Origin of the sequence: Streptomyces sp. NPDC002476 (assembly GCF_042889785.1) — a bacterium.
Lineage (GTDB): Bacteria > Actinomycetota > Actinomycetes > Streptomycetales > Streptomycetaceae > Streptomyces.
The window spans coordinates 1-44,485 of record NZ_JBIARH010000034.1; the positions used below are offsets into that span (position 1 = coordinate 1).

29 protein-coding genes are annotated in these 44,485 nt (G+C 72.2%); 11 read left to right on the forward strand and 18 right to left on the reverse strand.

The features are described 5' to 3' along the window. The coding region (locus ACFYXM_RS28985; RefSeq protein ID WP_389293732.1) for a condensation domain-containing protein at positions 1–1,472 on the forward strand (1,472 nt) is incomplete at its 5' end. 168 nt (positions 1,473–1,640) lie between these two features. After that, complete coding sequence (locus tag ACFYXM_RS28990; RefSeq protein WP_389293734.1) at positions 1,641–14,399, forward strand: amino acid adenylation domain-containing protein; 12,759 nt, start codon at positions 1,641–1,643, stop codon at positions 14,397–14,399. A gap of 159 nt (positions 14,400–14,558) precedes the next feature. On the opposite strand, the gene ACFYXM_RS28995 is transcribed toward ACFYXM_RS28990, so the two are convergent. Next, entirely contained in the window at positions 14,559–15,068 is a 510-nt protein-coding gene (locus ACFYXM_RS28995) for a GNAT family N-acetyltransferase (protein WP_389293736.1), read from the reverse strand. A gap of 174 nt (positions 15,069–15,242) precedes the next feature. Beyond that, positions 15,243–16,226: a LuxR family transcriptional regulator gene (locus ACFYXM_RS29000; protein WP_389293738.1), complete on the reverse strand. Its 984-nt coding sequence runs from the start codon at positions 16,224–16,226 to the stop codon at positions 15,243–15,245. 235 nt (positions 16,227–16,461) lie between these two features. On the opposite strand from ACFYXM_RS29000, the gene ACFYXM_RS29005 reads away from it, so the two are divergent. Further along, a complete protein-coding gene (locus ACFYXM_RS29005; protein WP_389293740.1) occupies positions 16,462–17,874 on the forward strand; it encodes an aminopeptidase P family protein in 1,413 nt (470 codons plus the stop codon). Positions 17,875–18,125: 251 nt separating this feature from the next. Next, positions 18,126–19,403, forward strand: a complete 1,278-nt coding sequence (locus tag ACFYXM_RS29010) for an ATP-binding protein (protein WP_389293742.1) — start codon at positions 18,126–18,128, stop codon at positions 19,401–19,403. 270 nt (positions 19,404–19,673) lie between these two features. Here the strand turns inward: ACFYXM_RS29010 and ACFYXM_RS29015 are convergent, their stop codons facing one another. Next, complete coding sequence (locus ACFYXM_RS29015; RefSeq protein WP_389293743.1) at positions 19,674–20,603, reverse strand: glyoxalase; 930 nt, start codon at positions 20,601–20,603, stop codon at positions 19,674–19,676. A 308-nt stretch (positions 20,604–20,911) separates the two neighbouring features. Continuing rightward, the gene (locus tag ACFYXM_RS29020) at positions 20,912–22,045 is read right to left on the reverse strand and encodes a site-2 protease family protein (RefSeq protein ID WP_389293745.1); all 1,134 of its coding nucleotides are present in this window, start codon (positions 22,043–22,045) and stop codon (positions 20,912–20,914) included. 783 nt (positions 22,046–22,828) lie between these two features. Between ACFYXM_RS29020 and ACFYXM_RS29025 the strand changes: the two genes are divergently transcribed. Continuing rightward, the gene (locus tag ACFYXM_RS29025) at positions 22,829–24,352 is read left to right on the forward strand and encodes a cytochrome bc complex cytochrome b subunit (protein ID WP_389293819.1); all 1,524 of its coding nucleotides are present in this window, start codon (positions 22,829–22,831) and stop codon (positions 24,350–24,352) included. Between the two features lie 83 nt (positions 24,353–24,435). Here the strand turns inward: ACFYXM_RS29025 and ACFYXM_RS29030 are convergent, their stop codons facing one another. From ACFYXM_RS29030 to ACFYXM_RS29040, 3 genes are all read right to left on the reverse strand, one after another. Continuing rightward, positions 24,436–24,825 carry a cytochrome c oxidase subunit 4 gene (locus ACFYXM_RS29030; protein ID WP_389293747.1) on the reverse strand — a complete coding sequence of 130 codons (390 nt, stop codon included), beginning with the start codon at positions 24,823–24,825 and terminating at the stop codon, positions 24,436–24,438. Continuing rightward, on the reverse strand, positions 24,822–26,474 hold the full coding sequence (gene ctaD, locus ACFYXM_RS29035; protein ID WP_389293820.1) for a cytochrome c oxidase subunit I: 1,653 nt from the start codon (positions 26,472–26,474) through the stop codon (positions 24,822–24,824). Before ctaD ends, ACFYXM_RS29030 begins: the two co-directional genes overlap by 4 nt. A 657-nt stretch (positions 26,475–27,131) precedes the next feature. After that, complete coding sequence (locus tag ACFYXM_RS29040; RefSeq protein ID WP_384422043.1) at positions 27,132–27,353, reverse strand: DUF6480 family protein; 222 nt, start codon at positions 27,351–27,353, stop codon at positions 27,132–27,134. A gap of 421 nt (positions 27,354–27,774) precedes the next feature. On the opposite strand from ACFYXM_RS29040, the gene ACFYXM_RS29045 reads away from it, so the two are divergent. From ACFYXM_RS29045 to ACFYXM_RS29070, 6 genes are all read left to right on the forward strand, one after another. Next, positions 27,775–28,488, forward strand: coding sequence for a GvpL/GvpF family gas vesicle protein (locus tag ACFYXM_RS29045; RefSeq protein WP_389293749.1), 714 nt, complete (start codon positions 27,775–27,777; stop codon positions 28,486–28,488). A gap of 72 nt (positions 28,489–28,560) precedes the next feature. Next, positions 28,561–28,752: a gas vesicle protein GvpG gene (locus ACFYXM_RS29050; protein WP_389293750.1), complete on the forward strand. Its 192-nt coding sequence runs from the start codon at positions 28,561–28,563 to the stop codon at positions 28,750–28,752. A 335-nt stretch (positions 28,753–29,087) separates the two neighbouring features. Next, a complete protein-coding gene (locus tag ACFYXM_RS29055; protein WP_389293822.1) occupies positions 29,088–29,639 on the forward strand; it encodes a DUF2243 domain-containing protein in 552 nt (183 codons plus the stop codon). Beyond that, positions 29,639–30,562, forward strand: coding sequence for a cytochrome c oxidase assembly protein (locus ACFYXM_RS29060; protein WP_389293751.1), 924 nt, complete (start codon positions 29,639–29,641; stop codon positions 30,560–30,562). Before ACFYXM_RS29055 ends, ACFYXM_RS29060 begins: the two co-directional genes overlap by 1 nt. A gap of 65 nt (positions 30,563–30,627) precedes the next feature. Next, a complete protein-coding gene (locus ACFYXM_RS29065) occupies positions 30,628–31,182 on the forward strand; it encodes a cysteine hydrolase family protein (protein WP_389293752.1) in 555 nt (184 codons plus the stop codon). An 842-nt stretch (positions 31,183–32,024) separates the two neighbouring features. Continuing rightward, positions 32,025–33,155, forward strand: coding sequence for a CapA family protein (locus ACFYXM_RS29070; RefSeq protein ID WP_389293753.1), 1,131 nt, complete (start codon positions 32,025–32,027; stop codon positions 33,153–33,155). A 75-nt stretch (positions 33,156–33,230) separates the two neighbouring features. Here the strand turns inward: ACFYXM_RS29070 and ACFYXM_RS29075 are convergent, their stop codons facing one another. From ACFYXM_RS29075 to ACFYXM_RS29125, 11 genes are all read right to left on the reverse strand, one after another. Further along, positions 33,231–33,575, reverse strand: coding sequence for a hypothetical protein (locus ACFYXM_RS29075; RefSeq protein WP_389293755.1), 345 nt, complete (start codon positions 33,573–33,575; stop codon positions 33,231–33,233). Then, positions 33,565–33,888, reverse strand: coding sequence for a DUF4157 domain-containing protein (locus ACFYXM_RS29080; protein WP_389293756.1), 324 nt, complete (start codon positions 33,886–33,888; stop codon positions 33,565–33,567). The genes ACFYXM_RS29075 and ACFYXM_RS29080 overlap by 11 nt, the downstream gene beginning before the upstream one ends. A gap of 423 nt (positions 33,889–34,311) precedes the next feature. Next, positions 34,312–35,091, reverse strand: a complete 780-nt coding sequence (locus ACFYXM_RS29085; protein WP_389293757.1) for an NADase-type glycan-binding domain-containing protein — start codon at positions 35,089–35,091, stop codon at positions 34,312–34,314. 382 nt (positions 35,092–35,473) lie between these two features. Beyond that, complete coding sequence (locus ACFYXM_RS29090; RefSeq protein ID WP_389293759.1) at positions 35,474–36,037, reverse strand: phage tail protein; 564 nt, start codon at positions 36,035–36,037, stop codon at positions 35,474–35,476. Next, on the reverse strand, positions 36,034–37,995 hold the full coding sequence (locus tag ACFYXM_RS29095; RefSeq protein WP_389293761.1) for a putative baseplate assembly protein: 1,962 nt from the start codon (positions 37,993–37,995) through the stop codon (positions 36,034–36,036). Before ACFYXM_RS29095 ends, ACFYXM_RS29090 begins: the two co-directional genes overlap by 4 nt. Further along, on the reverse strand, positions 37,995–38,417 hold the full coding sequence (locus ACFYXM_RS29100; protein WP_389293763.1) for a GPW/gp25 family protein: 423 nt from the start codon (positions 38,415–38,417) through the stop codon (positions 37,995–37,997). Before ACFYXM_RS29100 ends, ACFYXM_RS29095 begins: the two co-directional genes overlap by 1 nt. Further along, complete coding sequence (locus ACFYXM_RS29105) at positions 38,414–38,731, reverse strand: PAAR domain-containing protein (RefSeq protein ID WP_389293765.1); 318 nt, start codon at positions 38,729–38,731, stop codon at positions 38,414–38,416. Before ACFYXM_RS29105 ends, ACFYXM_RS29100 begins: the two co-directional genes overlap by 4 nt. Positions 38,732–38,792: 61 nt before the next feature. Next, positions 38,793–40,559, reverse strand: a complete 1,767-nt coding sequence (locus tag ACFYXM_RS29110) for a VgrG-related protein (RefSeq protein WP_389293767.1) — start codon at positions 40,557–40,559, stop codon at positions 38,793–38,795. Further along, positions 40,556–41,278 carry a peptidase M23 gene (locus tag ACFYXM_RS29115; protein ID WP_389293769.1) on the reverse strand — a complete coding sequence of 241 codons (723 nt, stop codon included), beginning with the start codon at positions 41,276–41,278 and terminating at the stop codon, positions 40,556–40,558. The genes ACFYXM_RS29110 and ACFYXM_RS29115 overlap by 4 nt, the downstream gene beginning before the upstream one ends. Before the next feature lie 88 nt (positions 41,279–41,366). Beyond that, positions 41,367–41,792 carry a phage tail protein gene (locus ACFYXM_RS29120; RefSeq protein WP_351205501.1) on the reverse strand — a complete coding sequence of 142 codons (426 nt, stop codon included), beginning with the start codon at positions 41,790–41,792 and terminating at the stop codon, positions 41,367–41,369. Positions 41,793–41,846: 54 nt separating this feature from the next. Then, the gene (locus tag ACFYXM_RS29125) at positions 41,847–42,266 is read right to left on the reverse strand and encodes a hypothetical protein (protein ID WP_389293772.1); all 420 of its coding nucleotides are present in this window, start codon (positions 42,264–42,266) and stop codon (positions 41,847–41,849) included. Positions 42,267–44,485 lie beyond the last annotated feature (2,219 nt).

The following is a 44,485-nucleotide window of genomic DNA, read 5'->3' on the forward strand; positions in this document are numbered from 1 at the left end:
TCATCAGCCTCCAGGTCGTCTCAAGGGCCCGCCGCGCCGGTCTGTCACTCTCGTCCCGGGACGTCTTCCAGCACCCCACCATCTCCACCCTCGCCGCTCGTATCGACGAGGCCGGACCGCACGGGGCACTCGACCCCGGCGAGGGCGCGGCCCGACAGGAACCGGTCAGCGGAACGGTGGCGTCGACCCCCGTCCGGGAGTGGTTCTTCGAGACCCACCCCGTGGCCCCCGGCCACTTCAACATGTCCCTGGCGTTCGAGCTGCCGCGCGGCGTCGACCTGGCAGCGCTCCGTGCCGCAGTCGGAGCGCTGGTCACTCAGCACGACGCCCTGCGCTCCACGTTCGTCCAGGACGCGGAGGGTGTCTGGACCGGCCGGATCACCCCCGACGCCGACCTCGACGCCGTCTTCACCGTCCACACGCTTCCTGCCGACGGAGCCGACGCGGCCTGGCACGCACTGGTCGTCGACGCACAGGCCGGGCTCGACCTCGCTGTCGGCCCCCTGATCCGCACCGTCGTCGGCACGGCCACCGACGGGGACGCACCGGCCCGCCTGCTGATCACCGCGCACCATCTGGTGATCGACGGCGTCTCCTGGCGCATCCTGCTCGGCGACCTGGCCACCGCGTACGAGCACGTGATCGCCGGCCGCACCCCCGACCTCGGGCCGCGGACCTCGTCCGTGCGCGACTGGGCGGACCGGCTCGGCGCGTACGTCCGCGAGGGAGGCTTCGACGCCCAGGCGGCGTACTGGAGCTCGGTGGCCGAAGCCGCCGAGATCGGGCTGCCGCGGGACATGCCGCAGGGCGGCAACAAGGTCGCCGACCAGGCGGCGGTCATGGCATACCTCGACACGGATGACACGCACGCGCTGCTGCATCAGGTCCCCGGCCGGTTCCGGACCCAGATCAACGACGTGCTCCTCGCGGCCCTCGCCCGCACCTTGCGGGATTGGACCGGGCGGGACAAGGTCGCCGTGAACCTGGAAGGACATGGTCGCGAGGAACTGTTCGACGACATTGACCTGACGCGTACCGTCGGCTGGTTCACGGCGATGTACCCCGTGGCGCTCGAACTCCCCGCAGGGGACGACTGGCCGGGGACCATGCGCTCGGTCAAGCGCCAGCTGCGGGCCGTCCCGGACCGGGGCGTCGGCTACGGCGCGCTCCGCCACCTCGCGGACACGCCCGGTCTCGTCCCCGCCGTCGATCCGCTGATCAGCTTCAACTACCTGGGGCAGTTCGACACGGCCACCGGCGGCGCGGGTCTCCTCGACCGGTCCGTCGCGGTCGACGGCCAGGAACACGGACCCGAGCAGGAGCGGAACCATCTGATCGACGTGGTCGCCGCCGTGGACGACGGCAGGTTCGTCGTCACCTGGTACTACTCGGCAGCCGTGCACCACCAGGAGACGGTCGCGGCCCTGGCCGAGGAGTTCGTCGCGGCTCTGCGGAGCGTGGCCCGAGGCTGACGTCCCGGGACCTCGCACCGCCTCGGCTCGCTCCGGTCGGGCCGCCCCGGCCGGAGGTCGCCGCCCCGCCCCGTCCCCGGCGCGGTGCCGACCTCCGTCCGGCCCCCCACCCCCATTCCCTCAGCCCTTCCGCCCCGCCCTTTTCTTGGTGTCACAAGGAGACGCGAGATGAGCACGCAACCGTCCCGGGAGAACCGGATCAGCGCCCTGCCCGCCCACATGCAGGAGTTGCTCAGGGCACGCATGGCCGGTGCCGTGGCGGCGGTCGACCCCGACGCGATATCTCCCGTCGGGCGCGGGGAGGGGGCGGAGCTTCCGGCATCGTTCGCGCAGCAACGCCTCTGGTTCCTGGAGGAGTTCAGGCCCGGAGGAACGGAGTACAACTCCGGTCTCGCCCTGCGCGTACGAGGCGACCTCGATGTCGCCGCGCTTCAAAGGGCCGTGGACACGCTCGTGGCCCGCCACGAGTCGCTGCGCACCACCTTCGATTCCGTCGACGGCCGGGTCGTCCAGGTGGTGCATTCCACGCTCGCCGTACCGATCGAGTACATCGAAGACACCGGACAGGACGTAGGGATCGGGCAGACCGGGGAATCCGGGCCGGGCGGGCAGCCCGATGTTGCGGGGGCCGCTGTCGACGATCTGCTGCGCGAGCGTCTGCTGACCCCGTTCGACCTGCGCGAAGGCCCGCTCGTACGCGTCTGCCTCGTACGAATCGGCGCCGACGAACACGCCCTGCTGCTCGCGATGCACCACATCGTCACCGACGGCCGGTCGCTGGACATCCTCACCGACGAACTCGGCCGGTGCTATGCGGCCGTCGTGCGCGGTGAGACGCCCGGACTCCCCTCCCTGCCGATCCAGTACGCGGACTTCGCCGTCTGGCAGCGGGACAAGGTCGACGGTTCGGATGTGCAGGAGGAGAAGGGGCTCGCGTACTGGCGTCAGCGGCTGGCCGGTCTGGAACCCCTGGAGCTGCCCACCGACCGGCCCCGCCCCGCCGTGCGGAGTTCGGCCGGCGCGGTCCACACGTTCCGTGTCGCGCCGGAGCTGGCAGGGCGCCTCGCCGCCACGGGCCGGGAACGGGGTGCGAGCCTCTTTGCGACACTGACGGCGGTGACGCAACTGCTCCTGTCGCGTTACAGCGGCCAGGACGACATCGCGCTCGGCACCGCCACCTCGGGCCGGGACCGCACCGAACTGGAGAACCTCGTCGGGTTCTTCGTCAACACCCTCGTGTTGCGTTCGCGGATCGACCCGACCGCCACGTTCGGCGACTTCCTCACGGACGTGAAGAACACGGTGCTGGAGGCGTTCGACCACCAGCACGTGCCGTTCGACCGAGTGGTCGAGGCCGTGGCCCCCGAGCGGGACACCAGCCGCATGCCCCTGGTCCAGGCCGTGGTGGTGCTCCAGAGCGCCACCGAGCCGGCTCCCGACTTCCCCGGCCTGAGCCTGGAGCCGATGGGGGTGACCCGGGATGCGCTGCCCTTCGACTTCATGCTCGAATTCGAGGAAAAGGGCGATGAGTTGATCGGCGCAATCGAATACAGCACGGATTTGTTCGATGCGGTGACGGTGGAGCGGATGGCGGGGCACTGGTTGGGTCTCGCAGAGGGGTTGGTGGCTGCTTCGGGTGTGGCGTTGGCAGAGGTGCCGATGCTGGGTGCGGGGGAGCGGGACCGGGTTATGGAGGCCGGCCGGGGTGCGGTGGTGGAGTTCGACGGTCGTGTGTCGGTGGTCGAGGCGTTTGCCCGCCGGGTCGCCGCGGCACCGGAGGCGGTGGCTGTGCGGTGTGGTGCCGCGAGGCTGTCCTACGTCGAGCTGGCGTCCGAGTCCGACCGTCTTGCCGCCGTCCTGGTGGAGCGTGGTGTGTCGTCCGAGTCCAGGGTCGGGCTGCTGTTGGAGCGGTCGGTGGACGTGGTCGTGGCGATGCTGGCCGTGTTGAAGGCGGGTGGTGTGTACGTACCGGTGCACGTCTCGTATCCGGAGGAGCGGGTGCGGCAGGTGCTGGCGCAGGCCGGTGCTGGGCTGGTGGTCACGGACCGGGGTGTGGACGAGGTCGCGGACATTCCGGCTCTCGCGGTGGATGCGGTGCCGGTGGGCTCTGGTGTGGTCGCGCCGGTCGTGGGGGCTGATTCTTTGGCGTATGTGATGTTCACGTCGGGGTCGACGGGTGTGCCGAAGGGTGTGGCGGTCACGCATGGGGACATCGTTGCGTTGGCGGCGGACGGTCGTTGGGGTTCGGGTGGGCATGGGGTGGTGTTGTTCCATTCGCCGCATTCGTTCGATGCGGCGACGTATGAGGTGTGGGTGCCGTTGCTGAATGGCGGGACCGTGGTCGTGGCGGAGGCGGAGTTGAGTGCGCCGGTGGTGCGTGAGGCGGCCCGGTCCGGGGTGTCGTCGGTGTTCTTGACGAAGGCGTTGTTCGATGTGTTGGCGGGGGAGGATCCGGGGTGTTTCGCGGGTCTGCGTGAGGTGTGGACGGGTGGTGAGGCGGCGTCGGGTGTGGCGATGGCGCGGATGCTGGAGTACTGCCCGGACACGGAGCTGATCCATGTCTACGGCCCGACGGAGTCGACCACGTTCGCGCTCTGCGGCCGACTCGGGGCCGAGGACACGAGCGGGTCCGCCGTCCCCCTGGGATCGGTCATGGACAACACCCGGGCGTATGTGCTGGATGCCGCGCTGCGGCCGGTGGGTGTGGGTGTGCCCGGCGAGTTGTATCTGGGCGGTTCGGGTCTGGCGCGTGGTTATGACGGCAGGTCCGATCTGACGTCGGAGCGGTTCGTGGCGGACCCGTTCGGTGAGGGCGACAGGCTGTATCGCACGGGTGATGTGGTGCGGTGGCGGGTGGATGGCCGGCTGGAGTTCCTGGGCCGTGGTGACGGTCAGGTGAAGGTGCGTGGTTTCCGTATCGAGTTGGCCGAGGTCGAGGCGGTGCTGTCCCGGCATGAATCGGTGGGTCGGGTGTCGGTGCAGGTCCGGGAGGACCGCCCGGGGGTGAAGCGTCTGGTGGCCTACGTGGTGCCTGGCGTCGGACGTGTCGTCGATGTCGCCGCTCTGCGTGGGCATGCGGGGGGTGCGTTGCCGGAGTACATGGTGCCGTCGGCGTTCGTGGTCCTGGACGAACTGCCGTTGAACGTGAACGGGAAGGTGGACCGGAGGGCGCTTCCCGCTCCGGAGGCGGAGGCGGGGGAGGAGTACGTCGCCCCGCGCACCGATGCCGAGCGTATCCTCGCGGGTGTCTGGGCGGACGTGCTCGGTGTCGAACGGGTCGGCGTCCACGACAACTTCTTCGCCCTCGGCGGCGACTCCATCGCCAGCCTCCAAGTCGTCTCCCGCGCCCGCGACGCCCTCGGCGTCGTGCTCTCGCCGCGCGCTCTGTTCGACCACCCCACCGTCGGCCGACTCGCCGTCTCCCTCACTCCCGCAGCGGCACCGGAGCCGGATTTCACGCCTCCTCCGCGACCGGCCGACGGACGGCTTCCTCTCTCCTATGCACAGGAACGCCTCTGGTTCCTCGACCAGTTCGCGCACACCACCGTCGAGTACAACGTGGTCGACGCCCTCCGTCTCACCGGCGCCCTCGACCTGTCCGCTCTGCGTGTCGCGCTCGCCGCCCTGGTCGCCCGGCACGAAGCGCTTCGTACGACGTTCGACGAGGTCGACGGCCGCGGCATCCAAGTGGTGCACGACACGAGCACCACCGTCGAACGGGCCACGGTGGCGATCGCCCCCACCGACGCCTTCTGTCTCCTCCGCGTCGTCGACGTCACGGGGAAGGAAGAACTGGACGCCCTTCTCGCCCAGGAGGCGACCGCTCCCTTCGATCTGCGCAACGGACCGTTGTTCCGTACGCTTCTGGCGCGCCGAGCCGATCGGCCGCAGGAGCATGTACTGGTGCTGTCGATGCACCACATCGTCACCGACGGCTGGTCCATGGGCGTGATCACCCGCGAGCTGAGCGCGCTCTACGCCGCCGCCCTCCGGGGTGTGGCCGCAGACCTCCCTGAACTTCCCTTCCAGTACCCGGACTTCGCCGTTCACCAGCGTGCACTGCGGCCGTCGGCCGATGGCGGTGGCGAATCGGTGGACGACGGTCTCGCCTACTGGCGGCAGCGGCTGGCCGGTCTTGAACCCCTGGACCTGTTCACCGACCGTCCCCGTCCGGCCGTCCGGACCAGCGCCGGTGCGTTGTACTCCTTCGATGTGCCCGGGGCCCTGGCCGACCGGTTGCGCGAGGTCGGCCGCGCGCACGGCGCCAGCCTCTTCATGAGCCTGACGGCGATCACCCAACTGCTTCTCTCGCGGTGGAGCGGGCAGCGTGACATCGCGCTGGGCACGGCGGTGTCGGGTCGTGAGCGCGCGGAGTGGGAGAACCTGGTCGGCTTCTTCGTCAACACGCTGGTCCTGCGGACGGATGTCGACGAGTCGCGCGGATTCGGTGAGTTCCTGGCGGCCGTGCGTGAGACGGTGCTGGGGGCCTTCGCCCACCAGGACGTGCCGTTCAGCAGGCTCGTCGAGGAGCTGGCCCCGGAGCGGGACACCAGCCGCACCCCTCTCGTGCAGGCGATGGTGAGTCTCCAGAACACCCCGACCGCGGACCTCGATCTGCCCGGCCTCCATGTGGAGCCGGTCGAACTGGACCGGGAGACAGCGCAGTTCGACCTGACCTTCGGCTTTCTTGAGGACGCGGGCCGGCTGCGTGCGGGCGTGGAGTACAACACCGATCTGTACGACGCCGACACCATCGGTCGTATGACGGCGCACTGGCTTGCTCTGGCGGAGGGGCTGCTCGCCGCCCCGGCCGATACCCCCCTTCACACCCTTGCCGCTGACCACGAAACCGCTGACAACGCGACCGCCAACCGCGGAACGGCGAACCGCGGAACGGCGAACCGCGGAACGGCCGACAACGGAGCCGTCGGCGACGGAACCGGCGCCCAGAAAATGACGCGCGGACCCCTCTCCGCGCCCGCCCTCTTCGCCTTGCGCGTCGCCGAGGCCCCCGACGCCCCGGCGCTCATCAGCGCGACCGCGCCCCACGCGGAACCCGTCTCCTACCGCGAGCTCGACCGACGGGCCAACCGCCTCGCCCGGCACCTGATGGAGGCGGGCATCGGCGTGGAATCGAGGGTCGCCCTGCTGCTGCCGCGCTCCGTGGACCAGGTCGTCGCCGTGCTGGGCGTCCTCAAGGCGGGCGCCACGTATGTTCCGGTGGACCCGGGATATCCCGAGGACCGGATCGGCTACATCCTGACGGACAGCGGCGCCGACCTGCTCCTCACCCGCACCACACTGCTCGGCAGGCTGCCCGCCTCCGGTACGCCCCGGGCGCTTCTGCTCGACGTGCCCGAGACCGTTCGCGCGCTCGCCGCGCAGGCCCCGGGCGCCCCGGGCGTCCATGTGCCGGCCGGCGCCGGGGCTTACGTCATCCACACCTCGGGGTCGACGGGCCGCCCCAAGGGCGTCGCCGTCACCCACGCGGGGATCGCGGCGCTGGCCCGTACACAGGCGGAACGGCTGGGTGCCGGTCCCGGTGCGCGGGTGCTGCAGTTCGCCTCGCCGGGCTTCGACGCCTCCTGGTGGGAGCTGTCCATGGCGCTCCTGACCGGCGCCGCCCTCGTCGTCGACGAGACACCGGGAGGGCGGGACGCCGACTGGGGGGCCAGGCTCGGTCCGGTCGTCGCCGCGACCGGGGTCACCCACGCAACCCTGCCGCCCACCCTGGTCGCCGCGCTCGACACGGCGGACCTGCCGCCGGTCCTGACCGTCGCGGGCGAGGCATGCACCGCCGACACGGCCGACCGGTGCGCGCCGGGGCGCACGATGCTCAACGCGTACGGGCCGACCGAGACCACCGTCTGCGCCACCATCAGCGCACCGCTCGTCGCCGGGGCGGGCGTACCGCCCATCGGCGGCCCCGTCACCGGCACGCGGGTGACCGTCCTCGACGCCTGGCTGCGGCCCGTGCCGGTCGGCGTCCCCGGCGAGTTGTACGTCTCCGGGACCGGACTCGCCCGTGGCTACCTGGGTCGGCCCGACCTCACGGCCACTTCGTTCGTCGCCGACCCGGGCGGGAGCGGCGAGCGCCTGTACCGCACGGGCGACATCGTGCGGCGGCGCGCGGACGGCACGCTGGAATACGTGCGGCGGGTCGGCGACGGCCAGGTCAAGGTGCGCGGCTTCCGGGTGGAGACCAGGGAGATCGAGCACGTGCTCGCGGCCCACGCCTCCGTGGCACAGGTCGTCGTCGACGCACTCGTGGACCGGCCGGGCGCGCCCGCCCGGCTCGTCGCCCATGTGGTGCCCGCGCCGGGCGGACGGGTGGACGCGGCGGTCCTGCGGGAGCACGCCGCCGCGACGCTGCCGGAGTACATGGTGCCGTCGGCGTTCACGACGCTGGACACGATCCCGCTGAACGCCAACGGCAAGGTCGACCGCAAGGCCCTGCCGACGCCCACGGCCGAGGCGACCGACGCGTACGTCGCTCCGCGCACGCCCGTCGAGGAGACCCTCGCCGCGATCTGGGCCGACGTGCTGGGCGTCGAACGGGTCGGCGTACACGACAACTTCTTCGACCTGGGCGGCGACTCCATCCTGAGCATCCAGCTCGTCGCCCAGGCCCGTCGGGCCGGCCTCGGCCTGTCGTCCCGCGACGTCTTCGCCCGGCAGACCGTCGCCGCCCTCGCGGGGCTCGTGGGCCTCACCGCGTCCGGGGACGCCGCGGGCCGGGACGGCGAGGGCGCCGGACCGGCCCTGACGGCCGAGCAGGGGGAGGTGACGGGCGAGGTCGCCCCGACACCCATCCGGGAGTGGTTCTTCGCCACGCACACCGAGGACCCGGCGCACTTCGCCATGTCGATGGCGTTCGAGCTGACCGAGGACCTGGACGTGTCCGCGTTCCGCGCGGCCGTGCGGGCCGTGCTGAGCCACCACGACGCACTCCGTACGGTCTTCGCCGAGACCCCGTCCGGTTCACCGACCGCGCGCATCGTGTCCGTCGCCGATCTGCCCGACCTCGGCGGCGTCGTGGAGGAGCACGACCTCTCCGCCGCCCCCGACCCCGAGGCCGTCTGGACCGAGCTGGCCTCCTCGGCCGCCTCCAGCATCCGCCTCGACCGGGCCCCGCTGCTCCGGGTCCTCGTCGCGCGGGGAGCCGGGCGGCGGCCCCGCGTGCAGTTCACCGCCCACCACCTGGTCGTCGACGGGGTGTCCTGGCGGATCCTGCTGGACGACATCGAGACGGCGTACCGGCAGGCACTCTCCGGCGAGTCGCCCGACCTCGGCGCGAAGACCACCTCGGTGCGCCAGTGGGCCGACCGCCTCGCCGCGCACCTTCGCGACGGCGGCTTCGACGACCAGCGCGCCTACTGGGCGTCCGCGCTGGACGGTGCGCCGACCGCGCTGCCGCTGGACACGCCCGGCGGTGACGACACCGTGGCCGCCGAGCGGACCGTGCTGTGCGAGCTGGGCGCCGACGAGACGACGGCACTGCTGCACCGTGTGCCCCAGGTGTACCGCACGCGCGTGGACGAGGTGCTGCTCGCGGCGCTCGCCCGTACCCTGCGCGGCTGGACCGGGCAGGACCGGGTGGCGGTGGACCTGGAGGGGCACGGGCGCGAGGAACTGTTCGACGACGTCGACCTGACCCGTACCGTCGGCTGGTTCACGTCGCTGTACCCGGTCGCGCTCCCGCTGCCCGCGGGTGACGCCTGGCCGGACACGATCGTCGCCGTCAAGGAGAGGCTGCGCGCCGTGCCCGACCGGGGCGTCGGCCACGGAGCACTCCACTTCCGCGGCACGGGCGCCCTTCCGGAGCGGCCGGGGGTCAGCTTCAACTACCACGGCCAGTTCGACGTGACGGCCGCCCCGAAGCCCGGAGCCCCCTCCGCTCCGCGGTCCGCTTCCCCGGCCGCCCCGCGTTCCGGATCGTCGCCCTCCACGCACCCCGACACGGATTCCCCGGCGCAGGCCCCGGGCGGCGGGCTCTACCGCGCCGAACTGCCCGACGCGGGCGGCGACCGCGGCGGTCGCGAGCGGCGCAGCCATCTCCTGGAGGTCGTCGGCGGTGTCCAGGACGGCCGGCTCGTCTTCTCCTGGACGTACTCGCCGGGGCTGCACCGCGAGGAGACCGTGCGGAGGCTGGCCGACGCCTTCACGGCCGCGCTCGCCGACTTCGTCGCGCACTGCGCGCAGCCCACGGCGGGCCGCTGCTCGCCCGCCGACTTCCCGCTCGTCGCGCTGACGCAGGACGAGGTGGACCGTGTCGTCGGCGACGGGCGGAATGTGACCGACGTGCTGCCGCTCACGCCGCTCCAGGCGGGAATGCTGTTCCACACCCTCGCCGCGCCGGAATCCGCCGCGTACCTGGAGCAGTTCGCCTGTGTCCTCGACGGCGTGACCGACGCCGCTGCGCTGGCCCGTGCCTGGCGGCGGGTGGCGGACCGGACGGACGCGCTGCGGGTGTCGGTGGCGTGGCAGGAGACCGAGCGGCCGGTACAGGTCGTGCACCGCGAGGCGCCGCTGCCGGTCGCGTTCCTCGACTGGTCCGCCTGCGCCGACGAGGAGGATCGCGCCGCGCGGGTCACGGCCCTGCTCGCGGCGGACCGCGAACGAGGCGTCGACCTCGGCACGGCGCCACCGGCCAGGCTCACCCTGGCCACGTTGCCCGGCGGGGCCGTACAGGTCCTCTGGACCTTCCACCATCTGCTCCTGGACGGGTGGAGCAGCGCCGCGCTCCTGTCGGACGTGATCGCCGAGTACGCGGCACTGACCGGCGCGGACACCGCGCGACCGGCCCCGGCGCGGGGGGCGTTCCGGGACTACCTGGAGTGGCTGGGGGCACGCGACCACGCCGAGGGGCGCGCCTACTGGCGGGAGCGGCTGGCCGGTTTCGCCGAGCCCGTGTCCCTGCCCTGCGACCGTCCGGCCTCCCGGGAACGCCAGGGACGCTCGACCGAGCGGGTACCGGTTGTGCTGTCGGCGGCCGAGGCGGAGCGGGCACGGGTGTTCGCGCGACGCCACCGGCTGACGCCGAACGCTGTCGTGCAGGGCGCCTGGTCGCTGCTCCTCGCGCACCACAGCGGAGCGCGGGACATCGTGTTCGGAGCGACGGTCTCCGGGCGGCCCGCCGAACTGCCCGGCTCCGACAGCATCCTGGGCCTGTTCATCAACACCCTCCCGGTGCGGGTGGACGTCTCCATGGACCACCCCGTCGTGCCCTGGCTGAGCGGGATCCAGGAACGGGCCGTCGAGGCCCGCCGGCACGAGTACGTGGCGCTGAGCGACATCGAGACCGAAGTCCCTTCCGGCACGGCGCTGTTCGAGACCCTGGTGGTGTTCGAGAACTACCCGGCGGACGCCGACGCCGCCGCCCGGCACGGGGTGGGGCTGCGGGAGGTGGAAGCCGTCGAGGCCACCAACTACCCGCTCACGCTCATCGCGGGCGGAGGCAGGGGCGACACCGGCGGGCTGAGCATGGACCTGGCCTACGACCCGCTGCTGTTCGACACCGTCACCGCGCGGCGGCTCGCCGAGCACCTGGCCCGCATGGTGCGGGAGCTGACCTCCGGGGAGGCGGCGACCCTCGCCGACGTGGCCCCGCTGTCCCCGTACGAGGTACGCCGCGCGGCGTACTGGGGCACCGGCCGCGATGGTTCCACTCCGGTCGCGTTCGGCGAGTGGTTCGCCGGACGGGCCGCCGCGTACGTGGACGCGCCCGCGCTGGCGTGGGGCGGCGAGGAGATCTCCTACCGCGAACTGGACGAACGGGCGGACCGGATGGCGGGGCTGCTGCGCGCCCGCGGCGTCCGGCTCGAATCACGGGTCGCGGTGATGCTGCCCCGCTCGCCCGAATGGGTGGTCACGGTGATCGCGGTACTGCGGGCCGGCGGCGTGTACGTCCCGGTCGACCCGGGCTGGCCCTCCGAGCGGCTGGACTACGTGCTCTCCGACTGCGGCGCGACCGTGCTGGTGACCGACCGGACCGGCGCCGACGCGCTCATCGCATCGCCCGCCCGGCCCGGGGGCGCCGCGCCCGTCGTCCTCACGGCCGACGACCCGGCACTCGTCCGGGCCGACGCCGGGGCCGCCACGCGGCCCGTGCGCGTGCCGGTACCGGCGTCGGCAGCGGCGTACGTCATCTACACCTCCGGCTCGACGGGCCGGCCGAAGGGCGTGGTGGTCCCGCACACCGGTCTGGCCTCCCTCGCCCGCACCATCCGCGACCTGGACGGGGAGGACACCGAGGCCCGGACCGTCCGGGAGCCGGACGGGCACGCCGCCGCGTACCGTGCGTCCGGAGACGGCGGGCGGTTCCTCCAGCTCGCGTCGTCGGGCTTCGACGCGTCCGTGCTCGAACTGCTGATGGCGTTCAGCGGCGGCGGTACCCTCGTCCTGCCCACCGACCCCGGCGCCCGGGACACGGACGGCGCCCCGCTGCCCAGCGGCCCGCTCGCCGGGGAGGACCTCGCCGACGTCCTGGAGCGGGAACGCGTCACGCACGCCTTCATCCCGCCGACCGTCCTCGGCAGCATCCCGGCCGGCCGGGCGCTGGGCCTGCGGACGCTGCTGTCGGGCGGTGAGGCGGTCACCGCGGACCTCGTCGCCCGCTGGGCCGACGGGCGCCGGATGCTGAACGCGTACGGCCCGACCGAGACCACGGTCGTCGCCACCCTCAGCGGGACGCTGCCGTCCGCCCCCGCGACCGCGGCGGCCGTGCCCCCGATCGGCGGCCCGGTCTCCGGCACGAAGGTGTCGGTGCTCGACGGACGGCTGCGCCCCGTCCCGGTCGGCGTACCCGGGGAGCTGTACGTGACGGGTGCGGGCGTGGCCCGCGGCTACCTGGGCCGCCCGGGCCTGACGGCCACCCGTTTCGTGCCCGACCCGGCCGACCCGAAGGGCGCCGCGCGGCTCTACCGGACCGGCGACATGGTGCGCTGGCGGGCCGACGGGCGGCTGGAGTTCGTCGGCCGCGCCGACGGCCAGGTGAAGATCCGCGGCCTGCGGATCGAGCTCGGCGAGATCGAGGCCGCGCTCGCCGCCCATCCCGCGGTCGAACAGGGCGCGGCCGTCGTACGGGAGGACCGGCCGGGCGCCAAGCGGATCGTGGCCTACACGGTTCCCGCCGAGGGCGCGACACCGTGCCCGCCCGAGGAACTGCGGTCCCACCTGGCCCGGACACTGCCCGACTACATGGTGCCGTCGGCCTACGTGACCCTGCCGGCGCTGCCGGTGAACGCGAGTGGCAAGACGGACCGCAAGGTGCTGCCCGCGCCGTCGGACACCGGGTCGGTCGCCGGGCGTGTCGGCCCGCGCACGGAGACCGAGCGGACGCTCTGCGCCATCTGGGCGGACGTGCTGAAGGTCGACGAGGTCGGGGTGCACGACACCTTCTTCGACCTGGGCGGTGACTCCATCCTCAGCATCCAGGTCGTGTCCCGGGCCCGCCGCGCCGGTCTCGAACTGTCCTCGCGGGACGTGTTCGTGGGCCAGACCGTCGCGGTTCTGGCGGCGGAGGCAGACGCGGCCCGCGACACGGTGTCCCCGGCGGTCATCGCCGAGGACACCGAGACCGGCGAACTGCCGCTCACCCCGATCGCGCGCTGGTTCTTCGAGACGCACCCCCTCGCCCCGGCCCACTTCGACATGACGAACTCCTTCGAACTCGCCCCTGGCACCGACCCGACAGCACTGAGGGCGGCCGTGGCGGCCCTGGTGGCCCGGCACGGGGCGCTGCGCTCCACCTACGCGCCCACCGGCCCGGACGGCCGGTGGACCGGGCACGTCGCGGCCGTCGAGGACACCGGCCCGGACGCCCTGTTCACCGTGCACGACCTGTCCGGCACGGCGGACGAGGACTCCGCGCACGCCCGTTGGGACACCGTCGTCCGCGCGGCGCAGGCCGGGTTCCGGCTCGGTGACGGCCCGCTGCTGCGGGTCCTGTACGCCGACCGGGGCCCCGGTCGCGCGCCCTGGCTCACGCTCACCGCGCACCACCTGGTCGTCGACGGCGTGTCCTGGCGGATCCTGCTCGACGACCTGGAGGCCGGCTACGCGCAGGCGGCGGCCGGTGAACCGGTCGAGGTGCGGCCCCGGACCTCGTCGGTGCGGCAGTGGACGCGCCGACTGGAACGGCACGTCGCGGAGGGCGGGTTCGACGCGGAGCTGGACCACTGGCGGGCCGCGGCCGACGCGGTGCGCGTGGCCGCGGGCACCCTGCCGGTCGACCGCCCGGACGCCCCCAACACCGGGGCGGAGCTGGACGCGGTGGCGGTCACCCTGAGCGCCGAGCGGACCCACGCGTTGCTGCACGCCGCGCCCGGCCGCTACCGCACCCGGATCGACGACCTGCTCCTGGCCGGGCTCGGCCGGGTCCTGTCGGACTGGACCGGCCGGGACGACCAGGTCGTCGCGCTGGAGAGCCACGGCCGGGAGGACCTCTTCGAGGACATCGACCTGTCGGGCACGGTCGGCTGGTTCACGGCCCTGCACCCCGTAGCGCTGCACACCCCGGCCGGGGCCGGCTGGACGGAGACCGTCCGGGCGGTCAAGCGCCGACTGCGGGCCGTACCGCACCACGGCGTCGGGCACGGCGCCCTGCGCTGGCTCGGAGAGGGCCTGCTCCCGGACGCGCCCCATCCGCAGATCAGCTTCAACTACCTGGGCCGGTTCGACATGGCGGGCGGCGCGGGCGGCGACAGCGGGGCGGGCCGCCTGATCCGCCGCGAACTGGACGTGGTCGGCCGTGACTTCGACCTCGGTGAGGCCAGGCCGCATCTGATCGATGTCGGTGCGCTGGTGCAGGAGGGCCGGCTGACCGTCAGCTGGTCGTACTCCACGGCACAGTACGAGCGGAGCACCATCGACGGTCTGGCGGACGCCTACGCGCGGGCGCTGGGAGAACTCGCCGAGGGAAGGTGACATGACCGGCAGCCGGTGACCACCGGAGGCGGGGGCGGGGCGGCGAGCGCCCCGCCCCCTTGCGTGCGGAGCGCCGTGGCCGGCCGACCGGGCTCCGCCGCACTCCGCGCGCTCCTCATGCCTTCCCGTCGTCCGGACGGGGCCTCACTGCCCTTCCCGTCAGGCCGGAAGCGCCCGAGGATCCATGACCCAGTGGTTGGTCCTGAACACACGGCCCGCGAACGTCGTGTCGGTCTCCGAGAGGAACCGGAAACCGACGGAGCGGCAGATGCCGTTCGACGCCGCGTTGCCCGTTGCCGGGAAGGCGTGCACGAGGCCCCAGCGGTCCTGATCCCGGGCCTGCTCCAGGAGGGCACGGACGGCGCGTTTGCCCAGTCCCCGCCGCTGGAACTCGGGCAGCACCATCCACCCGATCTCGGAGAACGGCCCGTCGCCGGCGTCGTGGGACCAGAGGTTCACCGTGCCCGCCACCACGCCGGGTTCGGCCGGATCGGGAATGATCATCTTGAGCCACGCGAGGTCGTCCGCCGCCTTCCGGGCATCCCGGCGGACCTTGTCCGCGATCCCCTCGCGCGGCAGAGGTCCGCCGAGATCGGCCATCATCTCGGGATCGCACTGCATCCGGATGTAGGCATCGACATCGTCCGGAATGACGTTGCGCAACCGCACGGGTTCCTCCTCGGTCTCATACGGATGGTCCCATGCCCCGGGAATGCCGGTCACAGGCCTCCCGGAGGCTGCGTCGGCGGGCATCCGTGCCCGCGCAGCGCGGTGAAGCAGGAAGCCCCCGGAAGGGTCGGACGACCCAGGCCGGAATCCCTGGACGTCAGGCCGGGGAGCACGTCAAAGCCATCCGCTGCGCTGTGCCTGCAGGGCCAGTTGGAAGCGGTTCACGGCGCCCAGCCGGGCCATCAGGATCTGCAGGCGGCGGAAGAGCGTGCGGCGGCTGATTCCCAGCTCGCGGGCGATGACGTCGTCGCCCGCGCCGCCCGCGAGAAGCCACAGCAGGCGGCGGTCGGCGGGGGACAGGCCGCCCGGGCGCGTGGTGCGGCCGTGCAGGGGCAGCGCGTTCTGCCAGCACTGCTCGAACAGCGCGATGAGAGCGGAGAGCAGACCGCACGGCTGCACGACCAGCATGGTGTTGTGGACGTCGGCCTCCTTGCTCGACAACGACACGAGGGCGTACGCCTCGTCGATGACGAGAAGCTTGACCGGCACCGACGGCAGCACCCGGGCCTGCTCGCCCGCCTTGACGCACGGCTCGACGGCATCCTTCAGATGTCCGGGGTGCTCCAGGGACTCCCGTGAGTACACGACACGCTGCGTCACACCCCGGGCCAGCGTCGCCAGCGCGTCCTCCGTGGCGCCCGTCAGAGGGAAGTACGGCGGGGACTCGAACTGCCGGATCTGATCGCGGGCGCTCATCCAGGCGCGACGCATCCTCGGGCCGATGGCCTCGCCGGTGACGACCTCGACGAGATGGTCGTTGTACGCGGCGAGCCGCTGCCGCCGGAACGATTCGAAAGCGCCCCCGATGGCGAGGCGCGACTCCTCGACCTCGGCCACGCGGTGCCGGGCGAGGACCTCCAGACCGGCGGTCGGCGGAACCGGGGCCACCACCTCCCCGCCCTCCTCCGCCGCACTGGCCAGACCGGCGTCGACCAACGCGCCGTAAGCAGCGGCCAGTTCCGGACCGTCCAGACCGACGGCGGCCGCGATCGCGCTCAGCGGGGCGGGAGCCAGTTCGAGCAGCGCCAGATAGACCCGGCCCGCCGCGTGATCGATGCCCAGGAGTCGAAGGGCCTCGCCGAGTCTCGCGTTCGTCATACGCCGCATTATCGACGGCTCCGGCCGGGGACGTGGCCGATCCGTGCCAGTGTCACTTTCCGGCACCGAGCGCGCCCGGCACGGGATACCGTCCCAGGAGCCGCCGACGACCGGCGGCGGCGAGGGCACCTCGGCCGCACCCGGGTCGGGTCCGTCCGCGGGGACACCCGTCCGCGCGGACGCTCCCGCCCTCGCCGCTGAGCGACCGAACCCGTCCAGAAGAAGGGTGTATGCCGTGGCGAAACGCCGGAAGAACGGTCAGTACTCAGGGATTTCCGAGGAGCTGTCCGCGCTGATGCGGACAGGGTGGGCGGAAACCGAGCAGCACGACCTCGGCCTCGACGAGCAGGCCCCGTACGCGGCCCGCCGCCGCGCCGCGCTCTCCGCGCGCTTTCCGGGCGAACGGCTCGTGATCCCCTCCGGACACCTCAAGATCCGTTCGAACGACGACGTCTACCCCTTCCGGCCGTACTCCGGCTACGTCCACATGACCGGGGACCGGGCCCGGGACAGCGCCCTCGTTCTCGAACCCCGGGCGGACGGCGGCCACGACGCCTTCTGCTACCGACTGCCGCGGGACAGCAGGAACGACGACGAGTTCTGGACCGGCGCCACCGCGGAGCTGTGGATGGGCCGACGCCGCACCCTCGCCGAGTCGGAGCAGGTCCTCGGTCTGCCCTGCCGGGACATCCGCACAGCGGCGGACGACCTGGCCGCCGCCCCTGGTGTGCCGACCCGGATCGTCCGGGGCACCGCCCCGTCCCTGGAGGCCGCCGTCGCCACGGAGAAGGAGCGCGACGCCGAACTGGTAGAGGCGCTCGACGATCTCCGCCTCGTCAAGGACGACTGGGAGATCGCGGAGCTCCGCAAGGCCGTGGACTCCACGGTGCGCGGATTCACCGATGTCGTCGGTGAGCTCTCCCGGGCGATCGCGTCGTCCGAGCGGTGGATCGAGGGCACGTTCTTCCGCCGTGCACGTCTGGAGGGCAACGCCGTCGGCTACGGCACGATCTGCGCCGCGGGCGAGCACGCCACGATCATGCACTGGACGGACAACGACGGCCCGGTGCGCCCGGGAGACCTGCTCCTGCTCGACGCCGGTGTCGAGACGCACACCCTCTACACCGCCGACGTCACGCGCACCCTGCCGGTCAACGGCACCTTCACCCCCTTGCAGCGCAAGGTCTACGACGCGGTGTACGAGGCCCAGGAAGCCGGCATCGCGACAGTCAAGCCGGGTGCCGCGTACCGCGACTTCCACGAGGCGGCCCAGCGCCATCTGGCGGCGCGGCTGGTCGAGTGGGGCTTCATCGAGGGTCCGGCGGACCGCGCGTACGAACTCGGCCTCCAGCGCCGCTTCACGCTGGCGGGCACCGGCCACATGCTCGGCCTGGACGTCCACGACTGCGCGCAGGCCCGGAACGAGGAGTACGTCGACGGCGTCCTGGAGCCGGGCATGGTGCTCACCGTCGAGCCCGGCCTGTACTTCCAGCCGGACGACCTCACCGTGCCCGAGGAGTGGCGCGGCATCGGCGTCCGGATCGAGGACGACCTGGTCGTCACCGACGACGGTCACGAGAACCTGTCGGCGGGCCTGCCCCGGTCCGCGGACGACGTCGAGGAGTGGATGGCCCGGTTCGCGGGCTGAGTCCGTCGAGGACGGGCCCGGCGCCGGGATCTCTCCGCGGGGAGCGGACTCCGGTGCCGGGCCCGGGACTTCGAAACCGTGCGCAACGCCCCCGAGAAGTGTCACGCCGGTGCCACGACCGGCCGTGGGGCGGCCCGGCCCACGGCAGGTCGTGGCCCGGGCCACCGGACAGGCCGGTCCCGACCGTCACCGAGCGGATCGGTGCCCGACGGGGGACAATGGCACCTCTGGGCCGGATGAGGTGGTGGGTGATGCCCGCATGGCATCTGCGCGACTATCACGACGACGATCTCGACCAGGCGATCCAGGTCTGGGACCAGAGCCGACAGGTCTGCCGTGACCCGGTCTTCCCCGTCTCCGAGGTGATGGCCGCGGCCAAGGCCGGTCAGCCCGCGGTGGTCGCGGTGGTCGGCGACGAACTGGTCGGCATGGCCGTGGCTCAGGCGTACGGTGGGCGAGGATGGATCCTCCTGGTCGCCCTGGCCTCCCGCTGGCGCGAGCGCGGGATAGGCAGCGCTCTCCTCGCCGAGTCGGAGCGTCGCCTGCGCGCATTGGGCGTGCGTCACGTCAGTGCACTGCTGCCCGCCGGTGCCGCCGGGACGAAGGCTCTGGAGAACGCGGGCTACCGGTTCCGTGACGACCTGACCTACTACGAGAAACTCGATCCGCCCGGAGCCGCGAACGCCGACGTCCTGGCGACGCTGGGCGGGCGCATGCTGCCCGGGGACCTCTGGGACGCCATGGCGGGAATGGACCGGGAGAAGCAGGTCGTCGAACGTCGTGTCGTGCTGCCGCTGAAGGAGCCGGCGCTGGCCGACCGCTACGGTGTGGCTCCGCCCAAGGCGATCATCCTGTTCGGCCCGCCCGGCACCGGCAAGACGAGTTTCGCCAAAGCGGTCGCCTCACGGCTCGGCTGGCCGTTCGTGGAACTCTTCCCGTCCCGGCTCGCGGCCGACACGAGCGAGGGGCTGGCCACGGCGCTGCGGGAGGCATTCGCGGAACTGGCGGAACTGGACTCGGTGCTGCTCTTCATCGACGAGGTCGAGGAGATCGCCGGCGTGCGGTCCGGGAAGGCGGTCGATCCCGGGCACGGGGTGACCAACGAGTTGCTCAAACTCATCCCCGTCTTCCGTGAACAGGACGCGCGCCTGCTGGCCTGCGCCACCAACTCGGTGCGCTCCCTCGACGCGGCCTTCCTGCGCCCCGGACGATTCGACTGCGTCATCCCCATCGGGCCCCCGGACGCGACCGCGCGCTCGGCGATCTGGGCCCGTTATCTCAGGACTGCCACCGACTCGATCGACCTGCCCCAACTGGTTGCGGCCAGCGAGCTGTTCACCCCTGCCGACATCGAGTTCGCGGCTCGCAAGGGCGCGCAGGCGGCGTTCGAGCGTGAAGTCACCCAGCGCCAGGGCCGGCCGGCCACCACCGAGGACTACCTGACCGCCATCGCCGACACACGGCCCACTCTCACCGCGCAGGCGATCGAGGAGTTCGCGGAGGACATCGAGAAATTCAGCCGACTATGAGCCTCGGTTCCTGCGGCGTGCTCCGCCCCCGACGGCGGGGTGCAGCGGATTCGGAGGCGCACGGTGCGACGCGCCTCGACCGTGGATATGGCCTCGCTCCGTACGGACAAGGCGTACTCCTCCGGACGTGGCAAGGGGGCGGGCGGTCGCAGACGTCCACGTCCGTCGAACCGCAGTATCGGTGAGGGCGTGAACCGACCGGCCGTCGGGCGGGCCTTCCTCCCGCCGCGGGGCGGCTACGCGAAGTCCTCGTCGCCGCCGAGCGCGGGGTCAGAAGGACGCGCCGTCATGGATCTCGGCTATGTATCCGCCAGGGAACTTCACGACGGCACTGTTGCGGCCCGCCGAGAGGCGGGGCCCCCACAACACCGTGGCACCGGCGGCCCTGGCCTTGCCCAGCGTCGTTGCGAGGTTCGCCACCCGGTACCCGGTCACCTCTCGCCCGAACGGATAGGGCAGATGTCCGTCGGAGACCGTGACGACGGTCTTCCCGAACGGCGAGGTCAGGCGGATCCTGCGGTACCTCTGCCCGGTCAGCCCGATCTCGCCCGCGTCCGCCTTCGGGGTGTCGGAGACGACCGAGCCGCCGGTGAACCTCAGATAGGAGCGCAGGAACGCGCTCACGGCGTCGGGCGAAACGTACACCCGGTTCTCCGGGACCGTCTCCAGCGGTTTGTACGCCGGAGCCTTGGTGTGCCAGTAGATCTGCGTGTTGACCCCGCCCGGGAACTGGATGACCGCGTCCTGACCGATGGGGTCGGGGAAGGGGGAGACGACGACGTCGGCCCCGCTGGCGCGCGCGTGCCGGATGCCGGCGTCCATGCCCGTCACGAGCCATCCGGTGCGCTCTGCTCCGAACGGGTACGGAACGGGCGTCTGGAAGTCGAAGACGGACAGGGTGCCGACCGGCGAGAGGATGAGTTCGGACTTCGTCCGACTGGGGGTGGGGGTGACGTCGGTGACCGATACGGCGGTGTTCGTCCCGCCGAAAGTGGCCTTCCAGCCGGCGGTGAAGGCGGGCACCTTGCCCGGTTCGACGTACACGTGCGTCGTGTCGTACTGAGGGCCGACCGCTATCCGGGTGCTGTCCTGGGCGGCGGCCTGTTCCGGGGCGTCCGCCGAGGTGGTGGCCGTGTGGGTGGCCAGCAGGCCGGACAGGGCAGCCAGGGGCGGAAGGCAGGCGAGAACGCGTTTCCTCATGAGGACTCCTCCGAGTCGGCAACGACAGCCGGGATGCGCTCGGCCCGGGCAGTCCCTGCCGGGGCCTTCCGTCGAATCCCTGTGACCGCGTACCGGGACCGCCTACCTACGCAGAGTAAAAAAGGTCCGCGCACGGCTGCACCTCGGAGAGCTCGGAGAGCCGATCACACCGCGAACGCCGGGCCGTCGCCGCCGCCCGCTCCTCGAACGACACCGGTACTTCCCCCGGGGCGGTGCCCGACCCCTGGGCCCGTCGTGCGGAGCCGGGACGGCGAGTGCCGGGTCGCCGCAGGCTCCGCGAGCCGCTCTCACCGCCGCGGAGCGGACTTCATGAGCCAGTTCACCGTACGGCTGACGTCGGACAGCGACAGGATTCCGACGAGTTCGCCCTCGTCCACGACCAGGACGCGGTGTCCGGCGCCGGGTTCCATACGGGGCAGTAGATCCGCGAGCGCGGTGGCCGGACCCGCGACGACGGTCTGTGACAGCGGCACCATCACCTCGCCGACCGTCACCGTCCCGCCCTGCCCGGGCGGCACCTGCCTGGCGGAGTTCAGGGTCACGAGCCCGACCGCTTCTCCGTGCTCGCCGGTCACGGGGAACGCCGAGTGCCGGTACCGGTATCGCGGGTCGGCCAGCAGGTCTGCCACCGTCAGGCCCATGGGCGCGGTGACCGGATCCCTCGTCATGACGTCACGCACCGGCACCCCTGCGAGCAGACCCCGCAGCTGGGCCTGCCTCCCCTCGGCGGTGGCGGCAGCGATGAGGAACCAGCCGATCAGGGCCAGCCAGAGTCCTCCGAACCCGCCGCCCCTCATGAACGCCACCAGACCCAGCACGACGAGCAGCCAGCCGAGGACGCGTCCCGCCGCGCTGGCCCCGGCGGTCGCCCGCAGCCGGTCTCCCGTACGCCACCACAAGAAGGCGCGCAACAGCCGTCCGCCGTCGAGCGGGGCGGCGGGAAGGGAGTTGAAGACGGCGAGCAGCAGGTTGATGCCCGCGAGCCAGGCCACCACCTCGATCAGGAGCCCGGGCGCGGACACCAGGGTGAGCAGCCAGTCGCCCAGGACGAAGAGTCCGCCCAGCAGCAGGCTGACCAGGGGACCGACACCCGCGATGCGCAGTTCCGCAGCCGGGTTCGACGCCTCCGACTTGAGCCGTGCCACCCCGCCCAGCAGCCACAGGACGATGTCGTCGACGGCCACCCCGTTGCGCCGGGCCACCACGGCGTGCGCGAGTTCGTGCGCCAGCAGTGAGGCCAGGAAGACCAGGGCGGCCCCGAGGCCCGCCGCCCAGTACACCACCGGGGCATGGCCCGGATACGTGTGGGGGAACCGGCCCTGTGCGAGGCCGAACGCGATGATGACGAAGATGAACAGCACGCTCCAGTGGACCCCGACCCGGACCCCCGCGATCCGCCCCAGTGCCAAGGTGGCCCGCACGGCGTCCCTCCTTGCTCGGCCTCTCTCCAGCGCCGCTCGACGTACGACAGGCCTCCGCCCGTGGCCGACGGGCCGGAGAGGGCGTCGGCGCCCAGCGGACTTCCGCCGAACAGGTTCAGGTCCCGTCGGGCCCGGTTCGGATCAGCGGAACGACGACGGCGACCACCGGCACGATGATGATCAGGATGATCCACACCCAAGGGGTCCGGTGCCTGCGAGACGGATCCTCCGGACCGCCTCCACGCGGCCGGTCCCCCGGAAGACCGGGGCATCGGGCCGGTCACGGCGGTAGAACTCGGAGTCGGACATGATGAAAGACCCTCTCTCGCCCCGTCGCCCCATTCGGGTGGGACGTCCCACATGCCCCATGGTCCCACTTCCGCCTCTTCCGCGACGCAGTGCCGTCGCCCGCCGGTCGGGGGAGCCTCGGCGGTTGTGCGCCGCACCCCGGGAGAATCCCCCGGGCCGGTGCGCGCGCGTGCCGGGCCCGGCCGGACGTGCCCGAAGACCGATGTCCCCGTTTGGCGGCACCGTGCGAGGGCCGTGCCCCTGATCTGCGTAATGCGGGAGTACGCGCAGGACAGTCCGCATAGTGCACAGGGGCGCACTGTGCGCCGCGGGCGCGCTTCCCCGGGTGTGCCACCCGCAGGCCGAGGAGGGAGTCGACCGGTGCTTCTGTTCCCCGGACGCAGGCGCGCGCTCAAGGAGAAGGCGCGCCGGATCGCCGAGGCGGGCTATGCCGCGGCCGACCGGCGTGCGCCCGTCTCGGAGGCCGCCCGGGGGATGATGCGCAAGGCGTTCCCCGACCACTGGTCCTTCCTCCTGGGCGAACTCGCCCTTTACAGCCTGATCGTCCTGGTGGTCACGGGCACCTTTCTGACGCTCTTCTTCGATCCCAGCATGAAGCAGGGGACGTACCTGGGTTCCTACAGTCCGCTGCATGGCCTGAGGGTCTCTCAGGCGTACGCCACGACGCTGCACATCAGTTTCGACGTGCGGGGCGGTCTGCTGGTCCGGCAGATGCACCACTGGGCCGCCCTGATCTTCGTAGCGGCCGTGGGAGCGCATCTGCTCCGGGTGTTCTTCACCGGTGCGTTCCGTCGGCCCCGGGAGGGCAACTGGATGGTGGGCGTGACGCTGTTCCTCCTCGCCCTTCTGGAGGGCTTCTGCGGCTACTCCCTGCCGGACGACCTGCTGTCCGGAACCGGACTGCGCACCGCGGACACCATCGTGGGCTCCCTGCCCGTCGTCGGCACATATCTGAGTCATTTCCTGTGGGGCGGAGCGTTCCCGGGCCAGTCGATCCTCCCGCGCCTCTACATCGTCCATGTCCTGTTCGTCCCCGGTCTTCTCATCGGCCTGGTGATCCTCCACCTGGGAATGGTCGTGTACCTGAAACACACTCAGTGGTCGGCACCGGGGAGGACCAACCGCAACGCGGTGGGACAGCCGATGTTCCCGCACTTCACCGCCAAGTCGGCGGGACTGAGCATGATGGTCGCCGCTGTCATCGCGTGGCTCGGCGCCACCGCCCAGATCAATCCGGTGTGGAGCTACGGCCCCTACCGGGCGGATCAGGTCTCCACCGGGTCGCAGCCGGACTGGTACGTCGGGTTCCTGGAAGGCGCGCTGCGGCTCATGCCCGCCTGGGAGAACGAGGTGGCGGGACACACGCTGATGTGGAACGTGCTGGTTCCGGCGGTGCTGCTGCCGGGGGTGTTCTTCCTGGTTCTCTACCTGTACCCCTTCTTCGAGAAGTGGATCACCGGTGACGTGGGCGAGCACCACCTGTGCGACCGCCCCCGGGACCGTGCCACGCGCACGGGCCTGGGCGTGGCGGCCATCGTCTTCTACGCGGTGCTGCTGGCCGCGGGTGGCAACGACGTGACGGCGTTCGTCTTCGATGTCTCCATCGAGACACTGACATGGATCCTCAGGGTCGTGCTGATCGTGGGGCCTGTGATCGCCTACCTCGTCACCAAGCGTGTGTGTCTCGCGTTGCAGGCACGCGAACGTCAGCTGGTGGAAAAGGGACGGGAGACGGGGCGTGTGGAGCAGAACGTCTACGGCGCGATCAGCGGCGGCCGCCGGCCGCTCGACAGCATGCGGCGCTACCGGGCACTGGTGAGGGACGTCCCCCGGCCGCTGGCCGCGCCCGGCAGGAGGGCATCGCGCCGGGCCCGCGTCCGCTTCCGGCTGAGCAATTGGTACTACGGCGACCGGGTCGACATGCCGACGACGGAGGAACAGCGCGCACAGATCGAGGAGAGGCTCAGAGATCCGGTCGACGAGTCGGAGAAGCGGTGAGGGACGGTCGCCCCGGTCACGCGACAGCGGCGCGTCCGTATGCCGGGTCCGGCGTCGGCACGCGCCGCCTCTCCTGAGCGGTCTCAGTCCTCCCGGTCGGCGAACTGGAACGTCATGCCGAAGACCCCGCACAGGGTGACGCCGAGGCCGATGAGGAACAGGAAGAGCGCATAGACCACGCCCAGGGCCATCAGCACCATCCCCACGGCGACGGTCACCGGATAGGCGCTGTGCGGCGGGAAGAAGTCCACGAGGCCGGAACGCTCCCGGATGTCCGAGTCCGGACGGTCCTCGGGTCGCGCGCCCCTCCTGCGGTGGTTCGCCCAGCAGAAGAAGCTGACGAGCGCCGACATGAGGAAGGAGACGGTGAGCGCCGCGGCGCCGGCCGGTTCGCGCGCGAACCAGATGTAGGCGGCGCCGGTGAGCAGGAAGAACAGCGCCACAACGGCGAAGAGTCGGGCCTCCGGCCTCATGCGCCCCGCCCTCCGGTCGTGTCCGGTGCGGGGGTGTTTCCGCCCGGCCCCGCCGCCTTCGGCGCGAGTGCCTCCGGATGGTGGAGATCGAACGCGGGGGAGTCGGAGCGGATCCGCGGCAGTGACTCGAAGTTGTGCCGCGGCGGGGGACAGGAGGTGGCCCATTCCAGCGAACGGCCGAATCCCCAGGGGTCGTTCACCGTCACCGCCGGAGCGTGCCGGGCCGTCTTCCAGACGTTGTGGAGGAAGGGCAGTGTGGAGATCCCGAGCAGGAAGGCGCCCATCGAGGAGACGGTGTTGAGCACGGTGAAGCCGTCGTTCGCGAGATAGTCCGCGTACCGGCGGGGCATCCCCATCTCACCGAGCCAGTGCTGGACGAGAAAGGTGGTCTGGAATCCGATGAACAGCGTCCAGAAGTGGATCCGGCCGAGCCGTTCGTCGAGCATTCTGCCGGTCATCTTGGGCCACCAGAAGTAGAAGCCGCCGAACATGGCGAAGACGATGGTGCCGAACAGCACGTAGTGGAGGTGGGCCACGACGAAATAGCTGTCGGTGACGTGGAAGTCCAGTGGCGGCGACGCGACAAGGACGCCGCTCAGTCCGCCCAGGAGAAACGTGGTGAGAAAGCCGAGGGCCCAGAGCATCGGTGTCTCGAACGACAGGCTTCCGTGCCACATCGTGCCGATCCAGTTGAAGAACTTCACACCGGTCGGCACCGCGATCAGGAACGACATGAGCGAGAAGAAGGGCAGCAGCACGGCCCCCGTGGCGAACATGTGGTGAGCCCAGACGGAGGCCGAGAGCATGGTGATGGCGATGGTGGCCCCCACCATCCCGACGTAGCCGAAGACGGGCTTGCGGCTGAACACGGGAAGGATCTCTGTCACGACGCCGAAGAACGGCAGCGCGACGATGTAGACCTCCGGATGTCCGAAGAACCAGAACAGGTGCTGCCAGAGCAGCGCCCCGCCGTTGGCGGCATCGAAGACGTGCGCCCCGAACTTGCGGTCGGCCATCAGCACCAGCAGTGCCGCCGTCAGCACCGGGAACGCCAGCAGGACCAGGACCGAGGTGAAGAGGACATTCCAGGTGAAGATCGGCATCCGGAACAACGTCATTCCCGGGGCGCGCAGGCAGACGATCGTGGCGATGAAGTTGACCGACCCCAGCGTGGTGCTGATGCCGCTCAGGACCAGCCCCATGGCCCAGAGGTCACCGCCGGCCCCGGGCGTGCGGATGGCGCTGTTCAGGGGGGCGTAGGCGAACCAGCCGAAGGAGGCGGCACCGCCGGGGACGACGAGACCGCCGACGACCATCAGCCCTCCGAAGAGGAAGAGCCAGTAGGTCAGCGCGTTGAGCCGCGGAAACGCCACGTCGGGCGAGCCGATCTGCAGCGGCATGACGGCGTTCGCGAACCCGGCGAACGTCGGCGTCGCGAACAGCAGCATCATGACCGTGCCGTGCACGGTGAACAGCTGGTTGTACTGCGTCGGATTCAGGATCTGGAGCCCCGGCCGTGCCAGTTCGGCGCGCATGACCATCGCCAGAACCCCGGCGAGCAGGAAGAAGGCGAACGAGGTGACGAGGTACATGTTGCCGATCGTCTTGTGATCGGTGGTCGTCACGATCTCCCGGATCCGGCAGCCCATGCGCACACGGGGGTTGTCGGTCACAGCCTTCTCCGGCGGTGTCCGCTGCAGGTGTTCCAGCTGTGACATGGTGCCTCCGTGGTTCCGCGCGGCGGCGGTGACGGGGCCCGCCGCCGCGCAAGCTGGGTGGTCTCCTTCTGACGGCCGGACACCTTCCTGTGAGCCGATGACCCGCCGCGGGCACCGGTGGGCGTCCGCGTTCGGCGGCACGGGACGCCGGTGACATGGCGGTGAGGCCACGGCGGAGTGCCGCTGGGGAGGGGAGTGGGCCGTCCTCCCGGACGGAGGGCGGTGGGGAACGAGGAGAGACGGCTCCGCTTCGGTCACGGCCGGGCCCAGGCAGAGCCGTGACGGTGTCCGGCACCCCGAGTTCCGGACACCGTCACGGGGAGCCGAAGCGGGTAGCGGCTCTCCACCGATATGAACGAAACCCCCTCCGCCGAGGATTCGCCGCCGAACGGGTGAGCGGTTCAGGCCGACGGGGAGCGCCGTTGCGCCCCTGCTGGAGCGATGCGTTCCGGTAGCCGTCCCACCCGCCATGGGGTCGACGGCAGAAAGCGTTTTCTACATACGGGGATCCGGTCGGCGCGGCGGGCCCACTCCGCCCGTCGCCGGTGCGCGCGGCCATCCGTTACGCGAACACGTCGAGGCTGCCTGTCATACCAACACGGCATAGACGAGGAAGAAGGCCGCGACGAACACGACGACGACAAGAATGGCGATCAGTGGCCCTGCCGCCCATCCCCTGGGGGGTTCGTTGCGCGGCCCTGCTTCGGAGGTGCTGCCTTCGGCAGGGGGCGTCTCGCCGGGAGGGACGCCGCCGCCGGGCTCCAGGCCGGTCGTATGGCGCGGATCAGGATCCGGGTTCCCAATGGTCATACTCTGTATTTACCCATCTGATATGAATCGCACCATCTCCTCGTGGAGAGGTCTGCTCTTCATCGGGCCTGTGCCCGACGCTGTCGGGCCGGTGTCCGGCGTTCTGCCGCTCGGACCCTGCGACGGGATGGATCGCTGCCGAGCCGTCGGGGTCTGTGCCCCTTTGTGCGGGACAGCTCGAGGCTGAGGGGGACGGTGGAAAGCTCTATACCATGAAGTAGCGCCGCCTTGTGGTGAGAACAGTAGGTTATCTCCGCCTTCGGAGAGTCACGCGCGGCCGGGGGCGCACTGAGCGACGCGGCCGAAGTCCTGAGCAACGCTCTCAAAGGGAGACCGCGACGACGAGGAGACCGCGCAGGCCGAGGAGGAGCGGGAGCGGCCGAGGCGTCGGCCCGCTCCCCGGCGCCGGAGGGAGTGAGTCATGGCCGTGTACGTGTACACCGTCGTGGACAGAACTCATCCGCAGCGGCTGGACGGCCTGCCCGGCGTGGGCGACCCGCCGACGACCCTGCGCACCGTGGGCTCGGAGAAGCTGTCCGCCGTGGTCAGCGACGCCCCGGAGGGGCTGCGGCCCGAACGCCGGGACCTCGCCGCACATCACGCGGTGCAGGAGCGTCTGATGGGCGACGGCGCCGCACTTCCCATGCGGTTCGGCTCCATCACGACGGACGACGGCGCGGTACGCGCAGTGCTGGAGCAGCGCACCGAATGGTTCCTCGATCGTCTGCGGGCACTGGAAGGGTGCGTCGAGTACAACCTGAAAGCCGGGCAGGACCGGAGCGCACTGCTGCGGCAGATCCTGCGTGATTCCGAAGCGGCGCGCAGGCTGAACGACGAGATCAGAGGCGGTCGTGACGATCCGCAACTTCCTTTCGTGCTCCGTGAGTTGATGGACGGCGAGGTGCGGGACCGACAGGGGCGCACGGCCGAGACGATCGTCGATTCTCTGCGCGGCTTCGCTCGGGAGGAACACGCGTCACAGTCGGCGGGGGACGACTTCCTCAACGCGTCCTTCCTGGTGGAGCAGGGGAAGGAGAAGTCCTTCCGCGCCGCCGAACGGGAACTCGCGAAAGGACTCGGACCGGACTACGACCTGCGGCTGCGTGGACCGCTGGCCCCGTACAGCTTCGTTTAGCAGGCGGGACGGGACCGCTCCTCACCCAACTGGTCGCTCTCCCCCCTGGCCCCCGTGCGCGGGGTGGCGTGGGTGATCGGGCGCGTCGTGGAGGCGGCGGAGAACGAGTACGACGACCCCGGGCCGGTCGAACGGGAACCCGCCGCCCTCGAACGCCGGCTCCTCTCGGGTGAGACCGACGAGGAGACGTCCGACCGGCGCGGGACGAACCCTTGGACCGGTCGGACGAGATCAGGGCCCGTGGCCGGGGCGAACACCGCCTGAACAGGCAGCGGACTCCTCCGTGGGGCCGCACGGTTCCTCGGCCGAGGCCTTCCTCCCGCGGCCGGGGCCTTCTCGTGCGGCGCGGCGCGGTGGACGCGTCCCCGGCGTCGTCCACGGCATCGGCGCCGTGCGGTCGATTCACGCCCTGAACGAGCTGCGGACGGTGGCCGCCCGGGGGCCGGCGACGAGCCGTTGCCGCCGGGCTCCGCAGGGTGCTCCTGGTGGTGGTTGGGCCGAATGGAGCAGACAGGGATGGGCGAGCGGCGCAAAGAGGGAAGCTCGTTCGGAGAGAACTCCGGATCCAGGCGCGGGAAGGGAGGCCGACGGTGGCCACGATGACGGGCGAGACGCGGGACGGTTCGGTGTCGGGGTGTCTCAGGTTGCCCGGCATCGTGCTCGGGGTGGGGATGGGCGGGTTCGCCGACGGCATTCTGCTGCACCAGGTCCTGCAGTGGCACCACATGCTCAGCAGCACCGACCACGACCGTATCGGAATCAAGTACTACGACCCGAACACGGTTTCCGGCCTGGAGATGAACACCATGTGGGACGGCTTCTTCCACACCGTGTGCTGGCTCGCCGTACTGATCGGACTGGCCATCCTGTACGCCCGCGTCACCCGCGACCGGCTACGGGTGTGGCGGTCGCGGGTGCTGTGGGGCTGGATGCTCGTCGGCTGGGGCCTGTTCAACCTCGTCGAGGGCGTCCTGGACCACCACGTCCTGGGCATCCACCACGTCCGCCCCGGAGACGGCCAGGTCTGGTGGGACATCGGCTTCCTGGCCCTGGGTGCTGTGCTGATCGCTGCCGGCTACCTGCTGCAGCGCAGCGGCCGGCCCTTCGACCCGGCCGTGCCCGCCCGCCACCGGGAAGGCCGTCACGCCTGATGGGACATGACGTGTCCGTGCACCAGCCCCTGGGCAACGGGGCCCTTGAGACGCTGCTGCCCGTCCTCGCCCTGTCGGCAGCCGCCGGCGCGTACCTGCTGCTGGCACACCGGGCCCGCCGCCGCAACCCGGTCCTGGGCTGGAGTCCGTGGCGAACGGCGAGCTTCCTGACCGGGACCGTCCTGCTCGGGGCGGCTCTGCTGCCGCCGGTGGCGTCCCTGGCCCACGACGACTTCCGCGCGCACATGATCCAGCATCTGCTCATCGGCATGTACTCGCCGCTCGCGCTCGTCCTGGCAGCGCCCGTCACCCTTCTGCTGCGCACCCTGCCCGCGCCCCGGGCCCGTCGGCTGACCGGCATGCTGCGCAGCACGCCGGCCCGGTTCGTCGCCCGACCGGTGGTGGCCCTCACGCTCTCCGTCGGCAGCCTCGTCCCGCTCTACTTCACTCCCTTGTACAACGCGATCGCGGGTGTACCGGCGGCGCATTGGCTGTTGCACGCGCATTTCTTCCTGTCCGGATGCCTGTTCACCCACGCCATCGCCGGTCCCGACCCCGCCCCGTCGCGACCGGGCGTGCGCGCACGTCTGGTCTGCCTCGGGGTGGCCGTCGCGATGCACGCGGTGGTCTCGCAACTCATGTACGGCGGCTTCCGGGTCCACATCCACGCGCCGGTCGACCAGGTCCGAGGGGGCGCGGAGATCATGTACTACGGCGGTGACGGCGCCGAACTGCTCCTGGCCGCCGCTTGGGTGACCACGTGGCGACCCGACCGCCGGCGTACGGCACCGCCACGCGTCGCCGAGACCGGAGCGCGGAGGCAGGGCGCCGAGGCGGATTCGTCGGCCCCTGTCTCGCCGGGACCATCGCGACCGCGAATGGTGGCTTCACCCACGCACGATTGGTCATCGCCATTACCATGACCACCGGAACGGCTGTCTTGCTGACCACAGGGCGCTGGACAGTAAGGACTGGACGGGAGTCTGTCGTGACCACCGCACTGATCATCGGCGACATTCAGCAGGGCATCACGAGCAGCTACCCGTTCGCCAGGCGTGTCGTGCCGCCGCTCACCGAACTGCTGCCGCGCGCCCGCGCGGCCGGTGCCCTCGTTGTGTTCGTGCACTTCGCCTTCCGGGGCAACGGGACCGACCTGCCACCGGGCAACGCACTCTTCAGGACGTTCTACGAAGCCGGGGACGCCTTTCATGAGGGATCGGCCGGAACGGAGATCGCTCTGCCGGTCGCGGACGAGGACGTCGTCGTGATGAAGCGCCGCGCCAGCGCGTTCGCCGGCACGGATCTTGACCTGGTGCTCCGTGCGAGCGGTGTCGGCGCCGTCGCGATCGCCGGGGTCGCGACCAGCGCGATGGTGGCTGCGACGTGCTATGACGCGGCGGACCGCGGCTATGAGGTGACCGTGCTGCGTGATGGTTGCGCCGACGGTGACGCGGCGATGCACGACTTCTTCATGGACGCGGTCTTCCCCAGCCGGGGATTCGAGGTCATGCCCTGCGCCGGTTGGCGTGGGGAACAGAATTGATCTCGACCGCGGTCATTCTCCGATGGCGGCGACGGTGATGGTGGCTTCGCATCGGACGGCGAGCTTGTCGTGCCTGGTCACCACGGAGCGGGTCCTTTTCAGATGGTTGCTGCTCCTGCAGGCAACAGCGGTTCCGTGCACACACATTGACTGCTCGTCGGATCGTCCCCACCTACGGTGATCACGGCAGACCGGGATCGGCTTCTGAGAGAGTCCTGGTCTCCGACGGCCTGGTCGGACTGTGATGCCCGCGTCCCGCCCTCGACGAGGCTCGCGGACAGGTGAGCGGCGAGAGCGGCCTGCAGTGCCCGGGGCCTCGACCGGCCAGGTGCCCGCAGACGATGACCTCCAGGGTGGCCCGCGGGATGCCCTGGAGGTCATCGGCGTGGTCCCGGGGAAGTGGCCGTGTCGTGCGAACCGCCGACCACCAGGGTGGACGCGCTGATCCGTCCCAGGGCGGGGCGCAGATGCGACGCGGCGAGGGCGTCGCAGCAGGCCGCCTACCCCGCCGGGTCGGCTTCGGCGAGGTTGTCGAACAGCCTGCGGCCGAAAGGGGTGCCTGCGGTGTCCGCGGCAGCGAACCAGCGGTCCGGGATGGTCGGAAGAAGGGGGGGGCGGTGCCCTCGTGCCGGACGAGCTCCGCCCGCCGGCGCCGGGTCCCGGGCGCCCCGAAGTGCCCGGAGGAACGGCGGCCAGGGAGGCGATCCGCTCCGGGCCGCACAGGGAGGCCGCGCGGCACCCCGTCGTGCGGACCCCTCGTGCACCGTCCGCGACGGCTTTACGACCCGGGGAGCAATAGGGAGCGGGCTCCCTATTGCTCCCCAGGTCGTTAGATTGGGAGGATGCACGAGGGCATGGTCACCCTGTTCCTCGGCGGGGACGTGATGCTCGGCCGGGGCATCGATCAGATCCTTCCGCACCCCGGTGATCCGGCGCTGCGAGAGCCGTACGTCCACGACGCCCGGGCCTACGTCGAGCTGGCCGAGGCGGCGAACGGGCCGATTCCCCGGCCGGTCGACTTCCGCCGGCCGTGGGGCGAGGCGCTGCCGGTCCTGGACCGCGCGGCCCCCGACGTGCGGGTGGTCAATCTGGAGACCGCCGTCACCGGCGACGGGGACTTCGCGCCCGGCAAGGACGTCCACTACCGGATGAGCCCGGCCAACCTGCCCTGCCTGGCCGCGGCCCGCCCGGATGTCTGCGCGCTGGCCAACAACCATGTGCTCGACTTCGGCCCGCGCGGTCTCCATGAGACGCTCGACGCCCTGGCGGAGGCGGGGCTGCGGACCGCGGGCGCGGGCCGGGACGCGGTGCGAGCGGGACGGCCGGCGATCGTGCCCCTGCGCGCCGGCGGGCGGGTGCTGGTCTTCTCCTTCGGGATGCCGTCCAGCGGGATCCCCGTGGACTGGGCCGCCACCGGGCAGCGGGCCGGTGTCGACGTCGTCGCGGAGCCCTCGGTGGCCGCCGCGGCCGCGTTCGCCGACCGCCTGCGGCAGGTCCGGCGACCGGGGGACATCACGGTCGCCTCGGTCCACTGGGGCCCCAACTGGGGCTACGGCGTCTCCCGCTCCGAGGTCCGCTTCGCCCACGCACTCCTCGACGCGGGCGTGGACGTCGTGCACGGCCATTCCTCGCACCACCCCCGCCCGCTGGAGCTGTACAAGGACGGGCTCGTCCTGTACGGCTGCGGCGACCTCGTCGACGACTACGAGGGCATCGGCGGCTACGAGAGCTACCGGGACGACCTGCGGCTGCTGTACCTGGTGTCGGTGGAGGCGGACACCGGCCGACTGGTCGACGTGCGGATGGTGCCCCTGCGGGCGCGCAGAATGCGTCTCGAGCCCGCCTCGCCGGAGGACACCGAGTGGCTGCGCGCCGTCCTGGACAGGCACAGCCGGGCGTTCGGCACCCGCGTCGACGGCGGTCCCGACGGCACACTCACGCTGCGGACCCCGCGCGCCGCGCCGCGCACATGACACGGACGTGTTGCGACCCGGAGAACCATCCCCGGCGCCCGCCCCGTCGCACGGGAGAGGGGAGCGGGCCCGTGGTCACTTCGCGTACTCGATGTCCTGCTCGTCGATGTGCACGGAGTTCGGCACCATGGCCTGCGGGCGGACCACGTCCTTGAGCAGGAAGAGCGCCAGGTCCTTCGCGCTCCTGCCGCGCGGCGCCTTTCCCGCCTGCGGATCCACCGTACTGATCCGGGCCACTTCGGCCAGGAGCCGTTCGACGAGGCCGGGGATGATGTCCGGGCCGACCAGGACGTTCCGGTGGAGTAGCTCGGGGCGCTCCAGAACGGCCTTCTGAGGCCCGGTGTAGCGCTGCCTGGAATTGGTTTCCTCGGCTATCCGAGTCCGGATCTTGTTCGACTCCGTGCGGCGTTCATCGGTCATGGAACGTGGTTTTCCGGGCCCTGGGGGCGAGGGTGCGCTTGTCGGTGCCGCCGGCGCCGATCACGACGTGGTTGCCCGATGTGTACGCGCGGGCGCCGACTTCGGCGGCGGAGGCCCGGGCGGCGCTGCCGTCGTGGACGCGTACGTCGGAGAAGTCGGCTTCGAGACGTGCCTCCATCTCGGTCCGGGTTGCGTCGTCGAGGGGCTTGCCACCGGTACGCAGGACGTTGTGGACGGCGGACCGCTGCACCGCGGGCTGCTGGGCCTGCCGGTGTCCGCGGTCCGTGCTGTGCTGGTGCTCCTCCTGGCCCATGGCTGCCCGGCCTGACGGAGCATCTGGACAAGGGCCGGGTTCCCGGCCGTGCTCTGCAGCGGGAGGACGCCCTCGGGCGGCATCCGCTCGTCCGCCGCGGGCTTGCGGGCCGGCGCATGCCAGGTCGCCGCGGCGGTCGGTCTCACGTGGTCGTGATCGCGCAAGGGGTCCTCTTTCCGCGTAGGTACGTATCTCCTTCTGCATACGTCGCGCCTCCCGCCCGACCCAGGTGCTGAGAGGCAGAGAAGAGCGGGCGGGCGGGCAGACTGTGGGGCCTGGAGCCCCGGCGAGGGAGCTTGATCCGGCCCAGCGTGCAAGGGAGTCCGCGAGACCCCGGAGGAACGCGCCGCCGAGGACCTTCGCGTGGACACCACGACGGCGGCGCTGTCGCCGCTCCGGTCAACTCCCGAGCGGTGTCCGGCCTCACGTCCGCTTGAAGAATTCGACCTCCCCGACCGCGATGGGCCGCCCCTCGCCCTGGCCGGACGCGGCCCGCAGCACGAGCCGGACGGAGACGACGTCGCTGATGCCGGTCCGTACGGTCTGCGGGCCCGGTTCGTCGGCGAGTGCCACCGCCTTCTCATGGACCTCGCCGTCCGTCGTGGTGACGATCAGATCGGCCCGAGTGGGCCTGGCCCCCTGCCGGAACTCCTGGGGCTCCTTCGACACACCGGTGTGCACCACGACGCCGACCAGCCGGAACGGCTTGTCGAAGAAACAGGTCAAGGACGAACCGAGCGTGGGCGCCCCCCAGTACGTGTTGGTCACCCCGTCGATGGCCGCGGTTGCCGGATGACCGGGGGACTGGGAGCTCGCGGTGGCCTTCGCCGGGCTGATCTCCGCCGTCCCGCCGCGCTTGTCCCGCACGTCCTCGAAGAGGTAGCGCCCGGCCGGCAGGAGCAGGAAGCCCGCGAACAGCACCCCGACGACCGCCAGCACCAGCAGGGTCCGCCGCAGCGCCCGGCCCGATCCGCCCCGCACGCGGCGGCGGAACGGCCACACCGTGCGCCACCACGGCAGCGGTTTCGGCTGCTCGCGGGTGTCCAGCGGTGCGGCGCAGCGTCGGCAGAACCGGCGTCCCGGAAGGTTCGGGGTGCCGCACGCCGGGCACGGCGGCCCCCCGGCGTCCTCCTCCGCTGCCACGGGCCTGACGACGGGGCGCCGGGCGATCGGCTCGGCAGGCCGCACCGCGACCACGGGCACGTCCTCCTCCGCCGATGGTTCCGGCGGGACAGGGGCGGGCCGCCGGGGCGGTTCCGGGGCCGCTGCGGGCACCGACGGGGCCGGTCCGGCGGACTCCGGCACGCGCGACCGCGTCGGTTCCACCGGTGGCTCCGGGCGTGGGGAGGCCGACGCCCCGGCCCCGGGATCGGGGGCGGCACCGCTCCCGGGAGAGGCCGGGGCCCGGCCCGTCGGCCCGGCCGTCGGCTCCGCCGGGGCGGCGGGTTCCGCCGGGTCGACGGGTTCCGCGGCGGGAGGGTTTCGCGATGTCCGGGAGGACCAGCCCAGATAGGAACCGCAGTTCCCGCAGAATTCTTCGCCCTCGCGGTTGGCCGCACCGCATGCCGGACACGAGCGCATCGCGTCAGTCTCCTGTCTCTTCTGGCGGGCCCGGCAGGATCTCCACCCGGCACGTGAGGTGTACGGGGCACGACGCCGCGACGACGTCCAGGACACGGTTCGCGTCCACCTGGCCCCCGTGCGGCGCCCAGACCCGCACCAGCAGTTCGCCGGTCGGCGCCGGGGGCAACGCGGTTCCCGGCTCCGACGACCACGCGACGCCTCCGCCGTCACGGATGTCGGCGTGGACGCCGAAGCAGAGCCGGAGCTGTTCGATCAGGCCCCGGCGGGTGCCACGCCACCGGTGCAGCTCGACGGCCCGGGCGACGACGGCCCGCCGCAGCTCCAACGGCAGTTCCGGATCGAGATCGGCACCCACCCACGACGCCAGCCAGGGCAGGAAGTCGGCCGGGGCGAGAGCCGGATCGAAGTAGGCGGGAAGGTTGTCCAGGGCGGACAGGACGGGTGCCAGCACGGTGTCCAGGCCCGCGGTGAACCGCTGGGCCAGGTCGTCGTCCGCGTACAGCGCGGGCAGCATCCCACCGATCGGGTAGCGGCTGGCGAGCCCCGGTACCGCAGCCCTGGTCATGAGCCCTCACCGTTCCCGCCCGCGGCGACCACGACCTGGTGCTGGTGCGAGAAGACCAGGGCACCCGCGGCGACGTCGATCCGCTCCTGCGCCGCCCCGCGCCGGCCGGTGATCGGGTCCGCCGGGAACAGCCGCACCTCCTCGACCAGGCCCACTCCCCGCACGTTCTGGAGCACCGCGAAGACCTCGCCGTACTGCACCGGCCTGCCGAACGGCCACCCCGCGCCGTCCGCCCCGCCCCGCAGGGGGTCGATGTGGCGGAACAGCGCCGCGAGCGCCTCCGTACGGACCCGGTCCACGTCCCCACCGGACGCCACCAGCCTGGCGACCACGGTGACGCCCTGGTACGCGGGCGGTTCCACCACCAGCCGGGTCCCGACCAGCCGCCGTTCGTCGAGCCGCGCCGCGACCGCCGAGAGCACCGAGTCCGACGGGATCAGCTGTTCGAACCGCAGGTTTCCGCCCTCGTCGGGGACCGCGTCGGGGACCACCAGGACCCGCACCGCACCGCCCTCGCCCGCGGCGGCGGGCAGGCACCGGACCCTGCGCAGCGAGGGAGCGGCCTCGCGCGCGATGATCTCGTGATCCGCGGCCGTGACCGCCCGCTCCTGCACCCGGAGGATGCTCGGCGCCCGCACCTTCGCGTTCTCCACCATCTCGCCGTCGACCCCGCCCCGGGCCGCCTCGCGATTGTTCACGCTCGCCACGTACGGCACCGAGCTGCGCAGCACATTGATGGCGCCCCGGGCGACGTTCCCGGCCGCGCCTCCGCCCGTCCGGTAGCGGGGGACCCGCAGCTGTGCGCCCTTCTCGGGCACGGCGCCGCAGGCGCGCATCGTCCCGTCGGGCTCGCGCACCTCGGGCGGGAACGCGAACTCTCCGGTGACGGCGTCGATCCGCACGTGACGGTCGTCCGGCCGGGAGGCGCCGAAGTGCTCCACGGCGGTCCACACCTGCCACCCCTCGGCGGAGGACGCCTGGACCACCGGCGGTTCCCCGTCCAGCAGCAGCGGTGCCCTGCTCACGGAGAACCGCTGCCCGGCGACGCCTTCGGAGACGCCGAGCGGAACGTCCAGGACGGTCTCCGCGTGCTCCACGTCCGCGGTGCCGCCGACGGTGAACACCTCGGCCTCCCGGATCGTCGGCGACTCGGAGTAGAACGGCTGCCCCGGCTCCGGCGCGGTGACCCGGCAGCGCAGCCACCCGGCCCGGGTCCCCGCGGCCACCGACATGGTGTGCCCGGCGGGGACGAACACGGTGACCTCGCCGGGCCTGTTCAGCCCGCCGGTGCTGTCGGTGCCGGTCCGGCACGTCACCCAGCGGGCACCGTCCCACGCCTCCCACACCAGCGGCGGCTGGCGCGGGTCGACGCCCACGCCCTCCACGCGGCTGTCCAGGCGTACGGCGACGATGCACCGGGGAACGGCGGTCGGCAGCCCGAACAGCACGGCGTCGCCCGGCTCCGGCCGGGCCTGGAAGCACGGAACGTCCTGGCCCGCACCGAGTGGCGCGGTGCGGTCCGTCTGCTCGCCCGACACCGGAGCGGTGACCAGCCGGACCAACGAACTCGGCACGATGGGAAGGTCGTCGGGGATGGAGAACACCACCGCCTCCTCGGCCTCGCCGCGCGAGGTGGCGACCTCCGTGCCCGCCGGGAGCAGCACGGTCTCCGGTTGCGGGGCCGACAGCCAGAAGTCGACCTCCGCCCGCGCCGCCGTCGGCGGGAACAGCGTGATGCCGAGCAGGTCGAGGAAGGCCGAGTAGTTCTTGTCCGGCACCCGGTTCAGCCGGTACAGCAACTGGTCGACCATGTACGCGAACGTCTCGATGAGCGTGACCCCGGGGTCCGACACGTTGTGGTCGGTCCACTCGGGGGTGCGCTGCTGGACGTACCGCTTGGCCTCGTCGACGAGCTGCTGGAAGCGCCGGTCGTCCAGGTTGGGCGAGGGCAGAGCCATCAGCGCACCCCCGCTTCCTCGGAGCCCTCGGACGAGGGGATGGTGTAGAAGGGAAAGACGAGGTTGCGCAGGTCGTTGGTGGCACGCACGGTGTAGTGCACGTCGATGTACAGGGTGCCCTCCTCGACGGCGTCGAACGCGATCACCACGTCGGTCACCTCGATACGTGGCTCCCAGCGCTCCAGCGACGTGCGGACCTCGCGGGCGATACGGCCCGCGGTGGCGCCGTCGCCGGGGGCGAAGACGTAGTCGTGGATGCCGCAGCCGAACTCCGGCCGCATCGGCCGCTCGCCCGGCGCCGTGCCGAGGATCAGCCCGATCGCCTCCTCTAGCTCCTGGTCCCGTTCGACCATGCCGATGCCGCCCGTGGGACCGACCCGCAGCGGGAAGCCCCAGCCGCGCCCGATGAAACCGCCGCTCACACCGGACCTCCGATCAGCACGTCGAACGCGCCGCTGGTGATCTGCGCGCCGCAACTGGTGGTGTCCCGCATGCGGGCGGCCGGCAGCCCGCCGATCAGCACCTGACCGGTGAGGGCGGAGGCGGGGTTGGGCATGATGACGTTTCCGGGCCCGAGCGCGGCGTGCGGGGGGACCACGCACACGTGCAGGCTGCCGACGACGGCCGCAGGTCTGCCGCCGATCAGCACGGTGGCCACGGCCGCGGCACCCGGTGGCGGGGTGCCGATGAGGCCGCCGTGAACGGTCGAGTCGCCCGTCCGGGCTGCAGGGGGCATGGTCGCTGTTCTCCTTGCTGCGAAAAGGACTTCGGCCGCCGTAACGGGCCTCGTCGGGACGTCAGTTGATCCGGATGAGCTTGGCCTTGAGGACGGCGAGCAATCCACCGTCGACGGTGACCCCCGTCCTGCCGTTGACGGTCACCGAACTCCCCTTCACGTTCACCTCACCCGTGCCGGCGTCGAGCGTGATGCCGGACGCGGAAAGGGTCACGGAGCTCAGCACCCGGGTGCCGCCCGGGGCGAACACCTTCAGCGCGATCTCGTTCTGCCGCTCGTCCAGCGTGACATCGAGTCGCTTGTCACCGCTGGCCAGCCGGACACCGGACGCTCCGCGCGGGCTGTCCAGAAGTTCCAGCCGGTGCCCGGAACGGGACACCAGCGAACGGCGGTTGACCTTGCCGCTGGTCGGGTCGACCAGCGGCACGTCGTGGGGCGACGGCTTGTCGACCCCGTTGTAGAGGCCGCCCAGCACGTAGGGGCTGTCCAGCAGGCCCTGCTCGAATCCGACCAGCACCTCGTCGTTGACCTCGGGACTGAACACACCGCCGCCGCCCTGGCCGCCCCACTGCACCGTACGGACCCAGTCGGACACATAGGTGTCGTCGAGCCAGGGGAACTTCAGCCGGACCCAGCCCCGCTCGCCCCTGCCCTCACGGATGTCGGTGACCACGCCGATCGCGAGGCCCGGTATGCGCGGACCGCGCGCGGGCGCGTTCGCGCCACCGGCCAGTCCTGCCAGGGAACGGTCGGGAGCGGCGCTCACCAGCACGGTCGTGCGGTAGCCGCCGTTCGGTTCCAGGACGTGGTGCGCGGCGGTCGCCGTGTAGCGGCCGGAGAACGCGGGCCCGACGTTGCCGAGCGCCACCGGCTCACCGGCCCGCAGATGGGGGTTCCCCTCGGCGACCGCCTCGATCTCCCCGAAACCGGAGCTCACCGAGGAGGCCAGGGAACCGGCGACGGCCGTGGCCTCGGCCTGGGTCCGGTACGGGGTATCGGCGACCGTCAGCCGGGTGCCCGACCCGAACGCGCCGGCCGCCCGCGAAGGACTCATCCCGGGAGAGACTGTGTCGCTGCGCACGGACTGCTCACGGGCCACCAGCCGCGTCTTGGTCTCCACGTCCCAGCCGCGCACCTCCACGTCGTCCGCCCCGTCCGCACCGGTCAGCACGGCCCGCAGGGCCAGCAGATTGCGCCCGTACTCGAGAACCATCGGGTTCCGGGCGGCGGAGGTGTCGGGCGAGGGCGCCGAAGCGGCGGGCTTCGGCCTCACGAACTGCAACAGGCCCCGGTCGTCCACGCGCACGTGCGCGCCGCTCTCGCCCGCGAGGTACTGGAGGAACTCCCAGTCGGAGACGTTGGGCTGGGTCAGCTGTTTGTACGTGACGGGCGCGGCCTCGATCCTTCCGCAGGCGAGCCCGGCGCCCGCGGCGACCTTGCGGACGATGTCCGCGGTCCTCATGTTGCGGTAGGCCACCACCTTCCGCCCGCGCTGCAGCCGGTGGGCCTTGGAGAAGGCCCGGACGACGGTGAACGAACCAGTGGTGTCGCTGTCCAGCTCGACCGCCGTGACCTCGCCGGTGAACAGCCGCTCGCGCGCCCGTTCCTGCACGGTGACCACGGATATGTTCAACGGGGTGCCGATGGTGAGCCCGGTGGCGGTGAGCAGCTTGTGATCGGGGTCCCGGTACGTCAGCACGGCGGTGTCCGGCAGGCCGATGTTCTCGTCGACCACGCAGCTCACCAACTGGGCCGCCCAGACGGGGGGCAGCTCACCGGGGGCCTCGACGATGGGATCGGCGGCGAAGGAGCGGCCGGGGGCGGTCACCGGCCGCCCTCCGCGGCGGGGGCCTCCAGGCCGGGCACGACCAGCTCCCGGCCGGGGACCAACTGCATCGGGTCGTCGATGTCGTTGGCGTGGGCGATCGTGCGCCACGCGGTGGCGTCGCCGTACTCCCGCCAGGCGAGCAGCGGCAGACTGTCACCGACGACGATCCGATGGGTGCGCCGCGCCTCCCGCGAGCCCGATGTCGGGTTCTGGCCGGGCGTCTCGCTGCTCGCCTCCTCGATCGAGAGGGAACAGGTGGCGCGCAGCGGCTTCCCGTCGACGTCGAAGAGGGTGTACGAGATGGACAGGCTGGACATCACACCGTCGAACGAGGTCGTCCGGGACGTTCCCCAGTCGAAGCGCACCCAGGGGCTGGCCGGCGTCTTGCGGGCCAGGCTGTTCGGGGTGGGCGCACACGCCAGCATCAGCTGCTCCACCGCCTTCTCCACCGAGTTGTCATGGGTGGCCGTGGCGTCGAGGAAGACCTCCATGGACAGGGTCCGGGGTCCGCTGCCCACGAACTCGGGCAGCGCGGACTGCTCGGCCATCCGGGACGGCGTGCGCCGCCATTCGGTGCTCTTGTTCAGCGACAGCCGCGCCGGGTTGAACTGCAAGGTGAGCTGGGCGATCCTCCCGCCCGGCTTGGCGCCGACCTCCGTCGGCGGCTCCATGATGGTCAGCTGGGCGCGAGCACGACTCGTGCGGGCGACGGGTGACATCGCGTTCCTCCTTCCGGGACTTCACGTGTGACGAACGGGACTTCACGTGTGACGGACCGCTGGTGTCCGCAGGCGGTCCGGTGAACGCTCAGGAGGGCTCCAAACCCTCGTGCGCGATCTCCAGGGTCTCGATCGCCGGCTGGGAGCTGGCGGGATCGAAGGAGGGGCCCTGCCAGCGCACCGGCACGATGCCCTGTACCTGCCAGCTGATGATGCGGCTGAGGTCGGGGCGGAGTGCGACGATCTCGCCGTCCTTGCGTTCGACGCGCTGGATCGTGTCGTTCAGCCACCGCGCGATCTTGAGCGTGTCGGCGGTGACCGGGCGGGTCAGCGTGATGTTGGTCCAGGTGATCCGCCCGGGCAACTGCCAGGTGAAGCCGTTGTTGCCGCCCTCGGCGTACTGCTCCAGCTCCACCTCGGCACCCAGGCCCGAGCAGGTGTGGAAGGCACCCAGGTCGTTGCCTCCGATCACCAGCTTGAAGAACACGCTCGTCGCGAAGATGTTGTCCGTCATGTGCTTTTTCTTCTTTTCTGCTGTTTCCGAGTGCGTTGCCGGGCGGGAGCGTTGTCAGCGGCGGCCGTCGTACAACCGGCCGGCGCGCTCCCGGCCCCGGCGCAGGTCCGCGCGGATGAGCCGGCTCACCGGATCGAGCAGGCGACGTGCCAGTTCCTCGATCTCCGCGCCGGTCACCCGCTGCGCGGCCGGAGCCGCGGCCTCGGGCGGGTCGGTCGGCCCGGTCGTCGGCGGACCGGCGGGCTTCACCGGGACCGCCCTGACCGGAACGCCGGTGATCCCGGCTTCGGCCGCCGCGCGCTGCACGGCCCGCGCCGCGGCTCCCGGAGCGTTCGTTCCGGCGGCCGGAGCGGGTGCGGGACGCGGTGACTGCGGCACCCGCACCGAGAGGGACGGTCCGGCGCCCGGCACGGTGCCGGCTCCGGGCGCCGGACCGGTGATCGCGGGTCCGGCGTACTCGGGCACCACCGGCATCGCCATCCGCTGTACGGCCGGGGCGGCCGGTCCCGGCCCGCCCGTCGCGGGCGGATGCGGCCGCACCACGGGAACCGGCCGAGCGGCGGACGGCGCGGACGCTCCGGAGGGGGACGGTGACGCGTACGGGAGAGTCGGCGCGGGGAGTGGTGCCGGGGACGGCGGAGCGGGGACGCCTGCCGGGCGGGATTCCCCGTGCTCCCGCGCCGGCGGGTGGGAGCCGAGCGGGGACGGCGTGGTCGGCCCACCACCCGCCGAACGCCGCACGAGCCGCAGGAGGGAGCCGCCGGCCCACGGCCCGCGACCCGTCCGTCCCGGACCGGTCGCGGGCCTCGCCACGGAGTCGTCCGGTGCGGGGCGAGCGGGACCACCGGACGTCGTCCGGCCCGAAGGCGCCCCGCTCCGAGAAACAGCGGCGCCGGGGTTTCCGGACACCGAGCGCTGGACGGTCCCGCCGGGGCCCGGCCCTTCGGCTGTTCGTCGCGCGCGCGTCGGTGGTTCGGGCGTCGCCGACCGGCCCTCGGCGTGGGTCCGGTGCGGTGGGACAGGTGCGGCGGTCCCGGTGTGCGGGTGAGGGGCCGTCGGCCGGGGAGACGCACCGGTCGACGGCCGGTGCTGTCCGCGCGACGCACTTCCGTGCCCCGGTGGCGGCACGGCGGCCCCCGGCTGCGGCACGTCACGACGCCACGTGGCTGCCACGACCGGCCGGGCCGTGCCGCCGCCCGCCGTCGTCACCGGGGCCGAGAAACCCTCGGCCGAGCCGGTGCTGACCTCCAGTGCCCTGCTCGGGAGCAGGGCACGCGACCGCTGGACGGCGGGCGCCTGCCCCCCGGCATCACCGGTGGGTCCGCGGGCGCCTGTCGGCGCCCGCTCCGGGGCGACCCTCCGGACACGTACCGGGGCGGCGGGAGCCGGGGGAGCCGGGGGAGCCGGGGCAGTCCGGGGCGTGGGGGGAGAGGATCCGGTGGCGGGAGCGTCCGTGGGCGTACGGGTGTCCGCCGCGCGCTGGACGGCCGCCGGGCCCGGGGCGGCCGAGGAAGGAGCCCCGGACGCGGGAGAAGACAGCACGGGCATCCCGGAGGGCCCGTCCGGCCGTGTCGGTGTCCGTACGGGCCCGGCCGGTGCGGACGGCGGGGGAGCCGAGGGCTCCCGCGCCGGCGTCGTGCCCTGCCCCGGCGTCGTGCCCTGCCCCGGCCCCATGGCTCCCGGGTGCGTCCGACGGCGGTCACCGAGCAGGGGAGCGTCGTCCCGGAGCCTGGCCGTCGAGGGGAGCGAGGGGAGCGGGGCGCCGATCCCGCTGCGGGTACGCCTCGGCGAGCCGACTTCGCCGGGCGGTGCTGGTGCCGACGCCCCGACAGGCCCCGAGGACTTCGACGGCTCGTGCCCGGCGGGCTCCTGGGACCGTGCCCGCTCGGAGGACGAAGCCCGTTCCCGAGCCGGTGCCGACTGGAGGGACGGGGACGACCGGCGCGCCTGGGACTGCTCCGCGGCGCCGGGACGCGGGGACGGCCGCGGGCGCGCGGGTGGTCCCGTCGCCTCCGGCGGACGTGCGGTCACCGGGTCCGATGCCCGCGATGCCTGCCGCTGGAGTAGGGGCATGCCCGGTTCGCGCTGTTCCGCAGGGCCGGACGGCACGATCCCGCCCCTCCCCGCCGGGTCGGCGGGCACGGCCCCGGAGGGCAGTTCCCGCAGCGGCTTGCCCAGGGCGGGCCGCACCGTCGTGACGTCGGCAGGCCCGGCGGGGCTGCTGGGTGCGGGTGCGGGTCCGGGTGCAGTGCCGGGCGCGGGTGCATCCGCACCGGAGCGGCCCGGACGGTCGGACGTGATCCGCTGGACGGCGCCGTCGCCGGTGACAGGGGTGGACGGTGCGGATCCCGCAGCGGGCGGGATTCCGGTGATGTGCCGCAGCGGTATCGCCGGACGCCGGGCGACGACCAGCGGCGGAGCGGTCCGCCGGGGGCGCACCGCGGCGGGGCGGGTGCGCCCGGGTGCGGCCGGTGCCGGTGCGGCGCTCTCGGCACGCTGCGATGCCGATGCCGATGCCGGAGCGGGCTGCGGGTCTTCGGCCGATGCCGCATTCTTCGTCGGGGGCGTCCCCGGCGTGGCCTCGGGGGCGGGGGGGGGCGCGCCCCCCCCCCGCCGCCCCCCCGCGGGGCCCCCCCCCCGGGGGGGGGGGGCCCCGCCGCCCCCCCCCGCCGCGGGGGGGGGGGGCCCCCCCC

Coding starts and splice junctions, on each gene's coding strand:
- ACFYXM_RS28990 (WP_389293734.1), top strand. CDS start 1,641: ATGAGCACGCAACCGTCCCGGGAGAACCGGATCAGCGCCCTGCCCGCC.
- ACFYXM_RS29000 (WP_389293738.1), bottom strand. CDS start 16,226: ATGACGAACGCGAGACTCGGCGAGGCCCTTCGACTCCTGGGCATCGAT.
- ACFYXM_RS29010 (WP_389293742.1), top strand. CDS start 18,126: ATGCCCGCATGGCATCTGCGCGACTATCACGACGACGATCTCGACCAG.
- ACFYXM_RS29015 (WP_389293743.1), bottom strand. CDS start 20,603: ATGAGGAAACGCGTTCTCGCCTGCCTTCCGCCCCTGGCTGCCCTGTCC.
- ACFYXM_RS29025 (WP_389293819.1), top strand. CDS start 22,829: ATGATGCGCAAGGCGTTCCCCGACCACTGGTCCTTCCTCCTGGGCGAA.
- ACFYXM_RS29030 (WP_389293747.1), bottom strand. CDS start 24,825: ATGAGGCCGGAGGCCCGACTCTTCGCCGTTGTGGCGCTGTTCTTCCTG.
- ctaD (WP_389293820.1), bottom strand. CDS start 26,474: ATGGGCTGCCGGATCCGGGAGATCGTGACGACCACCGATCACAAGACG.
- ACFYXM_RS29040 (WP_384422043.1), bottom strand. CDS start 27,353: ATGACCATTGGGAACCCGGATCCTGATCCGCGCCATACGACCGGCCTG.
- ACFYXM_RS29045 (WP_389293749.1), top strand. CDS start 27,775: ATGGCCGTGTACGTGTACACCGTCGTGGACAGAACTCATCCGCAGCGG.
- ACFYXM_RS29055 (WP_389293822.1), top strand. CDS start 29,088: ATGACGGGCGAGACGCGGGACGGTTCGGTGTCGGGGTGTCTCAGGTTG.
- ACFYXM_RS29060 (WP_389293751.1), top strand. CDS start 29,639: ATGGGACATGACGTGTCCGTGCACCAGCCCCTGGGCAACGGGGCCCTT.
- ACFYXM_RS29070 (WP_389293753.1), top strand. CDS start 32,025: ATGCACGAGGGCATGGTCACCCTGTTCCTCGGCGGGGACGTGATGCTC.
- ACFYXM_RS29075 (WP_389293755.1), bottom strand. CDS start 33,575: ATGACCGATGAACGCCGCACGGAGTCGAACAAGATCCGGACTCGGATA.
- ACFYXM_RS29080 (WP_389293756.1), bottom strand. CDS start 33,888: ATGGGCCAGGAGGAGCACCAGCACAGCACGGACCGCGGACACCGGCAG.
- ACFYXM_RS29090 (WP_389293759.1), bottom strand. CDS start 36,037: ATGACCAGGGCTGCGGTACCGGGGCTCGCCAGCCGCTACCCGATCGGT.
- ACFYXM_RS29095 (WP_389293761.1), bottom strand. CDS start 37,995: ATGGCTCTGCCCTCGCCCAACCTGGACGACCGGCGCTTCCAGCAGCTC.
- ACFYXM_RS29105 (WP_389293765.1), bottom strand. CDS start 38,731: ATGCCCCCTGCAGCCCGGACGGGCGACTCGACCGTTCACGGCGGCCTC.
- ACFYXM_RS29115 (WP_389293769.1), bottom strand. CDS start 41,278: ATGTCACCCGTCGCCCGCACGAGTCGTGCTCGCGCCCAGCTGACCATC.
- ACFYXM_RS29120 (WP_351205501.1), bottom strand. CDS start 41,792: ATGACGGACAACATCTTCGCGACGAGCGTGTTCTTCAAGCTGGTGATC.
- ACFYXM_RS29125 (WP_389293772.1), bottom strand. CDS start 42,266: ATGCCGGTGGTGCCCGAGTACGCCGGACCCGCGATCACCGGTCCGGCG.